General features: G+C 39.4%; 39 protein-coding genes, 12 pseudogenes and 1 other annotated feature (1 of these 52 running past the window's edge). Of the genes and pseudogenes, 35 read left to right on the forward strand and 16 right to left on the reverse strand.

What is annotated here, in order from left to right; genetic code table 11:
* Positions 1-1,173 (forward strand): replication initiation protein, encoded by a 1,173-nt coding sequence (locus AC3IT7_RS15005; protein ID WP_100358213.1) that lies wholly within the window; start codon positions 1-3, stop codon positions 1,171-1,173.
* A gap of 303 nt (positions 1,174-1,476) precedes the next feature.
* Here AC3IT7_RS15005 and AC3IT7_RS15010 read toward each other — a convergent pair.
* Positions 1,477-2,242 (reverse strand): annotated as a pseudogene (locus AC3IT7_RS15010) (IS5-like element ISAba31 family transposase).
* An 87-nt stretch (positions 2,243-2,329) separates the two neighbouring features.
* Between AC3IT7_RS15010 and AC3IT7_RS15015 the strand changes: the two are divergent.
* The 9 genes and pseudogenes from AC3IT7_RS15015 to AC3IT7_RS15055 all read left to right on the forward strand — a co-directional run bounded on the left by AC3IT7_RS15015 (position 2,330) and on the right by AC3IT7_RS15055 (position 13,466).
* A pseudogene (locus AC3IT7_RS15015) lies at positions 2,330-2,690 on the forward strand (transposase).
* Complete coding sequence (locus AC3IT7_RS15020) at positions 2,687-2,839, forward strand: transposase family protein (RefSeq protein ID WP_489250038.1); 153 nt, start codon at positions 2,687-2,689, stop codon at positions 2,837-2,839. The pseudogene AC3IT7_RS15015 and the gene AC3IT7_RS15020 overlap by 4 nt, the downstream one beginning before the upstream one ends.
* Positions 2,836-3,024, forward strand: coding sequence for an IS66 family insertion sequence element accessory protein TnpB (tnpB, locus tag AC3IT7_RS15025; protein WP_005100789.1), 189 nt, complete (start codon positions 2,836-2,838; stop codon positions 3,022-3,024). Before AC3IT7_RS15020 ends, tnpB begins: the two co-directional genes overlap by 4 nt.
* A gap of 74 nt (positions 3,025-3,098) precedes the next feature.
* Positions 3,099-3,431 (forward strand): annotated as a pseudogene (locus tag AC3IT7_RS15030) (IS66 family transposase); the annotation flags it as partial.
* 146 nt (positions 3,432-3,577) lie between these two features.
* Complete coding sequence (locus AC3IT7_RS15035) at positions 3,578-4,249, forward strand: hypothetical protein (protein WP_034439774.1); 672 nt, start codon at positions 3,578-3,580, stop codon at positions 4,247-4,249.
* Positions 4,246-9,297: a tyrosine-type recombinase/integrase gene (locus AC3IT7_RS15040; RefSeq protein ID WP_489250039.1), complete on the forward strand. Its 5,052-nt coding sequence runs from the start codon at positions 4,246-4,248 to the stop codon at positions 9,295-9,297. Before AC3IT7_RS15035 ends, AC3IT7_RS15040 begins: the two co-directional genes overlap by 4 nt.
* A 468-nt stretch (positions 9,298-9,765) precedes the next feature.
* Positions 9,766-10,895, forward strand: a protein-coding gene (locus AC3IT7_RS15045; RefSeq protein ID WP_489250040.1) for an IS3 family transposase whose coding sequence is annotated in 2 segments (ribosomal slippage) — positions 9,766-10,018 and positions 10,018-10,895 — 1,131 coding nt in all. Because the reading frame shifts where the segments join, the coding sequence is not laid out codon by codon here.
* Positions 10,896-10,965: 70 nt separating this feature from the next.
* Positions 10,966-11,697: pseudogene (locus tag AC3IT7_RS15050) on the forward strand (HNH endonuclease signature motif containing protein); the annotation flags it as partial.
* A 536-nt stretch (positions 11,698-12,233) separates the two neighbouring features.
* Positions 12,234-13,466 carry an ATP-binding protein gene (locus tag AC3IT7_RS15055; protein ID WP_001255534.1) on the forward strand — a complete coding sequence of 411 codons (1,233 nt, stop codon included), beginning with the start codon at positions 12,234-12,236 and terminating at the stop codon, positions 13,464-13,466.
* A gap of 271 nt (positions 13,467-13,737) precedes the next feature.
* On the opposite strand, the gene AC3IT7_RS15060 is transcribed toward AC3IT7_RS15055, so the two are convergent.
* Entirely contained in the window at positions 13,738-14,067 is a 330-nt protein-coding gene (locus AC3IT7_RS15060) for a DUF4236 domain-containing protein (protein WP_058952660.1), read from the reverse strand.
* A 208-nt stretch (positions 14,068-14,275) separates the two neighbouring features.
* On the opposite strand from AC3IT7_RS15060, the gene AC3IT7_RS15065 reads away from it, so the two are divergent.
* Genes AC3IT7_RS15065 through brxL form a run of 8 tightly spaced genes read left to right on the forward strand, consistent with a single transcriptional unit; the run spans position 14,276 to position 29,703 of the window.
* Positions 14,276-15,142 (forward strand): BrxR family helix-turn-helix transcriptional regulator, encoded by an 867-nt coding sequence (locus tag AC3IT7_RS15065; RefSeq protein WP_489250041.1) that lies wholly within the window; start codon positions 14,276-14,278, stop codon positions 15,140-15,142.
* 10 nt (positions 15,143-15,152) lie between these two features.
* Complete coding sequence (locus AC3IT7_RS15070) at positions 15,153-15,764, forward strand: DUF1819 family protein (protein WP_004704365.1); 612 nt, start codon at positions 15,153-15,155, stop codon at positions 15,762-15,764.
* A 16-nt stretch (positions 15,765-15,780) separates the two neighbouring features.
* The gene (locus tag AC3IT7_RS15075; protein ID WP_005403808.1) at positions 15,781-16,356 is read left to right on the forward strand and encodes a DUF1788 domain-containing protein; all 576 of its coding nucleotides are present in this window, start codon (positions 15,781-15,783) and stop codon (positions 16,354-16,356) included.
* 41 nt (positions 16,357-16,397) lie between these two features.
* Positions 16,398-20,075, forward strand: a complete 3,678-nt coding sequence (brxC, locus tag AC3IT7_RS15080; RefSeq protein WP_489250042.1) for a BREX system P-loop protein BrxC — start codon at positions 16,398-16,400, stop codon at positions 20,073-20,075.
* A gap of 46 nt (positions 20,076-20,121) precedes the next feature.
* A complete protein-coding gene (pglX, locus tag AC3IT7_RS15085; protein ID WP_489250043.1) occupies positions 20,122-23,646 on the forward strand; it encodes a BREX-1 system adenine-specific DNA-methyltransferase PglX in 3,525 nt (1,174 codons plus the stop codon).
* Positions 23,643-25,013: a hypothetical protein gene (locus AC3IT7_RS15090; RefSeq protein WP_489250044.1), complete on the forward strand. Its 1,371-nt coding sequence runs from the start codon at positions 23,643-23,645 to the stop codon at positions 25,011-25,013. The genes pglX and AC3IT7_RS15090 overlap by 4 nt, the downstream gene beginning before the upstream one ends.
* Complete coding sequence (gene pglZ, locus AC3IT7_RS15095; protein ID WP_489250045.1) at positions 25,010-27,634, forward strand: BREX-1 system phosphatase PglZ type A; 2,625 nt, start codon at positions 25,010-25,012, stop codon at positions 27,632-27,634. The genes AC3IT7_RS15090 and pglZ overlap by 4 nt, the downstream gene beginning before the upstream one ends.
* A 29-nt stretch (positions 27,635-27,663) precedes the next feature.
* Positions 27,664-29,703: a protease Lon-related BREX system protein BrxL gene (gene brxL / locus AC3IT7_RS15100; protein ID WP_100358219.1), complete on the forward strand. Its 2,040-nt coding sequence runs from the start codon at positions 27,664-27,666 to the stop codon at positions 29,701-29,703.
* 280 nt (positions 29,704-29,983) lie between these two features.
* On the opposite strand, the pseudogene AC3IT7_RS15105 reads toward brxL, so the two are convergent.
* Positions 29,984-30,121: pseudogene (locus AC3IT7_RS15105) on the reverse strand (helix-turn-helix domain-containing protein); the annotation flags it as partial.
* Positions 30,122-30,334: 213 nt separating this feature from the next.
* Complete coding sequence (locus AC3IT7_RS15110; RefSeq protein WP_035334907.1) at positions 30,335-31,225, reverse strand: LysR family transcriptional regulator; 891 nt, start codon at positions 31,223-31,225, stop codon at positions 30,335-30,337.
* Between the two features lie 149 nt (positions 31,226-31,374).
* Between AC3IT7_RS15110 and AC3IT7_RS15115 the strand changes: the two genes are divergently transcribed.
* The 3 genes from AC3IT7_RS15115 to AC3IT7_RS15125 all read left to right on the forward strand — a co-directional run bounded on the left by AC3IT7_RS15115 (position 31,375) and on the right by AC3IT7_RS15125 (position 33,787).
* Complete coding sequence (locus AC3IT7_RS15115) at positions 31,375-31,968, forward strand: NAD(P)H-dependent oxidoreductase (RefSeq protein WP_005100727.1); 594 nt, start codon at positions 31,375-31,377, stop codon at positions 31,966-31,968.
* A 9-nt stretch (positions 31,969-31,977) separates the two neighbouring features.
* On the forward strand, positions 31,978-32,292 hold the full coding sequence (locus AC3IT7_RS15120; protein ID WP_004281786.1) for a putative quinol monooxygenase: 315 nt from the start codon (positions 31,978-31,980) through the stop codon (positions 32,290-32,292).
* A 160-nt stretch (positions 32,293-32,452) separates the two neighbouring features.
* A complete protein-coding gene (locus AC3IT7_RS15125) occupies positions 32,453-33,787 on the forward strand; it encodes an ISNCY family transposase (RefSeq protein ID WP_489250046.1) in 1,335 nt (444 codons plus the stop codon).
* A 197-nt stretch (positions 33,788-33,984) separates the two neighbouring features.
* Here AC3IT7_RS15125 and AC3IT7_RS15130 read toward each other — a convergent pair whose 3' ends face one another.
* Positions 33,985-34,212, reverse strand: a complete 228-nt coding sequence (locus tag AC3IT7_RS15130) for a hypothetical protein (RefSeq protein ID WP_000555568.1) — start codon at positions 34,210-34,212, stop codon at positions 33,985-33,987.
* Positions 34,213-34,288: 76 nt separating this feature from the next.
* Between AC3IT7_RS15130 and AC3IT7_RS15135 the strand changes: the two genes are divergently transcribed.
* Both AC3IT7_RS15135 and AC3IT7_RS15140 read left to right on the forward strand, forming a co-directional pair.
* Complete coding sequence (locus AC3IT7_RS15135; protein WP_001067784.1) at positions 34,289-34,993, forward strand: IS6-like element IS1006 family transposase; 705 nt, start codon at positions 34,289-34,291, stop codon at positions 34,991-34,993.
* 51 nt (positions 34,994-35,044) lie between these two features.
* A pseudogene (locus AC3IT7_RS15140) lies at positions 35,045-35,557 on the forward strand (IS3-like element ISAba29 family transposase); the annotation flags it as partial.
* Between the two features lie 56 nt (positions 35,558-35,613).
* Here the strand turns inward: AC3IT7_RS15140 and AC3IT7_RS15145 are convergent.
* On the reverse strand, positions 35,614-36,510 hold the full coding sequence (locus AC3IT7_RS15145; RefSeq protein ID WP_489250047.1) for a LysR family transcriptional regulator: 897 nt from the start codon (positions 36,508-36,510) through the stop codon (positions 35,614-35,616).
* A gap of 151 nt (positions 36,511-36,661) precedes the next feature.
* On the opposite strand from AC3IT7_RS15145, the gene AC3IT7_RS15150 reads away from it, so the two are divergent.
* Positions 36,662-37,306: an NAD(P)H-binding protein gene (locus AC3IT7_RS15150; RefSeq protein WP_154773761.1), complete on the forward strand. Its 645-nt coding sequence runs from the start codon at positions 36,662-36,664 to the stop codon at positions 37,304-37,306.
* Positions 37,307-37,433: 127 nt separating this feature from the next.
* Complete coding sequence (locus tag AC3IT7_RS15155) at positions 37,434-38,480, forward strand: NAD(P)-dependent alcohol dehydrogenase (protein ID WP_489250048.1); 1,047 nt, start codon at positions 37,434-37,436, stop codon at positions 38,478-38,480.
* 57 nt (positions 38,481-38,537) lie between these two features.
* On the opposite strand, the gene AC3IT7_RS15160 is transcribed toward AC3IT7_RS15155, so the two are convergent.
* On the reverse strand, positions 38,538-39,011 hold the full coding sequence (locus AC3IT7_RS15160; protein WP_489250049.1) for a cyclophilin-like fold protein: 474 nt from the start codon (positions 39,009-39,011) through the stop codon (positions 38,538-38,540).
* A gap of 303 nt (positions 39,012-39,314) precedes the next feature.
* Between AC3IT7_RS15160 and AC3IT7_RS15165 the strand changes: the two genes are divergently transcribed.
* Positions 39,315-40,019, forward strand: a complete 705-nt coding sequence (locus tag AC3IT7_RS15165) for a DUF6973 domain-containing protein (protein ID WP_489250050.1) — start codon at positions 39,315-39,317, stop codon at positions 40,017-40,019.
* A 30-nt stretch (positions 40,020-40,049) separates the two neighbouring features.
* Positions 40,050-40,382 (forward strand): hypothetical protein, encoded by a 333-nt coding sequence (locus AC3IT7_RS15170; protein ID WP_131319475.1) that lies wholly within the window; start codon positions 40,050-40,052, stop codon positions 40,380-40,382.
* Between the two features lie 206 nt (positions 40,383-40,588).
* On the opposite strand, the gene AC3IT7_RS15175 is transcribed toward AC3IT7_RS15170, so the two are convergent.
* Positions 40,589-41,779, reverse strand: a complete 1,191-nt coding sequence (locus AC3IT7_RS15175; protein ID WP_154773764.1) for an MFS transporter — start codon at positions 41,777-41,779, stop codon at positions 40,589-40,591.
* Positions 41,780-42,297: 518 nt separating this feature from the next.
* Between AC3IT7_RS15175 and AC3IT7_RS15180 the strand changes: the two genes are divergently transcribed.
* Together AC3IT7_RS15180 and AC3IT7_RS15185 are read left to right on the forward strand one after the other, a co-directional pair.
* The gene (locus tag AC3IT7_RS15180; protein WP_154773765.1) at positions 42,298-43,344 is read left to right on the forward strand and encodes an alpha/beta hydrolase; all 1,047 of its coding nucleotides are present in this window, start codon (positions 42,298-42,300) and stop codon (positions 43,342-43,344) included.
* A 77-nt stretch (positions 43,345-43,421) separates the two neighbouring features.
* Positions 43,422-44,537, forward strand: coding sequence for an MBL fold metallo-hydrolase (locus AC3IT7_RS15185; RefSeq protein WP_154773766.1), 1,116 nt, complete (start codon positions 43,422-43,424; stop codon positions 44,535-44,537).
* Positions 44,538-44,719: 182 nt separating this feature from the next.
* On the opposite strand, the gene AC3IT7_RS15190 is transcribed toward AC3IT7_RS15185, so the two are convergent.
* Positions 44,720-45,220 (reverse strand): hypothetical protein, encoded by a 501-nt coding sequence (locus AC3IT7_RS15190; RefSeq protein WP_228273485.1) that lies wholly within the window; start codon positions 45,218-45,220, stop codon positions 44,720-44,722.
* A gap of 236 nt (positions 45,221-45,456) precedes the next feature.
* On the opposite strand from AC3IT7_RS15190, the gene AC3IT7_RS15195 reads away from it, so the two are divergent.
* Positions 45,457-46,026 (forward strand): recombinase family protein, encoded by a 570-nt coding sequence (locus AC3IT7_RS15195; RefSeq protein WP_205668336.1) that lies wholly within the window; start codon positions 45,457-45,459, stop codon positions 46,024-46,026.
* 234 nt (positions 46,027-46,260) lie between these two features.
* Here AC3IT7_RS15195 and AC3IT7_RS15200 read toward each other — a convergent pair whose 3' ends face one another.
* The 6 genes and pseudogenes from AC3IT7_RS15200 to mqo all read right to left on the reverse strand — a co-directional run bounded on the left by AC3IT7_RS15200 (position 46,261) and on the right by mqo (position 52,678).
* The gene (locus AC3IT7_RS15200) at positions 46,261-47,664 is read right to left on the reverse strand and encodes an aminotransferase-like domain-containing protein (protein WP_489250051.1); all 1,404 of its coding nucleotides are present in this window, start codon (positions 47,662-47,664) and stop codon (positions 46,261-46,263) included.
* Between the two features lie 207 nt (positions 47,665-47,871).
* Positions 47,872-48,051, reverse strand: a pseudogene (locus AC3IT7_RS15205) (cytochrome d ubiquinol oxidase subunit II); the annotation flags it as partial.
* Between the two features lie 54 nt (positions 48,052-48,105).
* Positions 48,106-49,046 (reverse strand): annotated as a pseudogene (locus tag AC3IT7_RS15210) (IS5 family transposase).
* Between the two features lie 108 nt (positions 49,047-49,154).
* Entirely contained in the window at positions 49,155-49,640 is a 486-nt protein-coding gene (locus AC3IT7_RS15215) for a hypothetical protein (protein ID WP_035337386.1), read from the reverse strand.
* A gap of 56 nt (positions 49,641-49,696) precedes the next feature.
* Positions 49,697-50,971 carry an MFS transporter gene (locus AC3IT7_RS15220; protein WP_489250052.1) on the reverse strand — a complete coding sequence of 425 codons (1,275 nt, stop codon included), beginning with the start codon at positions 50,969-50,971 and terminating at the stop codon, positions 49,697-49,699.
* 72 nt (positions 50,972-51,043) lie between these two features.
* The gene (mqo, locus tag AC3IT7_RS15225; RefSeq protein WP_005093636.1) at positions 51,044-52,678 is read right to left on the reverse strand and encodes a malate dehydrogenase (quinone); all 1,635 of its coding nucleotides are present in this window, start codon (positions 52,676-52,678) and stop codon (positions 51,044-51,046) included.
* Positions 52,679-53,183: 505 nt separating this feature from the next.
* On the opposite strand from mqo, the pseudogene AC3IT7_RS15230 reads away from it, so the two are divergent.
* The 5 genes and pseudogenes from AC3IT7_RS15230 to AC3IT7_RS15250 all read left to right on the forward strand — a co-directional run bounded on the left by AC3IT7_RS15230 (position 53,184) and on the right by AC3IT7_RS15250 (position 57,594).
* Positions 53,184-54,157 (forward strand): annotated as a pseudogene (locus AC3IT7_RS15230) (IS3 family transposase).
* Positions 53,459-53,575: a sequence feature (AL1L pseudoknot), on the forward strand. Its footprint overlaps the pseudogene before it by 117 nt.
* A gap of 359 nt (positions 54,158-54,516) precedes the next feature.
* A complete protein-coding gene (locus AC3IT7_RS15235; protein ID WP_479741525.1) occupies positions 54,517-55,722 on the forward strand; it encodes a tyrosine-type recombinase/integrase in 1,206 nt (401 codons plus the stop codon).
* 50 nt (positions 55,723-55,772) lie between these two features.
* Positions 55,773-55,889: pseudogene (locus tag AC3IT7_RS15240) on the forward strand (transposase); the annotation flags it as partial.
* Between the two features lie 9 nt (positions 55,890-55,898).
* A pseudogene (locus AC3IT7_RS15245) lies at positions 55,899-56,015 on the forward strand (putative oxygenase MesX); the annotation flags it as partial.
* A gap of 188 nt (positions 56,016-56,203) precedes the next feature.
* Positions 56,204-57,594, forward strand: a pseudogene (locus AC3IT7_RS15250) (methylenetetrahydrofolate reductase C-terminal domain-containing protein).
* Here the strand turns inward: AC3IT7_RS15250 and AC3IT7_RS15255 are convergent.
* A protein-coding gene (locus AC3IT7_RS15255) for an epoxyqueuosine reductase QueH (protein ID WP_004647714.1) crosses the window boundary here: on the reverse strand, positions 57,591-57,671 show its final stretch. 588 nt of this gene lie beyond the right edge of the window; only the last 81 of its 669 coding nucleotides appear in the window; the start codon falls outside the window, past its right edge — the gene reads right to left on this strand; the stop codon is at positions 57,591-57,593. The pseudogene AC3IT7_RS15250 and the gene AC3IT7_RS15255 sit on opposite strands and share 4 nt — an antisense overlap.

Consider the following 57,671-nt stretch of genomic DNA (forward strand, 5'->3'; position numbering starts at 1 on the left):
ATGACAGAATCTGATCCATTGCAAGAAGAATCGAATTATATTCCTTACTGTATCGGCAACATTCGCCATAATGGCGTTGTAAGTACCAGTAACCGTTTGATTCGTCCTATTGAGTTATCAGCCAATGAGTATAAGGCGCTTTTGTATGCAATGGCGGTTGCAAATTATAGTGAGAAAAATAGGGTAGATGGCGAAATAACCGAGCAAACCTATATTTATTTATATAAGGATGATCTGGCTGATTTGCTCGGATTGAATAAACGCAATTCAATTAATGTTGCAATAGATCGGATCTATAAAGAGCTTTCATCCCGGGTAGCTCATTTTATTATTGAGGAGCCTGCTGATAATGGTAAGAGAAAGACTAAAAAAGTACATTCTGTCGTTCCCATTATCCGTGAGTTAAGATGGGAAGATGACTCTAAAAATGCAATTCAGATTCGTTTTACCAGTGAGGTGTTGCCGTATTTCACTCAACTGGCTGGGGGTAATTTTACTACCTATCAGCTAAAACATCTTTTTGCCCTAGATTCTGTTGCCAGTATGAGTCTTTATACTTATTTCATTAAAAACGAATTTAAGTACGCCAATCAAAAGAGTTATGAAGTGCCATTACTTTTAGAAAACTTGAAAGCACTGATTGATATTAATGAAACCAAATATGATCGCTGGGTAGATTTTAGACGCTATGTATTAGACAAAATAGTGGCAGAAATTAACGAAAATACAGATCTACAATTAGAGTATGAAACCGTTAAGAAAGGCCGTCCAATTGTAGGTGTGAATTTTAAACTACATCATCGGATTGCTGATAAGGCACTGGATGAAATTGCAGTGATCGAAAAAATCTATCTTGATGTTCCATTTGAAGACAATGCATCCGTAAAAGAATTAGGGGCTAAATTCGATACGAATGTACGTTCTTGGTATATTTTTAATAATGATGAAAATTATCAGCAGTTCAAGAAGTGGTTTAAAAAAGTAGGATGCCTCACTGACTCTCAAGCAAATATTGTCATTAATGACACTTTATTCCAAATGGATTTTGCTGAAATTGGTATGGGGCTGAATGACTTTAAACGAAATATGAAGCATAAACTTAAAAACAATCCGGAATTCGTTCAAAGTATTCGTGAAAGACTGAATGATATTTTTGGTAAAGAGCTGATCTAGCGAAAAGTGTAGCAACTTGCTACACTTTTTTAAATATATGTTTGTAAAGAATACAAGTGGTAAGGACCCTAGGATAAAAACGACTCTGTTGGATAAAGGCTTTAGATATAGATCTTCCCTAAGTTATCCAAATTCAAGTGACAACTTGGGTATGAGGTCTGCCTAATTCCTTAAATCTATTCAAAACGTAAGTGTTCGCTGAACACACCTTATGAATTCATCCTATAAGCCTTAATTTAGTCCCCACTTAAAAACAAGTGGGGACTAAATTTATGACTACAAATAACTAGGGTCTGTTGACATTTACTGTTCATAATTAACCCTATAAAGGTAGCCATAAAAATATACAGGCTAAAGCAACAGAACTTTGATAATTTCTTTTGAGCTTGTCATATCGAGTAGCTATTCCTCTAAATTGCTTTAATCTACAAAACATATTTTCAACTAAATGCCTGATTTTATATAAATACCAGTCCATATGGTCATTGTTCGATTGGCTATTCGTTTTCTTTGGTATATTCGCTCTAATCCCTGTTTTCCTGATCTGTTCACGCAGTGGTTCTGAATCATAGCCTTTATCTGCACATACCACTTTTGTCTCTTTTAAATCTAATGTTGATATTAAATCAGGTGCAACTTTAACATCATGTGTGGTTCCATCGGTAATAATGAAATCAATAGGATTGCCATCTGCATCAACAATCAAATGTATTTTTGAGGAGTTTCCTCCTACACTTTTAGAAATAGATTGATTCGCTATGCCGGCAGAATGTTGATGAGCACGTACATGAGAGCCATCAATAAAAATCCACTCCATATCGGGGCATGAGGCTAGTAATTTGAATAATCTAAGTAGCTTACCGCTGCTTGACCAACGATTAAAACGTTTGAAAATAGAGTTGGAATGACCAAAACAAGAAGGAATATCTCGCCACGGACAGCCTGTTCTAATTCTATAGAGAATAGCTTCAATAAAATTGCGTAAATTTGAGTTGTGGTGAATGGATAAATTACGCAGAATAACTTTCAACTTTTGCCAGTGTTGATCTGTCAGCATGGTACGAGGCATAGCGAATAGTAAAATTGGGTTTGGCGATTTGATTTTACTACTTCGCTATTTTTTTAAGCTAAAAGTGTCAACACACCCTAGACATCCATCACATCTCTTGAGAAAAAACGAAGAACATGCAGTGCTGAATTTAAACAGCAGATCGTTCAGGCTTGTAAAGCACCGGACGTTTCAATTGCTTCAGTCGCTTTGCAACATGGATTGAATACAAATCCCCTATCCAACTGGATTCGCTTAATTGATGGTAAGCTAGAGAAATGATCGCTCACCACTACCGAATAAACCTGCATTTATTGCTTTATCTTGCTCTGCACCATTAGATCCTACTCCTACTGACATGTTAACGGTTCAAATTACTTTACCCCACTCAAAATCAGAAATTGGCTTGAAATGGCAAGTATCAGAAATATCTGCTTTAGGAGAATTACTCAAGGCACTTGCAACATGATCCGTATCGATGAAATCTGGCTGTCTACCCAACCTCTGGATATGCGAGCAGGTATGGATACTGTCATGGCTCAGGTGCTGAGAGCCTTTGGCTATATCAAACCGCATTGTGCTTACCTATTCTGTAATACAAACGTGACCATCACATGAAAGTGCTGGTGCATTATGGACTGGGCATCTGGCTGTGTGCCCGGCGGCTGGAACAGGGAAAATTCCACTGGGCTAAAGTTCACCAGGGTGAAACCGTGGCCCTCAGCCCGGAGCACTTACAAGCACTGATCCAAGGTTTAGCTTGGCAAAGAATCGGTCTGCAGCAAGTGGTAACAATGCTCTAAACCAAGCTCGGCCATTCTGCTATTCTCCAAACATTCTATTTCCTCTGCGTCATGACCTCAAGCATACTGCGGCCATGAATACGCTGCCTGATTTAAGCCAACTGCCCCATGAACAACTGCTGGAATTTACCCGGCAATTGGCGATGCAGCATCAGTCTTTAGCATAATCAAAACAACAACTGGAACAATCAAATCAGCAATTAGATGCCAGAGTTCAACATCTTGAAGTCACCAATCAGCAATTAGATTCTAAAGTTAAATCTCTCTCTATTCTCAATCAAAAATACGAGCATGAACTTGCGCAGTTTAAACGGCATAAGTTCGCCCAGAAGAATGAACACTTAACGGCCAAACAAATCCATCTTTGGGACGAAGCGGTCGAAGAAGATATCGCCGCTGATGAATTAGTATAAAAATAAAGTTAGTAAATAAATTATATAAATCAAATACTTTTTTATTAAATATAAAATTTATTTGATTTAATTTTGTTAATTTTGGGACTGTGTTATTCTACTATTGTGACGCTAAAAATAACTTCCCTGTGCAGAAAAAAATGATGACACCATTGCTCATTGATGCATTAACAATTTCTGAAGGCAGGTTTGAAAAACCATGCCCAGTTTTAGTTTTGAAAATGATGTTACTCAATGAGGAAATGAGCGGGGAGTTTTCAGAAAAAATTAAAAATCAAGCATTACTACTGCTCGCGATATATCGTAAGTTACTGCTTGCTGTCGATAGGGACTTATGTAAGGTAAAAACTCTAAAGGATAGTGTGAAAAGAAGACACTGGGCTAAAGTGGATAAAGCACAGGACAAGATGGTGGTTGCAGGCCAACTTCGACTAAAGAGTTTAGATCCAGAAGAAATGATTTTATTTTTAAATACACAGCATTTTTTGAAAAAGCTGCCGATTTCCTTTGTTCAAGAATTGGTTAATTGGGCATCACCGGTGGTGAGTGGTAATTTTTTAATCGAAAATGTTTTAGCTGGTTATATCGCCCAGAAGCTTTTGCCATTAGAAAGAATTAAAGTGAAAGAGCTGGGCAAGTCTGTGCAACCATATTTTCATTTAGCTAACTTTTCTGTATTTTTACCTCGACTGGAGGAACTTTATCAAAAATATCAGCAGCAAATTGTTCGTGTGGCACCAATGGCAGAAGTTGCTTTGGCTTTAACAGACTTGAAGAAGGCAAGAGTCTATCGTATTCGGAGTAGTTCATGAAAAGTTATTTCAAGAAGCTCCTAGAATGTATTAATCAGAATGAAAATATAGAAGAAAAAGAACTGATCCAAGCATTATTTTTGTTGCGTGCACACTATAGCTTAGCTGGCATTGTTGTCATTTGTCAGCGAATCTTCACATTGATTGGGGATGATGAATTACCAGAATTTCGTGATGAGCTTAATACGTTAAAGATCATTAGTAGATTGCAGGATTCTGAGGAATATGCACATTTTTTCTCAGAAACAATAGATAGAAACAGACATACACCCACGCCATTACGTCCATACACTGGAGACAGTGGAATTTGTGATTTGCTATTGATTCAAGCAGGACGAAGTCGAAATAATGAGAGTTTTGATACAGTAATTATTTGGTTTTTAGAGCAAATATTTCACTTTCAAAAAAAAGTACATACCCTAGGGCTTTATAGTAGTTATTTAAAGGGTGATGGAAGCATAAAGCTGAAAGCTCAAAAAGGATCTCGTGTGTATAACGCCTTTTTAGCAATCAGGCTGTTGGGCGATCAAGGTAATGAGTATATTTTAGAACAAGTCAAAGAATTACTTATTCAAAATTCACCGAAACAACTGATTCATTTGATGTCTGCTGGTTCTGAAAATAAACGATTAAATGATGTTTTTTATACATTAAAGCTGTTTTTATCCCAAATTTGGCAAAATGATCCACTAAAAAATAAGAAGAAACGTCGAGAATTTTTACACCGTATAGGGTTAAAGCATAGAAAACTGATCTTGCAACGATACGGCTCATTAAGTATTGCTATTCAACCTTTAGAGGATGTAGATGAAATTCATCGTGGTCTAGTATCTGAAGTATTTGAGGATAATGAGATTGAAGAAGATGAAACACCATTGGAGCCATTGTTTACATTTTTTTTGGCAGAACAATCCGATTTAATTCGAGGTTTTTATGCCTCTAAGTCTACTTCTCAACATATTGAAGCTGCAAATGTTGGTTTAGTTTGGACCAAATCGCGATTGTCCTTAATTTCAATTCAAGAAATATTTAGGCTCTGTCAACCATCTCATACTGATACCAGCTTAATTTTACGCGCAAAATTAGCTTTAATATTAAGTTTACTCACAGGACGTTCGGTGAGTGAATTAACAGCGCCTCGTTTTAGTCAAAATGCAGATCAGAATAATATTGCTATTCAGTATGATCATACTTTATCTGCATATGTATTAAGTGTGTTTGCAGGGACACCGACACTCAAAAAAAAACCAGAAGATTCTAAATTTCATGTGCCATGGACCAATGAATTACATTTGGTTTTACCGATTGAACTCAATGATTTAGTGAGTCAAGTCAAAAATCTTGGGATTACAAGACATCATATGGCAGTTGAACGTGACGTGAGTGAACTGATTAACCGTGTACCTAAAGAGCTAGAAATCAGCCTCAAAAGCATTCGAGATATTCTTCCACGGTTGTTATATGATCATAGCCAAGGTGATTTAGCTGTCGTTAAAGCAGTGACTAATGCATCAGGTCGAAATTATGATAACTTGATTCATTATGCCTCTTTTGAACAGAGGCAACTTGAGCAACTCTGGGCTGCTTGTTTAAGAACGATAAAAATTAATATTCCTGAATATATATACTCTTCCAATAAGCGTGTGGGTAGCCCAATTGGAATAAAGATTGTTGAAATACAAAATGAAATTACACGAATAAAAAAGAGAATAAATCAGGCTTCTGAACATAAAAATTGGCAGGTGCTCTTTGATAGCTTGACGTTGTATACAGCATTATGGATGAATCTTGCAACTGCAGGACGAGGAATTAAGCAGCCCTTTCCAAAGTGGATCAGTCAGCAAGGCTGGGCATTGATTCAAGATAAACATCATCAAGATGAATCAACCGATCGTTATGTGCCATTGACGCAAGCGTTGATCAAACAGATTCAAGGTTTACGTGGTTTGATGGGAATGCTAGGGGAGCAAATTGAACCACGTGTTGATTTATCATCTTATGCTGTGCAACTTTGTGCTCCTCATCAGATTGAAGGTTTAGTTAGAAATTGGGCACGGAAGTTGGTTCGCTCTGATTATAATCAGTTACCTGGACGGTTCAAGGACGCTGGACTTGGGCACTGGATACGGGGTCGTCATCCATGGGATATGTTATCTGTATTTCCTGTATCAGCTTTTCAACAACAGTGGCTTGATGTACAAGAAAACTTGCAAAAACAATTAGGTTTCGAATGTCTTGAAGGTTTTGATTTTTTTAAAATCAAGCATATTCCAACATTTGTTTTAACCCAAGAGACTAAAACAGCTCAAGTAGAGACGAAGCTGAGAATACAATATTCAGAGAATGATGTAAAAGAATGGCTGAAAAACTCAGAGTATGAGTCCTATTGTCCGTTGATTTTTGAGGAAAATCCTGAGCCACAAGTAGCTTTAGAGCTTGGACATGTATTAGCTTCCCATTTAGCTAAAAATATAAACATTGATTTGCCAGAAGCCATAAAGGCATATTGTGCTTATATTCGCGATAAAACTAAAATTCCTTTATTCGTTCAACTTCCTCAAAAAGCTAATCGTACGTGGCTGACATCTGAAAATAGTTTTAGTACATGGAGTTATACTGAACAAAACTTACTTGATCTTATTCAGAAGGATTTAGAACATTTACCTGAACATCAAAATTGTGATATTGAAATAGGACGTTTGCTGGTTGTACTCTCCATGTATTCACAACTGTGCAGAGTGAGCCATTTACAAGCGATGTTGGAGTTTATTGCTTCTGATCAATATATAGTCGCCATGGGGAATAGTCGACTTGTTGAGCTAACAGTGAATAATGATAGATCTGTGACGAAGATACGCCGTACAGTACTGTTAAGTCCTTATGTCTCGACTTTAATATTAGTAGACCGACAGTATCTACAGCCCCGATTAAAAGAGATTTTAGCACAGTCAAGAAATCAACAAAGAACGGCTTGGCAAAAGTGTTTTAATACATATTTAAAACAAATAGGGCTTAAGTCAACTCTATCGTTAGCTCAATGGTTGAAAGCTTTACAGCAAAAGGTGATGTTAAATAGCACTCCGTTGATTGCAGGTTATATATCAGGCCAAGTCCTGACTGAAGATCTTTCAATAAATGAATTATTACGATTATCCGAATATGAAAAATTAACCACAGGTTTAGATAGCACTGAGCCAGAAAGTGAAATAGAAATAGGCGATGAGCAACTACATTTGTCTGATATTTTAGCGATGATTCAGCAACTAAAAGGTGAGTCTAGATCAAGCATTTGGCTTAAACAGCTTGCTAGTAATAAAACGAATCACTACTCAGTCAATTTATTAACATGCTTTGTGCAATGGTTGATTTTACGCTGTGATGCAGAAGAGTTAAGTCTACAGAATCGAAATATGATTCATCTACATTTGGCCATCGTCAGTGCAGGTATATTGGGGTTTTCAGAAGATTTAACAAAAGATAGCCAGATTGATGAAGATGTATTTCAAAAATGGATGGAGTTGACGCAAGAGCATTTTCCACACCGCAAGCATCTCGCTGCGTGGAATCGCTTTAGAGATTTTTTAATTCAATTAAATGATGATCGTATAAAGTTACACAAGCGTACAGCGCATCAAGCAAGTGCTAAGGTTTTTTCAAAAAATGAAGTGCGGCAGATCGTTCAAATATTACAATCTGTAGAATCTGGGGTGAATGATACTGCTTTACGTCTAGAGATTCAGCGTCATTTTCGTTTATCTGCGGCGATGGGTGTACGCCGTTCAGAGACACTTCATTTACGGCCCTTAGATATTGATGAGGATATGCTCCGAATTCGTCCTTATGGTGAGCATCAGTTAAAAACACTTGGATCAGAACGTGTTGTTCCGATGAATTTATTAAGTCAGACGATTCAAAAGGGATTAGATGATATTTATCAGAATAAAAAAGATTCAATATTAATGTCCGATGAGAACAGTGAGCATAGGCCTTTTTTTGATCAAATATCTCAAATATTAAAGAAAGCCACTGGAGATATTGATCTCAGCTTACATCATTTAAGACATACGTTTGCAAGTGTATATACTTTAAAGTGTTTGCAAACAGTGGTTGATTTTAAAGCGCTGACAATAGAACTGCCATGGCTACAAACTTGGATGCCATCGAATGAGCAATTTAATACGCTAGTAGGCAATGAAGGACAGGTTGGGCAAGGGATTAAGGCGATTAGTCGAGTGCTTGGACATTTACATGAATCGACAACATTAAAGCATTATATTCATATCTTATTTCTAGCTACTTATGCCTATAGCATGCAACAACAGCAACCCAATTTACATACTGCATTTTTTAAGCGAGTCATGAGTCGGAGTAATTTATTCAGGCATTTCCAAGCGATTAACCAACAGAATGGTAATCTAAAATATGAGTTGAGAGATATCATCGAAAAATATGTACTCAAAAAAAGACAAAGTCAGAGATGGGTAATCTATGCTCAAAAAAGAGGGAATTCGACGGGTAAAGTAATTAAACACGAACTGTTTCAAAAGATTGAAGATATTGAGCGGTATCTTATTTCTGGACAGGGGCAGCCACAATTAGATATTGAGTCCTGGAAGAGAGCTTTAATTACGATGTCAAAAATTCCTTCAGGTAAACGTGGTTCAAATATAGGAAGACATTCATTATTGACACAAGGAAAATTAGCACGTTTGCCTGAATTACTAAGTGCTGTAGATTTTAATTCCGCACAAGAAATTTTAGGGCGATTTGATTATTTAGAACGAAACCAATCAGACACTTATAATTGGTTAATAAAAAAATGGTTGTATGAAAGTAATGTAACAAAAGTATTGATGCATTTTACGGCAGAAGATAAACCTATGCTTTCACTTCTTATAGAACATCAGTTTTTTCCGGTAGTGATGAAACATAATAAATATCATTATTTTAGAATAATGTCTCAACAAGCGTCATTAAGCGCCGTGCGATGGGTACTTGCGTGGTTGAGTGTACGATATTTAGCGATTGGAGATCATATCAGAATCTAAGTATATATGACTTACGCACGCTTTGTTACACAAAGGTTTGAAAGACAGCGCTACCTTAATTGAGCTAATTTCAAGTGACAACTTGGATATAAGTGCAGCCAAATTCTGTGAATTCGTTCGAGATAGCTACGTGTGCATGAATATCATTTACCTGACTAGGAAAATTTCTTGCTGCTCATTTATAGCTTAATAATAGAGACTTAAGTATTTTTTATGGATCAACAGAACCAAAAAACATCGCATTATCTATTGTGTTTTGTCTGCTGCTGGAAGCTATGTAACATGATTCCTTAGGGGAAATAGCCTAAGCTTAATAAGTGATTAAAAGACCTGAAAATCCGCGAATTTGATTTTTTTCTTCGCTTTCAATTTGATCCATATGATGTGGGTATAGGATTTTAGACCACGCCTATAAGTGATAATCTACTCCCCAATAAGCATGGGAAATGCTTGTTTTTGGAGTCAACCATGACACGAAGAAAACGTCGTAATCATTCAGCAGAGTTTAAAGTTAAAGTTGCTCTCGCAGCAATTAAAGGCGACCACACACTCGCTGAACTTTCTACTCAATTCGACTTACATCAAAACCAAATCATCGATTGGAAAAATCAACTGCTTGAGCAATCAGTCAATATTTTTTCACGACCAACAGCACAACAAGAACCAGAGATTGACCTCAAAGCTCTACATGCCAAGATAGGACATCAGGCATTGCAAATTGATTTTTTAGAAGGTGCGCTCAGAAAAATAGGGCAGCTGAGCGGCAAAAAATGATCGATAAGACCCATCAACTTTCGGTACGACAACAATCGCAATTGATTCAAATCAATCGCAGTACGTTGTATTACAAGCCCAAAGAGATTTCATCAACTGATTTGAGTTGGATGCGTCTAATCGATGAAATTCATCTCGACTACCCATTTATGGGCAGTCGAATGATACGAGATATGCTACAGCGTCAAGGACATCAAATAGGTCGGCGTAAAGTCCGACGTTTAATGCGCTTGATGGGAATACATGCCTTGTATCCAAAACCCAATACCAGTAAGCCTAATCTTGCACACCGTATTTTCCCATATCTGTTGAAAAACATGGTCATCGATCACTCTAATCAAGTCTGGTGTACAGATATCACGTACATTCCTATGGCTAAAGGCTTTGTCTATCTGTGTGCAATTATAGATTGGCATAGTCTTAAAGTACTGGCTCATCGAGTATCGATCAGTATGGAAACAGACTTTTGCATAGATGCGTTGCAAGAAGCAATTGTGAAATATGGTTGTCCAGAGGTGTTTAATACAGACCAAGGCAGTCAATTCACAAGCGAGGCATTTTTGAATGAGTTAAAATTGCGAAATATCCGTATCAGTATGGATGGGAAAGGACGATGGATGGATAATGTAATGATTGAGCGTTTATGGCGCAGCGTGAAGCATGAGGAAGTCTATTTGAAGGCTTACGATACGGTTAAACAAGCGAAACTATCAATTGCTGAATATTTGGATTTTTATAACATGATACGTCCTCATTCAAGTTTGAATAAGGCAACACCAAATGAATTTTATGATCAACCTTTACTAAAAGTAATGGCAGCATAATTTAAATATTTAGAGCGGATTTATCACTTATAAAACTGAATTGAGTGGTCTAATTAACGGAACCACATTAGTTCCGAGTTTGGGCTTACATCCATACTTATATTTTTATAAGGATCAGCGTTTTCAGATTACTTCTTTTCTTGCATGGTTTTCAATTGTGTATGAAATTCATGAAAGCCGCATGCAGATTCATCATCGAAAGATTAGTTTCAAGGACTTCACCCGGGTACGCCGTAGTATTGAGTTCTTGATCGCCAATTTCCCCGTGGCGACCACCGAAACGGTCGGCAAGTTCGGCAGTGGTATCAAGGGCTATGATCGGCTACAAATTGTCTATAAAGCCTTTATTTGCTTAAGCTTGGAAATGGAGGTTGATTTTGATGATGAGAAATGCCTGAATACCTTTATTCTGTCCATGTCTAAGGCCTTCAAGTACATAAACTTTAACGAGTTCTATGTCGAAAGGTTTTTGGGTGGTTATGATGATGCAGTAGTCAAGAATGTGGTGGGATATGTGGAGTCGATTAGTCCAATTTCTCGGTCAAAGCCAAAGGCCTTTTCGGCATTAACCAAGAGTCTGCTTAAGCACAATTTTGTGGTGGGTAATCATAACTTTTGCCTCATTTGTGATGGATTGATCTATCTTGATTCTACTGAATCGGATCATAGGATTGCCAAAGCCGTAGGTGGGCAAGGCGTTCTAGAGAATGGTCTGCTGGTTCATCCCATCTGTAATAGGATGAAATCAGATCTGAGCCTGGAAGAGATTAGAGCGGATTTGTTTGGTGAATTACTGTATTGAGCAGCAGAGGGGGTAAATTAATTTTCTAAAATTTATCAATGATTTAACTTTTGATATATTCAGCCAATGTGGTTGTTTTTAATTCACTTTAGAATCACAACCAGAAACTAGCTGTAGTTTCTGAATGACCGTCAAGGTCCTTAGTTTTGCCTATAGATTCCCCCTATGGGCATTTTTTTTTGATCAAAAACATGTATAGGTGACTTTAAAATAAACCTTTTAGCAATTCATACGCAATAAGGCTGATACCATTAGCACAATAAAAATGAGTTCCACTCTAGTTAACATCTTAGTTCCATTTACTTTTCACTTAATTTATATAGCAGTTAACTCGTAGCATCAATGAAATAACATAACATGGAAAATAATCAAAAAGACAGAATTTGGATTTTGATCAGATCTGCTGTTTACATGCTTCTACAGTAGCTTTGAATGTTTCACTTAACCTTTAAACTTTTTCTAAAATTAAATATATTTACATATACGTTCTAAAATTTGATAGAATTTATTAAAACTTTAGATTCTAAGTGTAAATAATGAGAAGCGCTAATATTCGACGTGATGGCTACTTAAAATTTCTGAATACATGGCAAGACCGTGATGTCATTAAAGTACTTTCAGGTGTGCGTCGCTCTGGAAAATCCACCTTATTGGCGATGTTTCAACAAGACCTAAAAGCACAGGGTGTACAAGCCGAAAACATCATTGCCATCAACTTCGAATTTATGGAATTTGAAGAACTCACCGATTACCGTAAACTACATGATTATGTATTGTCCAAAGTTGATAAAAGTAAAAAAAACTATGTTTTTTTAGATGAAATACAACATGTTACAAATTTTGAGAAAGTAGTCGACTCTTTATATGTTCGGGATTATATCGATTTATATATTACAGGCTCAAATGCATTCTTTCTAAGTGGAGAACTTGCGACTTTACTTACAGGACGCTATATCGAGCAACACGTTCTACCTCTGTCATTCCAAGAATTTAAACAGTGGCATATTGAAAATAATCCGATCATCCAACAATTATCCAATCGTGATTTGTATGCCATGTATACGCGCAGTAGTTTCCCTTATACGCTTGCCATGACTAGCCAGCAGGAAACTTATGATTACTTGCAAGCGGTCTATGCCAGTGTAATGTTTAAAGATGTTATTCCCCGTTTGAATACTGCCGATATTAACTCTCTCGAGCGTGTCGCAAGATATTTGGCAAGCGTGACAGGCTCACCTATTTCCATCAATAAAATTAAAAATACCTTTGTTTCAAGTGGGGTTAAGATTTCATTTGAAACAGTAAAACGCTATATTCAGGGCTTACAGGACAGTTTGTTATTTTATAGTGCCGCACAATTTAAAGTACGCGGGCGTGAGTTATTACAATCCTCTGAAAAATACTATTTAGTTGATGTCGGATTGCGCCGGATTATGTTGCCTGATGCTAATGCTGATCAAGGTCATATCTTAGAAAATGTGATTTATCTTGAGCTTGTCAGACGAGGTTATACGGTCTATGTAGGGCGGGTTGATGAATATGAAATTGATTTTGTTGCTGTCGATACTTTACAGAATTTAACTTATTATCAGGTGGCATTAGAAACGCTCAATGAGGAGACACTCAGCCGAGAGTTACGTCCATTACAGAAAATTTCTGATTCGTATCCCAAGTATTTGCTTACCTTAGACACGATAGGGACTGAAGCGAATTATAATGGTATTGTAAAAATGAGTGCTCTCGATTGGTTGCTATCTGAAAATAAGTAAAGTTGAGGGTAGACATGGATACTCTTATTTATTAATTAAAACTCAAAGACTTTTCAGCATCATTCAAGAATGTATTCAAGCATAATTTCTGCTCCAATTGTGATGGATCGATTTACCTCGATTTGATTGAGTCAGACTATCATGATTGAGCCAGAGTCGCTTACTGAAAGTAGCGAGAATTGCGCTGGAGTTTCTGAAGGATATTAATTCCTTAGTTTGCCCATTCATCCATCTGGGCATTTTTTTTGATCAAAATACAATGCTGTTCTTGCTAAAAAATGACGGCACCCACCATAAAACACAATATTCCAAAAATAATCCAAGGCCAGATCTTTGTGTTCGGTTGTTCTAAATTCTGAGGATTATATTCCGTGTGTTCTAGCGATGTCGGTTGTGGAACACGGGTCTTTTTAGAGTAAGGCTGGTGTTTAGAGTAAGATAGTCCCGTACCTGGAATACCGACACTGGTTCGCGTACCTTTTTTTCCAATATTTAGAGAAGCACCAGGTTTGCCAATGCTGGCACTGCTGATGCCTTTATGGGTCAGATTAATTTTAAAACCCGGGAATAATTTAATACTTTTACGAAATCTAAAACCCATATTGCTCTCATTCTAAAACTTAGCTCAATTCACGCGCTATACCAGGATCCATGATCTGCTAGAGATCGTACTTTGACGGCTATCATCAGGATACTAGTATATTTTTTATCTGGTGATTGCAATACTACCTTTAAATACCGTCAAAAATGTTTACTGTATATTTGCTGTAGGGTAATCTTAAAGCTGCTATTTATTGACTGATTGGTATATGACGACAGATAAGCATGAAGTCCTGCTACGAATGCGAGCGATCGAGCTGCTTGCTTACTGGGAAGGTCGTTTGGTTACCAATCGTTTAATGAGCTGGTTTGGGCTCAGTCGACAGCAGGCTTCTGCGGATATCAAGCGTTACAATACGCTGTATAACCCAGATGCCTTGGTCCATGATCCCTCCGTAAAAGGCTATGTGCCTAAAGCCACGTTTCAACCGGTGCTGACTACCGTACATATCAATGAATATCTCAATATGATCTCGGGCTTGGTCAGTGAATCGCATGCCCTGATTGCGATGCCAGAACCGAATCTTGCAGCAGTTCAATTACCTGATCGCAGTATACGTCCTGAAGTGATTCGGGAAGTTTTGCGTGCCTGCCGAAACCAAAACACTTTAAAAATGATTTATGCCTCGATGCAGAATCCGCAGTGGCATGAACGCATGATTTCCCCACATACCCTGGTGTATACCGGTTTTCGCTGGCATGTCCGTGCCTATTGCCATCAGAGCAAGCAGTTTAAGGACTTTTTACTCTCCAGAATTGATCGCACACCTGTTGTGGTGGCGATTGAGTCAGTAGACCCTACTCAGGATCAGCAATGGCATGAAGAAATTGTACTGACGCTGATCCCTAATCCAAAATTGAATGAAGCTCAAAAAGCGCTGGTCGAAAAAGACTTCGGCATGCCTGATGGCAGATTACAGATTCCGGTGAAAAAAGCCCTGGCTCACTATACCTTGCAGCGATATCAGGCCGCGATCACGCTGGCTGAGGCGGAAGATGCCTTGAAATATCCCTTGGTACTACAACGCTCAGATATCGAAAAGCTGTCGTCTTACCTGTTTGATCAGGCCTCATAGGAGATTGGCTATGTTAGAACAATTTCATTATGACAGTGACCTGATTGGCGGTTCCCTGATGGTGCGTGAAAGCCGGCTGATCGCGGATCTGTTATTACGAGAAGCGACTCCAGAACAATGGCATCAGGCAATTCAGATTGACAATATTCTGCAAAAAAGAACGCCTGCTTCAGCCCAACGTAACGCCACTGCCATTCGTAAGCGTCTTGAGCGCTTAGAGCCTGATTTCTGGAAAGCTTTGCGTGATGGGGATGATGAGCTGGCGACCCAGGTGGCTTTTTGTGGCGCACTGGAACGCAACCTGTTGCTGCTTGAGTTTATGGAAACGGTGATGAGGGATGCCTATATCTCCCAGGCGCAACACTTGGACAGTTATATCTGGTCAGATTTTTTGGATGAACGCTCACAACGCGATCCGGATATCTGTGATTGGAAAGAGTCCAGCAAGAAAAAAATGGGGCAGGTGGTGTTTCGCATGCTGGCAGAAGCCGGTTACTTAAAAAGTACCCGTAAGCTGGAGTTGCAGCGCGTGATCGTCAGAGCAGAGCTGCGTAGCCTGTTGGAAGAACATTATAAACAACGCATTAAAAGATCTATGGAAGTGTCGGTATGGACGCGTTAGTTGTAGAGGGGCAGCAATGAGTCAAACAATACATGAGCGTCTGAACCAGATTCCAGAGCGAATTCTTTCCACTGAGTTTCTCACTGGACAAGGATTGGGCAATGAAATTGGCTTCTGGATTTTTGATTATGCACCTGAAGATGAGTTGAAGGTGCGCGAATATCTGCATTTTCTCGAAGGGATGCTAGAGAAAAAACACAGTCAGCTGAAGGTGGTGAATATTAACCTGCTGCAAGCCGTGGTGGATTATCTGGCTGAGCGTAACTTCATCGATAAAGCCATTCAAATGCAAAAAGCCAAAGGCGATGAGGCGCTGCTCAAAGCGCTGAAAGGTCCACTGCATATGGATAAGTTCGCGCCGTATCTGGTGAGTAAATATGCCACCAATGCGCAAGATATTGTGTTGATGACTGGGGTAGGGTCGGTTTGGCCTCTGTTACGTGCCCATCACTTATTGAACAGTTTGCATTCGTTACTGGGGCATAAGCCGGTGGTACTGTTTTACCCAGGCTATTACGACGGTCAAGCGATGAGTTTATTTGGAAAAATTCCAAGCAACAATTACTACAGAGCATTCAGATTAGTGCCTTAAACACGGCAAATAGAAATAAGAATTCGGGGGAATGGATTGAGATGAACATTAAAGAACTTTTTTACAAGCCATTAGATCGTGCGATAAACGGGGTGGTCAAGGCAGACCAGAATGACAATACCACGGTATATCAGGAACTCGATGAATACGTGGTCACCAATGAGCTGGAAAAGCATTTTCGGGACTTTTTCCAGTCTTATGGTACAGACCTAAGCGATCCTTCGATTGCCAACCGAGTCGGTGTGTGGATTTCAGGCTTCTTTGGTTCAGGTAAATCACACTTCCTGAAAACCTTGTCATATATTCTGGCCAATAAAGTGGCACGTGACGCGGAAGGTAACGAATGCAGTGCTGCAGAATTCTTTGATGAAAGCAAAATCCGGGATGCGTTTATCCGTGCAGATATTGGTAAAGCGGTTAGCCATCATGCCGATGTCATCCTATTTAACATCGACAGTAAAGCCAGCTCCAATGATGATGGCAATCCGATTCTGAATGTGTTTTTACGCGTGTTTAACGAATATCAGGGGTTTAGTGCTGACCATCCACATATTGCCCATATGGAACGTCACCTGAGCCAGAAAGGTGTGTATGAGCGCTTTAAACAGGCGTTTGAGGAATCCAGCGGCATGTCCTGGCTAGAGGAGCGTGACGGCTATCAGTTCTATCAGGATGATGTCGAAACCGCAATTTCCCAAGCCCTCAACTTATCTGCTGAAGCTGCGCATAAATGGTTTGAGGATTCTGAGCAGACCTTTAGTGTTTCGGTCGAAAACTTCTGTCAGTGGGTTAAAGAATACCTGGACAGCAAAGGACCTCAGCAACGCATGTTGTTTCTGGTGGATGAAGTGGGGCAGTTTATTGGCAGTGATACCCGCTTGATGCTGACATTGCAAACCATTACTGAAAACCTAGGTACGATCTGTAAAGGACGAGCTTGGATTATCGTCACCTCACAGGCAGACATCGATGCTGTTTTAGGTGAGATGTCTTCTTCCAAAGCCAATGACTTCTCCAAGATTGCTGGACGTTTTAAAACCCGTTTATCACTGTCCAGTTCCAATACCGATGAAGTCATCCAGAAACGTTTATTACGCAAAACCCCAGAAGCAGAAGCATTGCTCAGATCGGTGTTTGAGCAAAAGGGCGATATCTTAAAAAATCAGATTACCTTTGACCGTTCAGGCCCAACCCTCAAGAACTATGAGGGGCCAGACAGTTTTATTCATAACTATCCTTTTGCGCCGTACCATTTCCAGCTGGTACAAAAAGTATTTGAAGAAATCCGTAAAGTCGGTGCGACCGGTGCACATCTGGCCTATGGTGAACGGTCCATGCTAGATGCGTTCCAGATGGCCGCGAATGCGATTGCCACAGATGAAGTCGGTGCCCTGGTTCCTTTCCACCGCTTCTATACTTCAGTCGAAGGCTTCCTGGATACTGCAGTGAAGCGTACCATCGACCAGGCAGGGCAGAATCAAACCCTGGATGGTTTTGATGTGCAGATGCTGCGTACCCTGTTCATGATCCGCTATGTCGATATCATCAAAGGTACGCTGGATAACCTGGTGACTTTGTCGATTGAGAAAATTGATGAAGATAAGCTGGGATTGCGCAAGCGGATTGAAGAGAGCCTGCAGCGTCTGGAAAAAGAGAGCCTGATTACGAGGAATGGCGATGAGTTCCTGTTCCTGACCAATGAAGAACGTGATATCACCCGAAAAATTAAAGCCACTGACTTAGCAGCTTCAGAAGAAAATAAAGAGTTAGCCAACCTGATCTTTAAAGATTTACTGCGCGATCAGAACAAATACCGCCATCAGGCCAACAAGATGGACTATCAGATTGGTCGTTTCCTAGATAGCCATAGCCTGGATGGCAAGTATGAGAGCGATTTGAAAGTTGAAATCATTTCTCCACTGGATACGGAATACAACCTCTACACTGAAGCTTACTGTATTGGTAAAAGTACTCAGGCCGAAGGACAAGTGCTGTTTAAACTGGCAGACGATAAACAGTTCTTTAATGAACTGCGCACCTGGCTGAAAACCAATAAATTCATCCGCTTAAATGATGATGGCACTCAGTCCGATATCAGCCGTATTCTGGCAGACCGTGGTCGTGAGAACCAGGAACGCAAAAAACGTCTGCGCGTCCGGGTCGAAGAAATGCTGCTGGACGCAGAAAGTTATGCCTTGGGTCAATATCTACAACTTTCATCTTCAAGTCCAACCACCAAGCTGGATGAGGCTTGTCGTTATTTGCTGGAAAACACCTATACCAAACTGAGCTATCTGCAGGTCTATCAGCAGGATGCTTGGCGTGAACTGAACGCCGTATTGACTGTAGATGATATGGCACAGCTCGGATTGTCTCTGGATGGCGGTCAGAGCAATCCCAAAGCCCTACAGGAAGTGGAGCAGTATATTGCACTACGCGCCACTGGTAGCGAACGTATTCTGGTCTCAGATGTGGTCGATCGTTTTGCCAAACGTCCTTATGGCTGGCCGGATGCCGAGATTTTACTGCTGGTAGGTCAACTGGCTGCGATGGGGCGGATTTCACTACAGCTAGGTACGACCTTACAGCTAAAGGATGCCTTTGAGCCTTTACAAAACAGCCGCCGTCGTCGTGATGTTACAATCATGAAAAAGCGCCAGACCGATGATCAGGTGTTGAAACAGGCACGTCAACTAACCCAAGAGCTGTTCTCGGCCATGGGACCAGCGACAGAAAAAGAGCTGTTTGAATTCTATACCCAACATTTTAAAAACTGGTTAGCCAACTTTAAGTCGTATAAGAGTAAAACTGATGTCGGGCAGTTCCCGGGCAAGAAAGTGATTGAAAAGTCGATTCTGACTTTGGAACGTCTGCTGGCGAATAGCGACAGCTTCGATTTCTTTAAGGCCGTGGTTGAGAACAAGGACGACTATCTTGATCTGGAAGAAGATTATCGTGACATTCATGAATTCTTTAGCAACCAGATGCCAAGCTGGCAGCAACTGCAACAGGCCTTACGTCATTTTGAGAAAAACAAACAGGCGCTGGGCAGTGATGAGCTGGCGAAAAAAGCCCTCTCCGAATTACATCGCATTTCGACCCTTGAATCGCCCTATGGCCTGTTAAATAAAATCGCTGATTTGGTTCGCACCGTGGAAAGTGTCAATCAACGTTTACTGACGGAAAAGTGCAGTCAGGCGATAGAACACATTGATGACAAGATCAAGCAACTGGAAGCCGAGATCAAGAACAGTGGCATTGCCACTGCTGAACTGAGTAACAAGCTACTACGCCCACTACAACTGCTCAAAGCGGATATTGAAGTGGAAACTAGCCTGTCCACCATCTATATGCTGCAAACCCAAACCGCCGTCGAGCGTTTTGATGAAGCCTTGTATGAGCTGGAGAGCGAAGTTCAGGCGGAAATTCAGCGTCAGGCCAAAGCGGCACAACTGGCTCAGAGCAAAGCCGAGAGTGTAACCAACACTGCAACCATCTCCAGCCCAGCAACATCAGCACCTGCTGTGAGTCCGGTACAGCCTGCGACAGCCGTAGTGCCACCGAAACCAGTGGTAGAAGTTGATGTTGCTAGCATTTACAGCAAAAGTTCAAGTAGTGTCTATCTGGAAACAGAAGAATCAGTGGATCAGTTTGTAGACGCACTCAAAGCTGAATTGAAAAAAATTGTGGGTGATAAAAAGCGTGTGCGTATCCGCTAACTCGGGTTAGGGATATCGGCATCAGTCATTGATTAAAGGTTTAAAGATGAATACCAGTAATATTAAAAAATACGCACCGCAAGCACGTAACGATTTTATCGCAGCGATGCGCAAGCAGGCGGCCAAATATGGCATCACCGCAGACAACATTTTACCGGCAGAACAGAAAGGCGACTTGCTGCTGATTGGCGATCAGGTTTTTCCGCTATCCGTCATGAAACCACGTGACAAGCTGATCAAACGCATTCAAACCAGCAGTTTTGAGCAGACGGTTGATTATATCGCTTACAGTTGGTTTAACCGTCTCTGTGCGATTCGCTACATGGAATGCAAAGGCTTACTGGATCATGGTCGCCGTGTACTGAGTAGTGCAGATGGTAGTGCAGGCTTGCCACAGCTTCTGGAAGAATGTCTGGATATCGACCTACCAGGTTTAGATGCCAGCCGTGTGGCTGAGCTTAAGCTGGATGGCAATAAAGACGAAGAGCTGTATCGGGAGCTGTTATTGGCGCAGTGTCATGCGTTGAATCAGGTCATGCCACTCCTGTTCGAACAGGTGTCGGATGAGTCAGAACTGTTATTACCTGATAATCTAACCAAAACCGATTCCTTGATCCGTGATCTGGTCAGCAGCATTCCAGAAGAAGACTGGTCGGATGTACAGATTATTGGCTGGCTGTATCAGTTCTATATTTCTGAAAAGAAAGATCAGGTGATTGGTAAAGTCGTCAAGAGTGAGGATATTCCTGCAGCGACGCAATTATTTACCCCGAACTGGATTGTGAAATATCTGGTGCAAAACAGTGTCGGTCGTTTATGGATGATGGCGCAGCCGGAAAGTACCCTGGCCAGCGCATGGGAATACTATATTCAGCCGGCGGAACAGACCGATGAAGTCAATGCACAGCTGAAACAGCTGATTGATGTGCGGATCAGTGAAGATGGCGATAGCTTAAACCCAGAAAGTATTACGGTGTTGGATCCGGCCTGTGGTTCGGGGCATATTTTGGTGGAAGCCTATGATTGCTTAAAAGCGATTTATTTAGAACGTGGCTACCGTAGCCGTGATATTCCACGTTTGATTCTGGAAAATAACCTGTACGGCATTGATATTGATACCCGTGCCGCACAGCTCGCCAGTTTTGCGTTATTGATGAAAGCGCGTGAGGATGACCGCCGTTTATTTAGCAATCCACCAAAGCTGAATATTATTGCACTGCAAGATAGTCAACCTGAGCGTTTAGATGCATTCACCCAGGACTTGGCAAGTACCGGTATCGAAGAGTCAGATTTAAAAGAATTATTAGACCTATTTGAACATTCGTCAACCTTTGGTTCTTTAATTCAAATCCCTCAAGCATTTGCTAAAAAGCTACCTGATTTAGAAGAAAAGCTCAATATAGCATTAGATTCAGGGGATATTTTTGCACAGCAGTCAGCACAAGAGTTATTGCCTTTACTACAACAAGCTAAATTACTGGCTAAACAATATGATGCCGTGATTGCGAATCCGCCGTATATGGGTAGTAAATTTTATGTGCCTACGCTAAAAAAATACATTGAAAAGAATTATAAAGTTTCAAAAGGTGATTTATATACCTGTTTTATGGTTAGAAATTCCTCTTTATCTAAAGTGGGTGCATTAATTGGCATGATTACAATTCCTAACTGGATGTTTTTGTCTAGTTATGAGGATTTAAGAGAATGGCTGTTTGAAAAAACAAATTTACAAACGATGAGCCATAATGGTCGTGGCGTGTTTGGATCTGACTTTGGAAGTTGTGCGTTTATCTTTCAAAAGGCACCGCTTTTAAATTACAAAGGAGCGTATAAAAGATTATTTGAAAAGCAGGGTAGTGTTTCTTCAAATGATGAGCTAGATAATATATTCAAATTATCTAAATCTTTTTACGCCTCTGCAAATGACTTTAAGAAAATTCCAGGTAGTCCTATTGCTTATTGGCTTACTGAAAAAGATAGAAAAGTTTTCACTGAATCCGTTGAATTGAAAGATATATCTTCAATTAAGCAGGGATTAGCTACTTGCAACAATAATCTTTTTTTAAGGGCATGGCAGGAAGTTAGTATTCTGAAGGTAGGTTTTGGTAATACGGATTTAGAACAAGCATATTGTTCTGCTAAAAAGTGGTTTCCTTACAATAAAGGTGGTGGTTTTAGAAAATGGTATGGGAACAATGAGTTTCTTGTGAATTGGGAAGATAACGGTCTTGCAATTCATGATTATTCGAATCTTCCCTTAGATTATAGTGGTGCGCCTGTACGAGCCAAAAACTTTTATTTTAGAGAGGGAATAACCTATGGGTTGATTTCTAGTTATGGTTTTAGCGCTAGGCGAGTATATGGTGGATTTATATTTGATGTCGGTGGATCTATGATTTTTCCACGATTAGATATAACCAAGTTACAGGCTTTTTTATGTTCAAAGCTTGTTGAAAGATTCTTACAGGTATTGAATCCTACCCTAAACTATCAAGTGGGAGATATCCAAAAACTACCAATTTTGGAAAAAGCATTTGAGTCGGTTAATAGTAATTTTCAAAAGCCTATAGACATTGCTAAAATAGACTGGGATTCTTATGAAACTTCCTGGGACTTTACTCAAAACCCAATTATTCGTACTAACCAATCAAATCTAGAGCAAGCGTTTAATACATGGCAACAGCAAAATGCTAACGCCGTCGCTGAAATGAAACGCTTGGAAGAAGAAAACAATAAGCTGTTTATTGAGGCTTACGGTTTACAGGATGAATTGACACCAGATGTACCGGATGAGCAAATCACTCTGACCCGTGCCAACCGTGAAAAAGACAGCCAGCGTTTAGTGTCTTATGCGCTTGGTTGCATGATGGGACGTTATAGCCTGGATGAACCAGGTCTGATCTATGCCCATGCAGGCAATCAAGACTTTGATGCCAGCCGTTATCAAACATTCCCAGCCGACGCTGACGGTATTATTCCACTAACTGAAATGCACTGGTTTGAAGATGATGCAACGCATCGTATTCGAGAGTTCTTAACTGCGGTTTGGGGTAAAGACACACTGGATGCAAATATGCAGTGGTTGGCTGAAAGCTTGGATAAAAAAGCCAGTGAAACCGCTGAAGATACCATTCGCCGTTACTTAGCCAGCAAATTCTATAAAGACCACATGCAAACCTATAAAAAGCGTCCGATCTACTGGTTATTCAGCAGTGGTAAACAAGGGGCTTTCCAGGCGTTGGTGTACTTGCACCGCTATAACGAGAGTACTTTGGCACGTATGCGTACCGAATACGTGATGCCACTGATTTCAAAAATGGCAGCGATGGTGAATTCTTTGGAAAGTGAAATCGAAAACAGTGATTCCGCTGCTGAAATTAAACGTAAAGAGAAAGAACTACAAAATCTGCATAAGCAACAGGCTGAACTGAGTAGCTTTGAAGAAAAACTGCGTCATTACGCCGATCAGCGTATTTCGCTGGATCTAGATGATGGGGTGAAAGTGAACTACGGCAAGTTTGGGGACTTGTTGGCTGAAGTGAAAGTGATTACGGGTGATAAAACAGAATGAATAAAGCTCAAATTGATCAGGTAAAGATACATATTGAAGCTTATTACGCACTCGGGCTTTCAAATATTCTTGCTCAACAGCATTCTCATATATCAGACCTAAGCAATGTTCAGATTGGTGAATATACAGCACAAGAATTTCTCAGTGCATCTAATAAAGTTTTCAACCAATTTAAAGAAGAGATCGATACCGTATTTGCTAAAGCTTTACCATATAGTTATCAATTTCAAAATGAATATGGTGGTGCAGATTTAAATCAAGATCTAGCTGGTTATTTACAAAATATTAATAATCGAAATTTCCCTGCTGCGGTTTTACATCTTAATCGTTTAATTCATTACCAAGCAATAAATGGGTTTTGGGAGAAAAGTAAACGGAAATATTTTCGAAGTTCGGAAGTCTCTGTTCAGCAAGATAAAGAACGTATCGAGTTAGTCTCTACTCATCTAGAAGCCACATCACAACGATTAGAGACTTTGTTGAAAGTACTAGAAACTAGCAAAGATGATTTGGATTCTTTTACTTCCGTAAAAAGAAGTGAATTAAGTGAAATAGAGGCGTTAGTAACTGCGAGTCGAAATCACTCATCAGAAATTACTAATCTGCAGAGTCAGGCTGCGGTCTTAATTGAAAAAATAAATTCTTTATTACAGGCATCTGAAGAGAAAAAAGCGGATTCAGATCAACTGTTGATCGAGACACGTGCACAATTACAAACGTTAAAAACGACTTTTGAGAACTTAGAGCAAAATATTTTAGAACAAAAAAATGATTTTGAAACTCTTAAACAGGATTTCAAATCTAAGCTTACCTTTGTAGAGAGCAAACACGCATACTTTGAACAACGGAATCAATATCTAGACGATCTAATAGGTAGAGAAGTTGGTGCATCTCTGTTTGAAACGTTTAAGCAAAGGAAAACTGAATTAACAGATTCAATTAAATTTTGGAAATGTAGTATTCCTACTATAGCACTAGTATCCGCTTTTTGGATCGTCTATCTATTTTGGGGAGTTGATCCTGCATCGATTAGCTGGCAGTTGCTTTTAATAAATTCAATAAAAACCTTGCCTGTATTGGGATTGTTTTTCTTTACGATTTCTCAATACACCAAAGAGCGTAACTTTCAGGAAGAGTATGCATTTAAGTCCGCAGTTGCACTTACAGTTAATTCTTATGCAGAACAATTAAAAGAGACTGCTAATCAAGACAAGTTAATTATGGATTCTGTGCAAACCATATATATGCCACCCAGCAAACAAAAAGTAGAGCAGCAAAAAGAGGGGGTGTCTTCAATTCAAAACTTAAAAGAAATCATTGGCCAAGTTAAAGAAATTAAAGACATTGTGGGTGATGGTAAGCCATGAATTTAGATCAACTAAAACAAGGTCTGGAACAAGCCTTTTATACTGAACAGCATCGGATTGTCTTCTGGTACGATGCGGAACAGTCCTTTAGCGACGAAGTACAGGCATTGAAACTGAATGATGTTCAGATTCTGAATATGGCAGAAGAGTCGAGCCTGGCGATCAAACTCAAACTGGAACTTGAGGATCAGCAGGGTAAATACTTGCTGTATTTCCCTAGCCCTGAGCCTGAAACCGAAAAAGACTGGTTACTGGACATCAAGCTGTATTCACGCAGCTTCTATGCCGATCGTTTCTCGATTATTTTCAATGAGCTGGGTTTACAGCAGCAGAGTCTAAGAGAACATCTGGCCAAACGTGAAGAGTTCCTCAAAGCCAAAGCGCGTCTGAGCACCTTAAAACGCTATATCCAGCCTGATGCAGATGCACAGGAGCTGGATATGGCCATGATTGCAGCTGTGGTCAAGGCCGACAGTGCCGAGCTGATGCATATTGTCCTGGCGTTGGCAGATGAAATGGTACAGCAGAACCTGGCTCTGGAAGTCAATCCAGAATCCTTTGCTGAACTGGAAAAATTCCAACTGGTGCCGGCTTTGGTGACCGCATTACAGGCGGAAATTGGTTATCCAGCATCGGTTGAAGAATTGAATGGGGAAGTACCATTCAAGCTCGGTACGTTCTTTATCCGTTTGATGACTACAGGTTTCTGTGAAAGCCTGGGCGATATACCGCTATGGGCTCAGGAACTGGTGATGTCATCCGTCAGCTCCCGTGCAACAGCCAGAGCCTTTTTGTCGCGCTGGAGAGACAGCTCCAAATACTACCCAACCTTCGATACACTCTCCCAGACCGTGGCTAATGCACTGCGGATCCAAGAAAAGGTCGGGGCTTTTGATCTTGAGCAGCTGCTCGATGTCATGACTTTTGAAGTGATTGAACAAAAGATCATTGTTGATTTGGCCAGTCATATCCCTGCAGCAGCCAAAGCTGAACTGGAACATTTCAGAACGATTATTTCTACCCGTCTGGATGGCTATTGGGCTTCCAAACATAAGGACGATGCAACCCGCCGTAAATACCGCACCGTCTATACAGCGTTGCAGGCAGCGATTGAGCTGTTCAGCCTGCGACAGCAGTTTGATGCCGGTTTCTATTTCGACTCTAGCGAAGCCTTGTATAAAGCCTACGAGCAGGAGTTGTATCGCTTTGATATGGCCTATCGCCACTACAGTGCTGCTTCTCAACGCGCTCATGTCGATATCCTGAAAAAACTCGATGAAGAAGTCGAAAATTGCTATTCCTACTGGTTTATTGACCACTTGGCACGAAACTGGGGCGAGCGTGTAGAAGCTGAGCAACGCTTGAATGTCTGGAAAGTGGCAGATATCCCAAATCAGCAGAACTTCTACGATACCCACGTCAGACCCTTACTCAATTCTGCAACGAAACGCCGTATTGTGGTAATTATCAGTGATGCTTTCCGTTATGAAGCTGCGGTAGAGTTGCGTGATCGTATCAATGAAAAGCGTTATTCTGAAGCGACCTTGTCTTCACAGCTGGGTGTTGTCCCAAGTTACACCACACTTGGCATGGCCTCGTTGTTGCCGCATCAGACTTTGGAATACAAAGAGGCCGCAGGGGATGATGTTTTAGTAGATGGACAGTCCAGTAAAGGGACTGCAGCACGATCCAAAATTCTGGCTGCCTATAATGGATTGGCAGTAACCGCTGAAATGGTAAAAGGCTGGTCGCGTGATGAAGGCCGTGAAGCGCTGAAAGACTATGAGCTGATTTACGTTTATCACAACGTGATTGATGCACGCGGTGACAGCGCCTCGACAGAATCAGAAACCTTTATGGCGGTAGAACATGCCATTGAAGAGCTGACGGAACTCAGCCGCAAAATCTTAATGCACTTCAATATTTCCACCCTGTTGATTACAGCCGACCATGGCTTCCTGTTCCAGCAAAGTAAACTGGAATCTGCGGATCGTTCAAGCTTGACTGAAAAACCAGCCAATACATTGAAGAGCAAAAAACGCTATGTGATTGGGCATGGTTTACCAGAGAGCAAGGAAGCATGGAAAGGCTCAACCCAAGCTACGGCAGGCACACTATCTGCGACTGATTTCTGGATTCCAAAAGGGGCGAACCGTTTCCATTTTGTAGGAGGCTCACGTTTTGTGCATGGCGGCATCATGCCTCAGGAAATTGTGGTGCCGGTACTGACTGTAAAACAGCTACGTGGTGAAAAGGCTGGACAGCGGACCAAGCGTAAAGTTGAGGTCATTTCTACCAAATCCACGCTGAAAATGGTCAATAACATTCAGAAGTTTGATTTGATGCAAACTGAAGCTGTCAGTGAGCTGGTCATGCCAGTGACTTTATCCATTGCCATTTATGATGGGGATCTCAAAGTTTCCAGTGAAGAAACTTTGACTTTTGATAGCAGTACCGACTCTGTTGCCGATCGGGTCAAACAGGTCAGATTGTCATTGTCTGGCACTGATTTTGACCGTAAGAAAGATTACTTCCTGGTACTGAAGGACAAAGACCTGAATATCGAGATGCAGCGCTATAAGGTCACCATTGATCTGGCATTTACCGATGACTTCTTCTGATAACGAATTAACGATAGAGCGTAGCCTACATGGAATCTGCTAACGATAAAGAACTGGATCAGCTGCTGAATGAACACTTTGCTGGGCGGGTGGTACGTAAGGATCTGACTAAACTGATCAAAGAAGGGGCCAATGTCCCGGTCTATGTACTCGAATACCTGCTAGGGATGTACTGTGCCTCGGATGATCCAGAGATCATAGAGCAGGGACTACGTAACGTAAAGACCGTGCTGGCAGAGAACTATGTACGACCTGATGAAGCTGAGAAGGTGAAATCCCTGGTTCGTGAGCGTGGCAGTTATAAGGTCATTGATCGGGTGACCGTAAAGCTGAATGAGCGTAAGGACAAATACGAAGCATCATTTAGTAATCTGGGCATCAAAGATGCCGAAATCTCGGCAGGCATCGTCAAAGAGTATGAAAAATTACTTGTTGGTGGTATCTGGGTCATTGCTACGCTCAGTTATTATTTTGAAGAAGGACAGACTAGTTCTCCATTTGGGGTGAGTTTACTCAAGCCGATTCAAATGCCGAATATGAATATGGATGAGCTGTTCAACGGACGAGCAGCATTAAGCACGGATCAGTGGCGCGAGAGTTTAATCCGTTCCATCGGCATGGAACCGGCTTCGTTAAAAGAGGACGTGCAATGGCACCTATTAGCGCGTATGGTTCCGTTCGTTGAAAATAACTATAACGTTTGTGAACTGGGACCACGCGGTACCGGGAAAAGCCATATTTACAAAGAGTGTTCACCGAATAGTATTTTAGTCTCTGGTGGGCAAACGACTGTCGCCAACCTGTTCTATAACATGAGTAGCCGCCGTATTGGTCTGGTGGGCTTATGGGATGTGGTAGCTTTTGATGAAGTCGCCGGTATTTCCTTTAAGGACAAAGATGGCGTACAGATCATGAAAGACTACATGGCCTCAGGATCTTTTGCCCGTGGTCGTGAACAGATGGAAGCCTCAGCTTCGATGGTTTTTGTGGGTAATATTAACCAAAGTGTTGAATCCTTGGTGAAGACTAGCCACTTATTGGCTCCGTTTCCTGAAGCTATGATCGATTCAGCATTCTTTGATCGCTTTCATGCCTATATCCCGGGTTGGGAAATTCCGAAAATGCGCCCGGAATTCTTTACCAACCGTTATGGCCTGATTGTTGATTATCTGGCTGAATTCTTCCGGGAAATGCGTAAGCGTAGTTTTGCGGATGCCATTGAGAAGTACTTTAAGCTAGGGAATAACCTGAATCAGCGTGATGTGATCGCCGTTCGCAAGACGGTTTCTGGATTGATGAAGCTGCTCTACCCACATGGTCAATTTAACAATGAAGATGTACGGCAATGCCTGGAATATGCACTGCAGGTGCGCCGTCGGGTCAAAGAACAGCTGAAGAAAATTGGAGGGATGGAATTCTATGATGTGCATTTTAGCTATATCGACAATGACACACTAGAAGAGCACTTTGTTTCCGTCAAAGAGCAGGGGGGTGGCGGACTGATTCCTGAAGGTCCTGCCAAACCAGGCTTCCTGTATACCATCGGGCTCAGTAATAAGGGCATGCCAGGCTTATACCGCTTAGAACTTCAAGTCACCAAAGGTTCAGGAAAATTGGCGACATCAGGCTTATGGAATTCAAGCAGTGCCAAAGAACAGGTCAAAATTGCTTTTGATTACTTCAAAGCCAATGCATCTCGAATCTCGGGGGGCAGTAAGGTGCTGGAACATGATTTCCACTTACATGTGGTTGAATTACAGAACACCGGCCCGCTCAGCCATCTTGCCTTGCCAAGTTTAGTGGCTTTTGCCTCTGGCCTATTAGGACGTCCAATACAAAGTCAGATGGTGGTACTGGGTGATATGAGTCTAGGTGGCTCTGTGACTCCGGTGGAAAGTATTGCTGAATGCCTTCAAGTAGCTTTTGATGCAGGTGCCAAGAAGGTTGCCTTACCAATGAGTAGTGCGGCAGATATCCCAACGATTCCTGTGGAACTGTTTACCAAGTTCCAGACCAGCTTTTATGCAGATCCGGTGGATGCGGTGTTTAAGGGGTTAGGGGTGGATTAACTTTATCTCGAGCATGAGGAGTAGAGTTATGAGTTTTGTGCCTGTTTAAAATAAACAACCAATGAACCCCCATACCTATTTTTTAATTCTGGAATATATAGTTGTCCACTCATAATGCTCTCCTATGCAAAAAGAAGAGACGAAATTTGTCTAGGAGAGTGGTGGCTATTCACCCTGCTGAATATTGGTGTGCTCAGCAAAGGAATTGCTGCCTTTAATTCATGGCTTGCTCATTTCAACTGCTGACGAATTTGCTTTTAATTTGCGTCAGATTCGATTTTTTCTGCAATAACCGAGTAATTTGACGAGTGGAAAGATTCAGGATTTCAGCAGCACGGACCTGGGTAATACGATGATCTCGAACGTCTTGTAGAACTGCAAGACGTTGAATTTCTTTGTCAGACATAGTGATCAGCATCTATATTTTATATCCAGTCCATGGTGATAAAAACCATCATAAACTAGACATTTTTATTGGTGAGAATATAGACATTTTGAATGGGTTCTAACATTTCAATTTCGTATAACCACCATTATGTTAAATGGAGACTTATTTCAAACATTATTCAACTAAAATATGCCTAAAAAATTAGAGATTTTTCAAACTTTGGTTTGAAAAATCCATTTAAAATTAATTAAGCTGTTGTAATTTTTCATATAAATAATCAATAAATAATCTAACTCTCTTAGGTATATAATTTTTTTTGTAATAGACAGCATGGATTTTTTGCTCATGAATTTTTATTTCATCTTCAAATAAAGCAATTAATTTACCTTCTTTTATATCCTTTAAAATTAAAAATTCAGAGAGACAAGCGATTCCTACGCCTTGTAAAGCAAGTTGACGAACACTTTCGCCATTAGAAGCTGTAATAGATGGTGAAGTTTTATATAGTTGATCATTTATATAAATTGGCCAATTATTTAAATGCAAAGGATGGCTAAATCCTAATAATCTATGTTGATTTAACTCAATAATAGATTTTGGTAAGTTATTTTTTTTGAGATATTCAGCGCTAGCAACGATATACAAACGACTTTTATATAATAATTTTGCATAGAGACTTGAATCTTCTAGATCACCAAATCGTATAGCAACATCTATTTTATGCTCTAATAAATCAATTACATGATCATGACTAGTTAGTTCAATACTGATCTTTGGATATCGTTCTATAAACTCTGGTATTAATGGAATAATTACATGCAATACAAACGGTGTTGCTGAATCTATTTTAATTAAGCCTGTAGGTTCAGTACCTGGATTAATTAACAACTCTTCAGCTTCATTCAAATCAGAAAGTAATTTTCTTGCTCTTTCTAAAAAAATTTTTCCATCATAGGTAAGGTTAAGGCTACGGGTTGTACGTTCGATTAATTTAACATTTAATTTTTTTTCGAGGCGTTGTAATGTGCGACTGATAGCAGATGTTGTTTGATTTAATTGTTCTGCTGTTTTCACTATAGAGCCACAATCAGCGATCGTAACAAATACTAAAAGTTCATCAAATGTAGATTTCATATCTAAGTAAATCATTAATAAAAAATAATTTTTAATTATATATCAATTTTAATTATTAACAATTAATCAATAATGTTTTGTTAATAATTGCATTTATGTTGATGGATCTTAAATTTATATTGTACTTCTCTATTTAATTTGGGATGAAGATGAATAATATTTTAATTATCAATGGTGCTAAAACTTTTGCCCATTCTAATGGTGAATTGAATGATACCTTGACAATTTTAGCAGAAGAAGTATTAACCGAATTAGGTCATAAAGTTAAAGTTACGCGTGCTGATAGTGCTTTTGATCCAAAAGAGGAGGTAAAAAAATATCTCTGGGCTGATGCTATTATTTATCAAATGCCAGGCTGGTGGATGGGTGCACCATGGACAGTAAAAAAATATATTGATGATGTATTTACTGAAGGTCATGGTCATATATACGCAAATGATGGTCGTTCACGTTCGGATACTTCTAAAAAATATGGTTCGGGAGGTTTAATGCATGGCAAAAAATTTATGCTGTCATTAACTTGGAATGCACCTGCTGAAGCATTCACTGATCCAAAACAATTTTTTGAGGGGAGAGGTGTAGATGGGGTTTATTTGCCTTTTCGAAAAGCCAATGAGTTTCTTGGTATGCAAAGCATGTCAACATTTATTGCTCATGACGTCATCAAAGCACCAAACGTACCACAAATAAAAGATGACTATCGCCAACATTTGATCCGTAATTTTCCTGCATCAGTGATATAGAGGTAAATGATGTTAACAATTATTGCTGAAATTAAAATAGAACCCGGTTCAGAGCATCTGCAACATGTAATCAATTCATTCAAGGAGATCACACCAACAGTGCTTGAAGAAGATGGTTGTTTTGGTTACGAATTACTTATTAATCATGAGAGTCATGCGTCTTATCAGGCGCCATTGAAAAATACAGTCGTTATGTTGGAAAAATGGAAAAGTATCAAGCATTTAGATTCCCACCTTGCAACCGTACATATGCAAGAACATCACTTTAAGATAAAAGATGATGTTCTTGGTGTTGATATCCGAATTTTAGAGAATGGATTTTAATCAAATTATTATATTCATTTATGAGTTTCTCTAAAATTAACATAATACACGTTATACGAATCTAAAATGTTAGAACCCATTTAAAGTGTCTATATTCTCACCAATAAAAATGTCTAGTTTATGATGGTTTTTATCACCATGGACTGGATATAAAATATAGATGCTGATCACTATGTCTGACAAAGAAATTCAACGTCTTGCAGTTCTGCAAGACGTTCGAGATCAAAGTATTACACAAGTCCGTGCTGCTGAAATCCTGAATCTTTCCACCCGTCAAATTACCCGGTTATTGCAGAAGCTCAATCAAGATGGTGTCTCAGGTATGGCACATGCCAGTCGTGGTCAACCGGGTCATCGTCGCCATGACGTTCTGTTAAAATCAGAATGTCTTTCCATTATTTCTGAACATTTACTTGGCTTTGGTCCTACATTGGCTCATGAGAAGCTCAGCAGCATGTTTGGCCTGAATATCCCGGTAGAAACGGTTCGGCGCTGGATGACTGCAAATGACCTTTGGATTCCGCGATCCAAACGTCTAAAACGCCCATACCAGCCACGCTATAACCGTGATTGCTTCGGTGAGCTGATCCAGATTGATGGCTCATATCATGACTGGTTTGAAGGAAGAGCCACCAAATGCTGTTTGCTGGTTTATATCGATGATGCTACCGGCAAGCTGTTGCATCTACGCTTTTGTGAGGCTGAAACGACCTTTGACTATATGCTTTCAACCCAAGCCTACATTGAGCAATACGGCAAGCCCTTGGCCTTTTATAGCGATAAACACTCGGTATTTAGAGTCAACCAGAAATCCAGGCAAGATAGCCAGATCACGCAATTTGGGCGGATTCTGAATGAGTTAAATATTGATATTATCTTCGCCAACTCACCCCAGGCCAAAGGCCGTGTGGAACGTGCCAATAGAACACTCCAGGATCGCCTGATCAAGGAAATGCGCCTAGAAGGTATCTGTTCAATTGCCGAGGCAAATGCCTGGCTGCCCTGCTTTATTGAGCATTTCAATCAGAAGTTTGCCAAGTGTGCGCGAAACTCAAAGAATTTACATCGGCCATTAACCGAATCTCATCTTGAACTGGATGATATTTTTACCTGGCAGGAACCGCGTAAGGTCACCAAGAATCTGACCCTGACCTATGACAAATGTATTTATCTGCTTGAACCGATAGAGCTGAATCATAAGCTTGTTGGGCAATATATTTCATTTCTGGAGTACCCGGATGGGACTGTGGCCCTCATGCACGAGGGACGAAAGCTCAACTACAGCATTTTCAATAAATTAGCTGGGCTACAGCAGAATGAGATCGTTGAGAATAAACGGTTAGGTACAGTTCTGGCACATATTCAGCAACAACATGAAGAGTTGGAGAAACAGAATAAACGTTCCCGGGCCCAGAAAAGTATGCCAAGTCGTAAAGCTCAGAAAGCTGTTATTGAACAAAGAAAGTTAAATCCTGTGCTTGACTCTTTTAGTTAAAAACAGGACATTTTAAATGGTTTATCGCATAGACATTTTAATTGGTGAATAACACAAAAAAATATATCTATATGATAATTAATGAAATTGTAAAACCTATTCATAATGACCATTATGTAAAATGGAGATGATAGAAGTGTACTCACTAGTACACTTCTATCATAAAAAAGAGAGCTGCTAGCTCTCTTTTTTATGTTTTATTCAAAATGAAGTTGATATTTATCCGTCGTAATCTTGATCTTGAGGTTCTTATATTTTCGTTTTGTGGCACTCAGGGCTGAATCTGTCACTTCTGCATGAAATTTAGGGTCATTCATTAGATCATGAAATAGTTTATATCCAATCAATAACTTACTGGATTTTTTCTTTTCCTTTAGATCATTTTCAATCAACTGATCCAATTCTTTTACAGAAAAACTATGCATATTACCCTCTATAGGGCACTGTTGCAAATAACCACGAATGGTAAGCTGAAGACTGTTTTAGCTAAAGGTGCAGCATATGAATCCTTTCCATGGTCGGCATTTTCAGGGCGAAATCATTCTTTGGGCTGTGCGCTGGTATTGTAAATATGGCATTAGCTATCGTGAACTGCAGGAAATGCTGGCCGAACGGGGTGTGAATGTTGATCACACGACTATTTACCGTTGGGTTCAACGTTATGCTCCTGAAATAGAAAAACGTTTACGCTGGTATTGGCGTAATCCTACAGATCTGAGCTCGTGGCATATTGATGAAACCTATGTAAAAGTGAATGGACGATGGTCTTATCTGTATCGTGCAGTCGATCAACGTGGCGATACCATTGATTTTTATCTTTCTTCTAGACGTAATACCAAATCAGCATATTGTTTTCTTGGAAAAATTTTAAATAATGTGAAGAAGTGGCAAATTCCACAAGTGATCAACACGGATAAAGCACCCACATATGGACGTGCTTTATCACGGTTAAAACGGGAAGGTAAATGTCCACCAGACCTTGAGCACAGGCAGATTAAGTATAAAAATAACGTGATTGAATGTGATCATGGCAAGCTAAAGCGGATCATCAGGGCCACATTAGGATTCAAATCTATGAAGACGGCTTATGCCACAATTAAAGGTATTGAAGTCATGCGTGCACTACGTAAAGGACAAGCATCGTCATTTTATTATGGTCAGCCTCAGGGTGAAGTGTGTCTAATCAACAGGGTTTTCGGTCTCTAAGTACTTTTTAAAGGGAACATCATCGACTCAAATCTCTATTTGCAACAGTGCCACCAACTGTGGGTCAGTGACTTTACGTATATTCAAACTCATTCAGGCTGGGTCTATACCGCCTTTATTATTGATGTGTTCTCACGAGCAATTGTTGGCTGGAAAGTATCTACACGAATGAATACAGATATGGTGCTCGATGCATTAGAGCAAGCATTGCACGATCGAGGAATGCCAAAGAATGTGATTCATCATTCCGACAGAGGTGTGCAATATCTTTCCATTCGCTATACCAATCGTTTAGAAGCAGCAAATTTACGAGCATCAGTCGGTACGACTGGTGATTCATACGATAATGCTTTGGCTGAAACGGTGAATGGCTTATACAAAACAGAGGTGATTGAATATCTAAAAGCAGATTGGCAAGGTTTAGCAGATGTACAACTTGCGACACTAAACTGGGTAGATTGGTTCAATAAAAAGCGTGTACACAGTGCACTGGGTTATGTATCGACTTTTGAGTTTGAAGCAATGTACTATGATAAGATTAACCCGTTAGGTCAGGTGGCCTAACTTAAATAAAAAAGTCTCCGACGAACCCGGTACGGTTCAATAATTAATTTTTTCGTCTATCCAGTAAATCTTAAAGAATCTATGACTAACTTCAATGCTGGAGATTGTTGACGTCGATGTGGATAATACAAATGATATCCTTGAAATTGAATACTGTATGGTTCAAGTACCTTGATCAAACGACCACTTAGCAGATCATCCTCAATCATGTCCTCAGGAATATAAGCAACCCCCAAACCTAAACGAACTGCATCCACACTATGATAAGACTCATTAAAGACCCATTGCCCATTTATTTTAATTTTGACTTCCAACCCCTCGTGTTCAAATTCCCAGGCATATATTCCTCCATGAGTCATTAATCTAAAGCCAATGCATGAATGATTGTATAAGTCTTGGGGAGTTTGCGGTCTACCATTTTTTTCAAAATATTCTGGTGTTGCAACGACAGCCATTCTAACATCTGGGCCAATTCGAACAGCGATCATTCCCTCAGCAACTCGACTACCAAAACGGACACCTGCATCAAAGCGTTCTGCCACGATATCCACCATACCGCTATTCGCTGTTAACTCAACATTGATGTCGGGATAAAGCTGGGTCAGCTTTTGTAATTTAGGTAATAAAATTTGACGGATTGCATGGCTACTGGCGTTAATTCTTACAGTTCCCGCAGGGCTGTCCCTCAATTTGGTAAGTAGTGAAAGCTCATTATCAATATGGTCAAAGCTGGAACTAATAGTTTGTCTTAACCGTTCTCCAGCTTCAGTGGGTGAAACGCTACGGGTAGTTCGTGTGAGCAAAAGCATCCCCAACCGTTCTTCAAGACCTCGGATCGTATGACTTAAAGCAGATTGAGAAACTCCCAATTTTCCTGCTGCCTTGGTAAAACCACCCTCCCGTGTCACCATCAGGAAAGCATAAAGATCGTTGTAATTTTCTTTTGTAATCACAATGCATGTATCCCTGTTTTAAATTGCGCTTGAATTCAGTATAGAACTTATTAATTAGTTTTGTTCATGACTCTATTCCATTTTAAGTCCTTAATCTTCTCTTTTTCCATTCTTATACTAGTAACGATATAAATTTAATGGATAAGTTGAAATGAAAAAAGTGATCGTGATCGGTGCAAATGGTGTTACAGCACAACAAGTCATTTCACGATTGATCAAACAACCGAATGTACAACTGAGTTTATTTGTTCGTCAGGCAAGTAAGCTCCATATCGTCCATGATGATAAACAGATCAACATATTTGAGGGAGATGCCATAAATATGGATGATCTTAGAGCTGCCATCCAGGGACAGGAAATTGTGATCAGCACGTTAGGAGGTATGGATTTGGATATCAAAACCGAAAATATCGTCAAGGTTATGCGGGAACTTAGAGTCAAACGTTTAATTGCGATCAGTGCGGGGGGTATTTATGATGAATTGTCTGAACCTTTTAACTCCTGGGATAAGCAGGTGGTTGGATATACTCGGCCAACTAATTTAAGAACCGCTGAAGTGATTGAACATTCTCCTCTGGAATATACCATTTTACGTCCTGTATGGCTTACGGACAAATCAAGTGAAGAATTCCAACTAACGAAAAAAGGGGAAGTTTTTAAGGGAACAGAAACCTCACGGGCGAGTCTCGGACGTTTTATCGCAAATATTGTAGAGAATCCACAACTGCATATCAGGGAAAATCTGGGAATTAGTCAACCTAATACAGAGGGAGATCGACCAGCAGCCTATCGTTAAATCAAATATCTGAATGGTAATAGTTCATTGATGAATTCTACTCATAACACTATGTTGATTTTGGGGCTTTATCTGTCTGCCGTAAAGTTTCCATAATGGTTTAAACATATTCATGAGAGAATTCAAGATGAGCCACGCCTATGGTGCGATTACAGCCACCTCACCTTTAGAAAAATTGACGATCCAACGTCGTGCTGTGGGCCAGCATGATATTAAAATTGATATTGCATATTGTGGTGTCTGTCATTCTGATATTCATCAGGTACGTTCCGAATGGGAGGGTACACAATATCCCTGTGTACCCGGTCATGAGATTGTGGGGCGAGTAAGCGAAATCGGAGAACATGTTTCCAAATTTAAAATAGGCGATTTGGTTGGTGTAGGCTGTATTGTTGATAGCTGCCGTCATTGTGCTGACTGTGAAGAGGGCTTGGAAAATTACTGTGACAACATGATCGGAACCTATAACTTTCCTACCCCAGATGCACCTGGATATACGCTGGGCGGCTATTCTCAGGACATCGTGGTTGATGAAAACTATGTGTTGAAGATCAAGCATAACGAACAGCAACTCGCTGAGGTTGCACCTTTACTATGTGCAGGAATTACGACCTATTCACCATTACGACACTGGAATGCTGGCCCAGGTAAAAAAGTGGGTATCGTAGGAATTGGTGGCTTGGGACATATGGGAATTAAGCTGGCTCATGCTATGGGGGCTTATGTTGTCGCTTTTACCACATCAGAATCGAAGAAGCAGGAAGCCTTATCTCTAGGAGCTGATGAAGTTGTCATCTCCAAAAACGCAAACGAGATGGCAACCCATCAAAGAAGTTTTGATTTAATCGTAAATACAGTTGCAGCTTCCCATAATCTAGATATTTATACTCAATTATTAAAGCGAGACGGTACGTTGACGCTGGTTGGTGCACCTGCATCTCCACATCAGTCACCTAATGTCATGAATCTCATCATGAAACGTCGATCTATTGCTGGATCAATGATTGGTAGTATTGTAGAAACTCAGGAAATGCTGGATTTCTGTGCCGAACATAATATTGTAGCGGATATTGAATTAATTACTGCCAAGGAGATTAATACTGCTTATGAACGGATGTTGAAAGGTGATATCAAATATCGGTTTGTAATTGATAATCAAACCTTAACCGAGTGATTCAAAAACAATAGCAGGAATCAGCTTGTCTATAGTCGATAAGCTGATTTTTATTATTTAATCTTTATTAAAAGTGATCTCTACATTACCACTGCCCAATACTTTCTGTAATTCTTCAGGCTGCTCCAATTTACCAATCCGTGTATAGGAATATATTGAAGAGAAAGTTTTATAAAATACCACTAAAGTTTGATTACCATAAAGCATAAGGTCGCCATTATGAATAATGCCTGGACGCTTTTCATCTGTCGGTAAAGTACCTGATAACTGACCATGCTTTTCATTGCCATTCAGTTCTTCTAGATACAAAGTCAGTGGGAGTTGTGCAATCAAGGCTTGTGTCGTGACATTATCCTCAAGAATCACTTCAAAACGATGTCCGTTAACTGTCATCCACATACTTAGCTGTTCCTTTTTCGAGATGGGTTGTGCCAGGTTCTGCTGGATTGCAGTTCCAATTAGATCCTGATTCGTTGTAGCTAAATTTGTTGCTGCACCTTGCTCTTCACTACAGGCGTTTAATCCTGTCATGTGTGCGAGAGTAAAAAAGTATCATACTGGGTTACTCTCAACCCTTTGATTTTACATAGTAAGACCTAAGCTAAAAAAATAAAGACTCATACTCAAGCAATCCAACATGACCTACTAAATTTTTTTAGAGTAATAAAGTTTCATACTTATATGAAGCTTTAGGCTCAATGAGTTAATTTCATCTTATAAGTCTTATAAAAATTAAATAAACAAAAGATTACTTTGTAAGGCAGAAAACATTCTAAATTGGAATATCAATCGAATTAAAAGGATACTATTGAAAAATGAAAAAAACTTATATTCTTGCTTTTAATAACAGGCCAGTTATACGCTGCTGATAGTAATACTGCTTCTCCTGAACCTGTAATCACCTATAATGCTTCTGTTGCGAATTCAATTGATAATATTGCTGAAAAATTACGTGAATTTCAGGATAAAAATCCTAATGCTAGTGAAGCTGAATTAAATGAATATGCCGATTCTTTATTGAAAACAGAGGTAGTGCAAACTCCGGGGCGCTCATCCAGAGCTACAATTTCTTCTGTATATACCGATATGGACGGATATATAAATGGTTATCTAAATGCTCAAGAACAAGCACTTTATAATGCAAACCGAGCTAAGGGTTTACTATGTATTGCTAATGCCAAAACTGCTATAGATCTTACTAAAGCGAGATATGTAAATACTAGTTCAGTTATGCATAATGGAAATGGTGATGCATTTAGACATGCTGTTTGGAACTTTGGCATGACAATAGATGTTGGAGCCGATTTTGCAAAAAAATGGAGTGATGCACATGAGTTCGGTTCTACTGGACAGCCTGCAACAGAACGTTCTATGGATATTTATAATAACTCGATAGGTATCAGTTTAGGGAAAAACAATCCTACGACGCTTTTACAATCATCATTTGCGAGTTTAACTCAAGCTCAAGTAAGGGCAGGAAGATTGAAAATCATATCAAATGGCAACTTGGTATGGTCAAATTCAGTCGGTGAAAAATAAAAAATTTAGGATTTATAAGGTGAAATGTCTATGACTTTTAATAAAGGTATTTTATTAGGTGTGGTGAGTATATTTATAGTGGCTTGCTCACCTATGGAAAAAGATAATGGAACTATCACCGTGAATAACAAAACTGATAGTCCCGTTTATAATGTTAATTTTAAGTATAAAACATCAAAAAGAGTAGATGTTATTGGTGATTTAGCACCGAATGCTTCATATAAATATCAAATACAGTATTCAGATACTGAGGATTCAATAAGTATTAATTATACGGACAAAGATAAAAAACTTCATTCTGAGTCTGTAGTAGCATATTCTGCTAAATATGATAAAGAAAATCTTATATTTGATATCAAGTAGATATATCAAATTAATTTAAAAAACCACTGCAAAGTGGTTTTTTTGTAGAATTAAGAAAGTTATGGATAATAGAGTATTAAACACTATTACTCAGTATGATAGTTTAATACTTAGTATGAAACTTTATTACTCTCATACATCATGGCCGCTATGGCCATGACAGACATTACCCTCATTCGATTTTTTAGATTCATATTTAAGTTTCCTTAATTTTTTTGCTTCATGGTAAGACGTGAAGTTAAAATCGCAGAAATCACTAAAATAATGGCACTAACCCCAAAAGTCGCCTGATAACCACTATGGTCAAATAACATACCACCTAGCGTTGAGCCCAATGCGATTGCGAGCTGAACAACTGCCACCATTAAACCACCACCAGCTTCAGCATCATTAGGCAAGGTACGGGCTAACCAGCTCCACCATCCTACAGGAGCTGCCGTTCCCAAAAATCCCCATATACCCAGCAACACAGCGACCACTATTGGCCATGCCCCCAAAAAGATTAGGCTGATTGCAATGACCGCCATCATGATTGGGATCGTGATTAAGGTTGTATAAAACCCACGTTTCAGGAAAGCATTAATGACGCTGGTGCCAATAAAGCCCATCACTCCAATTCCAAGCAGAATCAGGGACAAGATCGAAATATTAACCTGAGTGATGGTTTCCAGAAATGGCCGGACATAGGTATAAAGTGAGAATTGTCCCATAAAGAACAAGCTAACTGCCAGCATGCCAATCATCACCACAGGATTACGTAATAATCCCACAATTGATGGGCGTTTTTCTGCTGGCTCAGATGTAACTTGCATAGATGGCAGGCTGATCCACTGCCAGATAAGTGCCAGTATTGCAACAGGAACCAAACTAAAAAATGCACCACGCCAGCCAATGATTGATCCCAGATAACTGCCTAAAGGCGCAGCAATAACCATAGCCAAGGCATTACCACTATTAAAGATCGCCAATGCACGAGGAACTTGTGCACTTGGCACTAAACGCATCGCCATCGCTGCCGACATTGACCAAAAGCCACCGATTACCATACCGATCAGTGCCCGACCAATCATGTAGATTGTATAGCTTTGTGCAAGTGCGACAATTGCACCTGACACCGCCATGATGGCAGTTAAAATTAATAATAGGGTTTTGCGGTTAATTTTTCCTGCCAAGCGAGAGATTGTCAAACTCGTCATGACTGCGAACGCTCCTGAAATGGCAATTCCTTGCCCCGCCATTCCCTCAGTAATTTTAAGATCTGCTGCAATTGGAGTAAGTAAACTGACGGGCATAAATTCAGAGGCAATCAATGCAAAAACGCATAAGGTCATTGCAAAAATACCACTCCAATACGCGGGTTGTTCAATATGATCTTGTTTTTCTAGAGGACTTGACATCATTATTCCCGATATAAAATTGAGACGTCAATTGTAAAAATAACCATACATGAGAATAAGGGTGTTATACAGAATAGAGTTATGTATATAATTCATGAATCAGTATTTAAAGCTATAGGATTAATAACTTCTAACACCTATTTATTTAAATAAAAAATTTACTCTTAAGCTATTAATACTTAAAAATTAAAAGACTTAGCTCACCCACTCATGAATATTACTCATAAGTCTATGCAGTTTTTTTAGACTAATCCTCTTTTATCAAATTAGATAAACTTTAAACCTGAAAGGTCCCTAGTATCCATAGTACCTTGGCGAATACCTCAGTTCTTGTAGTCTTTTATACGATTTCTAAATTACAAGTACTGTCCAATTCTTTTTCAGAAACACTAGAAGCTAAATTACGGCAAGACTATTGATGATGTGGCAATACAGAAAGCACTATTGATATTCATGTAAAAGTCACGGGCACTCCAATCCCTAAAGTAAGTTGATATGAAAATTTCTAGGAGAATCCTATGCAAAACCGATTGAAAAAAACCTTGAGTATGCTTGTACTTAGCATTGGAGCATTCAGTATGAATCAGAGTATATTCGCCGCCCCTGAGTTAAAATTAACAGATAAATGGGACAAAACATTTGCTCAAAGCAACAAAGTCGAGCATAAAAAAGTCACTTTTAAAAACCGTTATGGAATTACCTTAGCTGCCGATCTTTATCAGCCCAAAAATGCAAAAGGCAAACTTGCAGCTATTGTAGTAGGCGGACCTTTTGGTGCTGTCAAAGAACAGTCCTCTGGACTCTATGCTCAAACAATGGCAGAACGTGGTTTTGTTACTTTAGCCTTTGATCCATCTTATACGGGTGAAAGTGGAGGTGAACCACGAAATGTTGCTTCGCCAGATATCAATACTGAAGACTTTAGTGCTGCGGTTGATTTTATTGGTCTGCAACCTAATGTTGATCAAAATCGTATTGGGATGATTGGAATTTGTGGTTGGGGTGGTATGGCTTTAAATGCAACCGCAATCGATAAACGAGTAAAAGCAGTTGTTGCAAGTACGATGTATGATATGACACGTGTGATGTCTAAGGGATATAACGACAGTGTTACTCCAGAACAACGTGCTAAAAACCTTGAACAACTCAGTGCTCAACGTTGGATCGATGCGAAAAATGGACAGCCTGCCTATCAACCATCTTATAATGTATTAAAAGGTGGTGAAGCCCAATTCCAAGTGGATTATCATGATTACTATATGACTCCGCGTGGCTATCATCCTCGTGCAGTCAATTCAGGCAATGCGTGGACTGTCACCACTCCAATTTCTTTTATGAATATGCCAATTTTGACTTATATTAAAGAAATTTCACCACGTCCTATTCTTTTCGTTCATGGTGAAAAAGCACATTCACGCTATTTTAGTGAAACAGCTTATGCAGCAGCATCTCAGCCAAAAGAGCTCTTTATTGTTCCGAATGCCAACCACGTTGATCTATATGACCGTGTTGATTTGATCCCTTTCGATAAGTTAACTGACTTCTTTACTAAAAACTTGAAGTAAGGCCATCGTTTAGCCAAGTTGAATAGACTCAAGTCAGCTTGGCTTTTTTTATAGAAAGCCCAGGTTATTATCCAACCATGATGAGAAAAAAATATAAAGTTATCCTTATTTTGATTGTAGTAGGTATAGGCATACTATTTACCGCCTATATCACGTTACATCGTCCACAATTCGGAAAATTACCAGAACAGGTGCGCTTGGAACGAATCAAGCAATCTCCTCATTATATTCAGGATGAATTTGCTTATCCTGTTACAACTCCCATGCTAAGTGATGGAGAAAGTACCCTCAAAATCTTTTGGGATAATTTCTGGGCAAAGAAACAACAGACTGTACCCACACAAACTATTCCAACTGTTAAGACAAATTTATTGGCTTTGAATCCACAACAAGATGTAGTGATTTGGCTAGGGCATTCTGCTTATTATATTCAGTTGGCTGGAAAGCGTATTCTGATTGATCCGGTACTTAGTGACCATGCTGCACCTTTCTCATTTTTAGTGAAAGCATTTAAGGGAAGTACGCTATATAAAGCTAAAGATATTCCTGAGATTGACTATCTACTCATTTCCCACGATCACTATGACCATCTGGACTATGCGACCGTAACCCAGCTCAAGGATAAGGTTAAAAATGTCATCGTACCGCTTGGTATCGGTTCACATTTTGAATACTGGGGTTATCCTTTATCAAAAATCCATGAAAATGACTGGTTTGATACCCTGAGAACTGATACTGGGCTAAACATTCATATTTTACCTGCTCGCCATTATTCAGGACGGACTTTTACCCGTAATAAAACCTTATGGGCCAGCTATGCTCTAGAAACGCCAAACCACAAAATTTATTTCGGTGGTGACAGTGGCTACGGCCCACACTTTCAGCAGATTGCATCCAAGTTAGGTAGTTTTGACCTAGTGATGCTGGATAGCGGGCAATACGATCCTCGTTGGCCACTCATCCACATGAACCCAGAAGAGGCCGTGCAGGCAGCGGTCGATTTAAAGGCTAAAGCCATTATGCCAATGCATATTGGGCGGTTTTCTCTTTCACCACATGCCTGGGATGAACCTTTTCAACGTGCAGTTAAAGCCAGTGAGAAAGCGAAGTTGCCAATATATACACCTAAGATTGGGCAACCAATTTGGCTAGATGGTCAAAAAAATGAGTTTTCAGCGTGGTGGGAGAAATAAAGGATTATTCCACTACATTATTCCCAGTTTTCTAGCTGAGTGTTCTATTTTTGATATATCAGCGCAAAAAAGTGAATGCCTCAGCTAGAAATTTAAAAAAACCTAATATCTTTAGGTGACTAGCTATCTATCCATTAATTATGAAAAAGGTTCTTTAGCTATTTGAACAATACGTCATTTTTTTATTTCACGATTTTTTGCTTAGAAAGTTTTGCTGCAAGTTTTCTTAATGTTATTAAATTCTTTTCATAATGTTTATTTCGCCCCTTAAGTAAATTAGTCAATCGTTGCTGAAATAAGCACTCCTCAAGCAGATTCTTCTGCTTATTGGCAATTTTACGTGCTTCTAAATACAACCATAATGCATTATCCAAAGGATCTTTGCGTCTAACTCTTTCATCCTGAACAATCCACTTTTTCACATACAGCATTGCAGCCGACATATCCTGATCCATCAGATTTTTAAGCACATCTAGATCATAATTTTCTGATTTGTCTGTTTCGTACATCTTGTGATCTAAACGTATGACTTGCTCATTTCGCTCTTTAGCGTATTGCCATCCTAGTGGCAGGGGTTCGGGCGGTACAAAATCTTGTTGCTCTGTTAATCGTACTGTTCCACGCTCAATGACTTTGGCAATTAAAGTAACCTTAGTCTGAATAGCCACCAAAATTCTAGACATAAGGCAAACCCATTTTTAAGATGACTGATTCGAATATAAGATATCTTGCAAAAGTCACTTATCGTATTTTATAAGCTTTAATGTATCTTTAGAGTGTACCCTAAAGTAACAATTTGAAAGTTGGTAAAATCATGTATCATTTAAATGATTTTTAACCATATACAACATGTTACTTTGATATTTAAGATTTATAATTTACAAAAGTGTTCATTTTTATCCAATTGGGGTGTGAAAGCGTGAAAGGTCAAAAATTAGGCTATGTCCGAGTCAGTTCAGCCGAGCAAAATACTGGACGTCAACTTGAGGGAATTGAAGTCGACCGGATTTTTATTGATAAGGCTTCTGGAAAAAACACTGCCCGACCGAAATTTCAGGAAATGCTCAGCTATGTACGTGAAGGGGACATGATTGTTGTTCATTCCATGGATCGTTTCGCTCGTAGTCTAAAAGATTTAGTTACTGAAGTTGATCAGCTCGTCAAGAGGGGGGTTGCCATCCAGTTTGTCAAAGAAAATATTACCTTCACTGCCCAGGCTACTCCGATGGATAACCTGATGTTGCAGCTCATGGGAGCTTTTGCCCAATTTGAGCGGGAAATTATTTTAGAACGTCAGAAAGAAGGGATTAAGATCGCAGCTGCTCAGGGAAAATATAAAGGTCGTATCCATAAATTAAATCCTGATCAAGCTCAAGCCCTGCGACAAGCTTGGGATGAAAAGAAGTATTCATCCAAAGTTGATCTAGCAAAAGCATTTGGTATCAGCCGGCAGGCTGTATATCGATATTTGTCTAGAAGAGAAGATTAGTGCCTAAGGGACTTGATAAGAGTCATGTGATAAAAACCTAGCGTTTAACCTCGTATTTAATTTCAAATTTTTTTAGCTTGGAGATGAGGGTAGTAGGGTTAATTCCTCCAACCTCGTACTGCAAAGTTTGGAGTTAGTTATAGTTTCTAATCTTAAACAAGGCCTGCATTCATGCTGGCTTTCTGGCTATATTTAAAAATTTCAAATTCTCTTATTTGTTCCTATTTCTGCAGCTCATGACTGCATCTCGGAAATTTGTTCAATTAAGAGATCAAGTGCTTGGATGATGGCTTCATTCATTTCGAAGGAACAGTTGATACGGATGTGATTTTGCTTTTTATTCTTACGATAAAAAAGAATGCTGGGCGCAATTCCAATCTTGTTCTGGATCATTTTTTCATAAATGTGGCTACTATCCACCTCTTCAGGGAGCGTCACCCACAGAAAATAACCAGAGGGATAATAATGCACCGTACAATTTTCAGGTAAGTTCTTGTTGAGATACTGAAAATACTGATTTTTAAGGCGTTTTAAGGTTGTGCGTAGACCTTTTAAATGTTTTTCATAATGACGGTGGGAAAGGTAATCCACCAATGCATTTTGAATGAAGGAGTTCACTGAAATGGTACTCATCAATTGTAGATGTTGTATATGTTCAGAAAACTTCCCTGCATATACCCAGCCAACACGGAAACCTGCTCCCAAAGTTTTGGAAAAAGAAGAGCAGTGCAAGACAAAGTTTTGCTGATCATAATACTTCATGGATAGAGGTCGTTTTTGATCATAATAAAGCTCTTCATAGACATCATCTTCAATCAAAAAAATTTCATGCTGATGTAACAGTTTAGCCAATTCAAATTTAATCTCGTCACTGACTGTAAATCCAATTGGATTATGGCTGTTCAGCATCAGTAGACAGACTTTAATTGGATAGCTTGTAATGGCTTTTTTAAAGGCCTCTAAATCCATCCCATGTAATGGGTGTTCTGGAATGGTGATAACTTTTAACCCTAAATTTTCGGCTGCTTGCCATGCTCCATAGAAAATCGTTTCTTGTAGGAGGATATAATCACCTGCTTGGGTCATAGCTCTTAAGGATAGATTTAAAGCATCCAGTCCACCTGAAGTAATTACAATATCCGAAGAATCGGTGGGAATACCTTGCATACAATAGCGTTGAGCGATCAGTTTCCGGAGCTCGTAGTTTCCAGGCGGTAAGCTCGGCATTTGCTCATAGCTGACTCGGTATTTTGCTTGTTGTGCTAAGGTCTTCATCAGCTTTGGGGAGTAAAGCAGTTGGCTATCGGGAAAGGCACTTCCTAAGGGAATAATTTTTTCAGATTGAATGGATTTTAAATAACGGAATACCAGTGAGTTAATCTCAATTTTTTCATTCACAATGACTTTTTTTGCGAGTGCAGCTTGTAAGGGATTTTCTGCAACAAAGTAACCTAATTTTTCTTTTGAATAGATCAGACCTCGTGCTTCCAGTTCCTGATAGGCATTCAAAACTGTCATTAAGCTAAATCCAGAAATTTCGACTTGTTGTCTTAAAGAGGGAAGTTTCTCATCTGCCTTCCAAGCCCCTGTTTCAATAAGATGTTTGAGGCTTAAAGCGAGTTGTTCTGATTTATACATAAGGACATGCTCTTATGAGAAAGGGATAGCCGTGATTACATGGCTATCCGAGGTTTTATCAAATATGCTTTTAATAGGCCAAGCTGAGTAGCAGTCTAAAAAAGCCAGCAATTAAGCCTAAGGATAGGAAACCAAAACACCATAATAATATGAACCATGCTGTAGGATTCAAACGATTTTGCATTTTTTTCATTAGGGTCACCTTGCTTAATGATAGCCTTCATCACCAATACGCACTTTGTCACGGAACACCCAGTAGGACAAAAAGGTATAAACCAGAATAATCGGAATCAGAATGACAGCACCGACCAGTGCAAATTTCATACTCGACTCAGGAGCAGCAGCTTGCCAGATGGAAACAGTTGGCGGGATGATGTTAGGCCATAAACGGCTTTGTTGCATAAACATTCAAAAGCTGAGTTTTCCTCAATCCATTCAAATTTAAGTGACAACTTGGGTGTGAGGTCTACCTAATTCCGTAAATCTATTCAGAACTGCCACACGCGCATGAACTTCATTGACCTGACTTTGAAAATGTCTTGCCGTCAGCTTATCTCCTAATAATTTGATGCAATGCATCTTGGTTTCCACCAAACTGCGACGGTGATAGCCCGACCATTTTTTCCATAGGGTTCTGCCTAAATGCTTAACCGTTTGAAGTAACTCATTTCGTTCTATTGAACTGATTTTAGAATCTTTCCAGGGCTTGGCATTCTTCCTGGGTGGAATTACTGCATGTGCTTGACGATCTGAAATCACTTGTCTGCAGCACTTCGTGTCGTACGCCCCATCGGTATAGACAGAATTTATTCGCTCATTTGGTGGGATTTGATCCAGTAAATCACCTAGTACTTGTGAATCACTGACATTATTTGTCGTAAGCTGAACGGCACGTATTTGCAGTGTTTCAGCATCTATACCAATATGCAGTTTACGCCATTGCCGACGGTATTCAGGCTGATGTTTCTTACGCTTCCATTCACCTTCACCTAAAAATTTTAAACCCGTAGAGTCGACGAGTAGGTGTAACCCATCACGACTTTTCTGATAGCTTATCGCAATATCAATATGCTTTTGTCGTCTACAGAGGGTGGAGTACGAATATCACTGATATTCGGGGCTGCTCAGCCACAGAGTTTAATCAGGCTTTGAGCAAAGCCAGTGACCATACGTAAAGAAAGACGGAATAGAGATTTGATCATTAAACAGCATTGAATCGCTGTATCGGAATAAGTTTGATTTCGTCCGTGCTTGCCTTGTGGTTGTGCATACCATTGGGTCTTAGGATCAAACCAGATTGAAATATTTCCTCGCTTGATTTAAGCTTGGTTATACGAGGACCAATTGGTTGTACGGTAAGTTTTAGGTGCAGGCTTCTTCATCTGGAAATTATATTGCTAAAGAAGCCCTCAAGAATAGCTTTGTGCAACAAAGCCAATCAGAATTAGGATTGTAAATTTTTCACCCACCGAATTTTTTTGTGCTAGCTGTTATAATGCGCCAAATTGCTGCCAAGTCTCATCATTATGTAAAGAGTCATAATAATTTTGCAGTTCTACTAAATCATAATATTGAATATAAGCTAATAGCAATAGGCCGAGGATCAGTCCAACTTTAAGACAACTAAGTCTATTTGGCTTTCTATATAAATTATCTATTCCAAAAGCAGTTAGAATTAAAGAAGGAACCAATACAATTGTTTTTAAATGGTTTAGAAAGTGAATTCCATGTGTATACAATAACCCAATAATAAGCAAAACTATCCCTAAACTGGTGTAAATACGGTCATGCAGAGAAGTGCGTAACGCGAAATTACATTGAAAAGCTAAAATAAAAGTTGCAAATAAATAAAAACCAGTTCCACCAATAATGAACGTATAAATTGCATTGAATAGGCAATAAGCCAACAACACTGATAGTGCGAAAGAATAGAGTTTGGTATAGAGAATGTGTGAAAAGGTGAAAATCTGTTTCATAATTTGCTCTATTGAAAACTCACATCCTATTAAAAGAGGATTTGAAGCTTAACATACTATTCACTTTTTGCCACTGGGGCATGTTTTTTTAGTGTTGGAGATGGCTTGAATAAATGTCGCGTACGAGTAGAGCTTAGACCACAGATTATTAAACACAGCGTCCCTCCAATAAGTACTGCTGGCACCACAGAAAAATAGCGCGTCATCAGGCTCATGTGTAGGGCACCGAGCTGATTGCCTGAAGTGACTAATATGCCATTTAAAGCCGCTACACGCCCTAATAGTGCTTTTGGGGGGAGTTGATGTAATAAAGTTTGTCGAATGACCATGCTAATGCTATCAAAGGCACCGATTAAAACAAGGAAGAAGACTGAGAGCCAAACATGGGAGGATAGTGCAAAGGCTAAAATACATAAAGCAATTGCAAAACTACTATAGAGCATATTTCTCCATGCATTTTGCATCGGAGAATAACAGGTCAACATCAACATCATGATACAGGCGCCAATAGCTGGTGCAGCTCTGAGTATACCTAAGCCTTCAACACCAAGATGCAGGATATCGTGTGCAAAAATAGGCAGTAAGATAATGACACTACAAAAAAGCATGACGCTGAGATCCAGCAACATACTCCAAAACATTAGTGGATGTTTAAAAATAAACAAATAGGCTTCTTTCAAACTTTTGCTCAAATGCTGTTTATGTGGGCTAGGGAATTGACGAGGACTTAATCTGAATAAGCAGATGCTACCCACGCAACACAAGAAAAAAACAATAAAGAGGGTCTTTTCAAGCCCAAGTTGGCCGAGTAAAAGTCCTGCGCATAAAGGCGCTAAAATGCCGCCTATTTGCCAAATGAGCGCGGTCCATGTGGCTGCATTGCTATAGGCTGACTCGGGGGTTAGAAAAGGGCGTAATGAATTAAATGATGGGCTGTAAATGCCTCTAAGTATGCCTAAGCAAAAGATGAGGCTATAAATGCCGCATAAAAGTGTATTTTGTTGAATGTGCTGTTGTTGGTACTGAGAAAAAAGAACAATAAATAATAATGGAATTAAAGTGCTACAGCTAAAACTCCACTGCACAATTTTTTGTCGGTTATAGCGATCAGCCCAGTCGCCACTGATCAGGGAGAGGCAAATAAAGGGGAGTAACTCAATTAAGGCAATCATGCCAAGGCTGAGTGGATTTTGAGTGAGTTGATAGATACTATAGGCAATGACGACTTCTTGAATCATGATGGTTAGAATTAAGCACAACTGATTGACACTCAGAAGTGAAAAATCACGTGAACGAAAAGCCAAAAAAGCATCGGAATGGAAAAGCGACATAAACAGAATAGTTTCAAATATGAATTAAAAAAGGATGGCGCAAAGTCCATCCTTTTTAGGGTTTAAAGCAGATTACTGTGCTTTTGCTACCGCAATAGTTTCGTCATTTGCAGCTTTAGCCATAGGTGTATATTTCAAACCAAGGGTTGTGCTGGTGTATTGGCGAACTTGGTCAAGAAGCACAGGATTAGTGCTGAGTTCTTGTTGGTACGATTTTACAATTTCATGTAATTTCGGATTCCATTTACCTGCTACTTGCTGAGGGAATGCTTTTTCAAGCAAGCTCAACATAATATAAGGGGAAGTTGAAGCACCAGGAGACGCACCTAATAGGGCAGTCACAGCACCATCTTGTGATGCAAAAATCTCGGTACCAAATTGCAAGCTTGCAGGTTTGCCTGGTTCTTTCTTAATGATTTGAACACGTTGACCACCTTGATTCATGCGCCAGTCTTCTGGTTTTGCATCAGGATAGTATTTTTTCAACTCATTAAAACGGTCTTCATCGGTCATCATGACTTGGCTAACTAAGTATTTCACCAAATCAAGATTTTCCATACCCACAGCGGTCATTGGTAAAACGTTGTTCTTAGTGGTTGATTTCAATAAATCAAGCTGAGAACCTTGTTTTAAGAACTTGTTTGAATAAGTTGCAAATGGACCAAACAACACATATTTTTTACCGTCGATATAACGTGTATCAATATGTGGAACAGACATTGGCGGTGCGCCTAATTCAGCACGACCATAAACTTTTGCAGTATGACCTTCAGTGACTTTTGGGTTGTCGGTCATTAAGAACACGCCACCTACAGGGAAGCCAGCATATTGCTTCGCTTCTGGTAAGCCTGTCATTTGTAAAAGTTTAACCGCTGCACCGCCTGCACCAATAAAGACAAAGCGCGTTTTCACGTGATCTGTTTTCCCTGTAGTGAGGTTTTTAAATGCAACAGTCCACGTTTTATCATCGTTTTGGCTAATGCCAGTCACTTCAGTCGATGTTTGTAACTGGAAATTAGATTGTTTTTTAAGGTGATCGACCAATTGAGTGGTGATCGAACCATAGTTCACATCCGAACCTACATCCATGCGTGTTGCAGCTACTTTTTGTGCAGCATCACGGCCATTCATCACCAATGGGGCCCATTGTTTAATTTCAGCAGGATCCTCAGAGAATTTCATGCCATAAAACATTGGGTTTTTAACCATTGCAGCGTAACGTTTTTCGAGGAAATTCACGTTATCGCCCCAAACGAAAGCAATGTGCGGTACAGGGTTGATGAAACTATTTGGTCGTCCCAAAACACCTTCTTTGACTTGATAAGACCAGAACTGTTTTGCAACTTCAAATTGTTCAGCCACTTTTGCAGCTTTGGTAATGTCCATTTTCCCATCTTTTTCAGAGGTGTAGTTCATTTCCATAAAGCCAGAGTGACCTGTGCCAGCATTATTGAAGCCGTTAGAGCTTTCTTGTGCAACTTTGTCTAGGCGTTCATACATGCGAATTTGCCAGTTTGGCTCAAGTTCACTAAGATATGTGCCTAGGGTTGCACTCATGATGCCCCCACCAACTAAGACTGCGTCAACGACAGGCTCATTGCTGGTGTTTTGAATTTTCTTAGACGCGATAGGTCTAAATAAAAAGATTAGTGCTGCAATAATAAGCAGAACGATGAATACCAATAGGTATTTTAAAAATTTGTTCATGCGATTATGACCATGGAGGGCAGGTTTGGATCGCTTTATAGCGAAGACAAGAATAACAATTATGGTGATAGGAACACTTGTAAAGAATTAGCTTAGAGAATTGAAGTAATACTCAAAATTACAAGTATGCAAAGATTAACGTTCGAAGCTATCACACATTTTTGATTGATGGATATTTTAGACTAAATACATATTGACTTAGTAATTTTTATTGTAAATGAACATGATTAAAATATAAATACCAATGATGTTTGTTTTTATTGGTTTTTATTGGTTTTTATTGGTTTTTATTTTAATTCAATATCTGGGTTAAAAAATCAGATGTTGAATATTTATACAAATACTCAGTAATTTATGAAAAAGAAGCTTATAACTTGTTTCAAGATTACTTTCCAACGGCTTTATTGCACAAAGATTTGAAAGGCAAAGCGCCCCTAATTGAGCCAAATTTAAGGTGAACCGTACCGGGTTTGTCGGAGAGTCAATATTCTGAGAGACTATCCCAATGACAAAATTAAAATATACCCCTGAAATCAGAGAAAGAGCGGTTCAATTATTGATTGAATCTGAAAAAGATTATCCTTCTACTTGGGCTGCAATCACAGCAATTGCGCCTAAGATTGGTTGTACTCCTGAAACACTTCGTGCCTGGCATCAAAAGCATTTAGATCAGCAAAATCCTATTAAAGTACAACAGATATCTGATCAAGAAAAAATGAAGCAAATGGAACGTGAAATTAAAGAATTAAAGCGTGCCAATGAAATTCTACGTAAAGCAGCCGCTTTTTTCGCCCAGGCGGAGCTCGACCGCCCACACAAATAATGGTGGATTTCATCCATAACAATAAAGACTTATATGGTGTTGATGCGATTTGTAGGATTTTACCGATCGCAGCTTCAACCTATTACCGGACCCTAGATCTCTGCGAAAATCCAGAACATCGAGCAAAGCAAGATTTACATGACTTGCATCATGCTGAGGAGATTAAACGAATTTGGAAGGAAAGTTCAGGTCAATATGGTGTACGTAAAGTCTGGCAAAAACTGAAACGTGAAGGCTATATTATTGCACGCTGTACTGTTGCTCGATTAATGAAAAAGCTAGGTATACAAGGTGTTTGGCGAGGTAAGAACAAACAAACCACCCGTAGCCGAGATGACCAAAAACGAGCACCTGACTTGGTGAAACGGAATTTTAGAGCTGATCAGCCTAATCACTTGTGGGTTGCTGACTTTACCTATATTCAAACAAATTCAGGCTGGGTCTATACCGCCTTTATTATTGATGTGTTCTCACGAGCAATTGTTGGCTGGAAAGTATCTACACGAATGAATACAGATATGGTGCTCGATGCATTACTAAATTGGGTAGATTGGTTCAATAAAGAGCGTGTACACAGTGCACTGGGTTATGTATCGCCTTTTGAGTTTGAAGCAATGTACTATGATAAGATTAACCCGTTAGGTCAGGTGGCCTAACTTAAATAAAAAAGTCTCCGACAAACCCGGTACGGTTCATTTCGTATTCGCTATTTCCATAAGGTTACCCTAATTCTTGTATCGCTCCTGACATAATAACATAACTAATAAGTAACCATGAATCATAGAGCAGAAATGTGAATAGTCATAACATGGGGTTACACTTCAAATGCCAATTTAAGACTTGCAAAATTAATGGTTAATTAATTGGTTACTAAGGACTAGCCAATCTAAATATAAATTTTATTTAACAATTACTTATAGAAATATGTGATGCGTATGATACGCATCATATGAATATCGCTTAAATTTGCTATAATTGAATTGAGCAGTGCCATTTGTGGTTAGGTTAAAAATTCATGAGTCTTACTGAAATTAAGGTACGTCAAGCTAAACCAAAGGAAAAAATCTATTTTCTGGCAGATGATGATGGCTTAAGTTTGAAGGTAGAACCAAACGGGCGTAAATCTTGGAGTTACCGCTATTCACTTGCAGGGACAAATAAACGTCCTCGCATGAAGTTGGGTGAATATCCTGTAATGTCCTTGAAAGAGGCCAGATCAGTCCGGGATGAATATAAATTTAATAATTATGAAAATAAACCACTGCATAAAAAATACATCAAAACTTTTCAGGATATTTGTGAAGAGTGGTTAGAATTTAAAATTAAAAATTCCTTTGAAGATGAACCACGATGCGGTGTAATTCAGCTCGCAAAAAAATGTTTAGATCAGGATGTTTATCCAAATATTGGACTAATGCCATTTATTGAAATTAAAAGATATGATCTAGTTAAGATTATTAAAAATATAGAATCTAGAAATGTAAAAGAACCTGTAAAGAAAGCCTATAGTTATTTAAATCAGATTTATGATTATGCGGTAGCGATGGGGTATTGTGAATATAATATTGCACATGGACTTCATAAAATATTAGTCAACAATAAGATTAAGAAAAACTATCCTCATTTAAATTCAGATGAACTATCTAATTTCTTAGCTAAATTAAATCAGATTAATACAGATCCTATTATTAAAAAAGCCCTGTTATTTAAATTATATACAGGCGTCCGTGGTGGAGAATTATTGCTTTGTGAACCACATCACTTCGATCTAGATAAAAAAATATGGAAAATACCAGCCTTACATATTAAACAATATAGAAGAAAGGTTATTTTAGGTCATGATATCCCTGATTTTTTTGTTCCACTATCTGATCAAGCACTTGAAGTTGTGAAATCAGCACTCGTTTGGTCTCATGGCGAAAAATATGTGTTTTCTAGCCCCCGAAACAATAATAAACCTATTCATTTTAATACCCTGAACTTGATTATCAGAAAAATGGGATATACTAAAAATGAATTAACTTCTCATGGGTTACGATCGACATTTAGTACCATATTAAATGAATCCGGTTTATTTCAATCAAATTGGATTGAAGCACAGCTATCTCATACTGATAAAAATAAAACCCGTGCAAGTTATAATCATGCAGAATATTTTAATCAGCGTATGGAAATGATGCAATGGTGGGGCGATTTTATTGATAGTTGTACTGTAAATTAATGGTTATGAAATCCAAGTTTTAATTAGAATAAGCTTTGTTGCACAAACCTATTCACCGCCATAAATCATTATCTAAAATTGCATCTCGTGATAAAAGCTCAATGGGCCGGTTCTATGGCTATAAATTACATGTTGTGATGAATCAACTTAGAGAAATAGTCTGTTCACAATGATGATTTCTCTTAACTCGTAAAGTTTATGACGGTGTTGAACGTGTTCAATTGAATCTTAAGCAAGGTAAATGGACAGAAGAGAACTTCATTAAGCCGTATCAAAATATTCTTGAAGAATAGGCATTTCATTTCACATTAGAGCGAGAATCTCATGAGAAAGTTGCCTGATTGAATGTAGTGAATAGATTCATTGCATAATTGTTGACTAAAATTTTCTATATCAGCCTGATTAAGATTAATCGGGCTGATTCTGTTAGGTCGAATATAATAGCGACCTGCTTCAATCATTTTTATTTGAACTTTATTTTATGTCACAGCTTGCTTCTCATTTTAAGCACAATCAGTTTTGTATTTTGTTGGAATATTTAAGTTCTGCTAAAGGCATTGCTGTACCAATGTCTTTAGCAGAATTTCCATGTGCGATCACTTTGGCAGATCGAGTGCATGCCGATAGTGATTTGGCACCACTTGAATGTGCGAAGACATTTCCTTCATCAGTGGAAAAAATCATCCATTATTCAGGGAAAGGTCGGGATATTACTGATTTTGAGACCTTCTTAAAATCAACTCAAGCTTCGGGACAGAAAAATTTACTGCTTCTCACAGGTGATAAGTTAAAAGGGCATACAAATGGTCAAGATGGAACGAATCGCACCCGATATTTAGAGTCTGTAAATGCGGTCATGGCCGCAAAGTGTTATGGTGGATTTCACATTGGTGTAGCTTTTAATCCCTTTAAATATGCTGAAGCTGAACGTGATGCACAATATTTAAAACTTCACAAAAAGATTAAAGCAGGAGCAGACTTTATCGTTACCCAGTTGGGTTACGATATGGAGGCTTTAAAACAAGCCAAGGCTTTTTTAAATCGTCATCGATACCCACAAAATATACTTGCTTGTGTTATGCCACTTAGTTTGGCACGTGCCAATTTTATGGTGAAACATAATGTCGCAGGAATTGTGATTACACCACACATGTTACGAGTGTTGGCTCAGGAAGAACAGGATGGACGAACTGAGAATGCTTATAAACGTTGTGCTATACAAATATTGATGTGTAAATATTTGGGTTTTGCAGGTGTGCATCTTTCAGCATGCCATAAGCCTGAAGAGCAAAAGCTTTTAGAAAAATATATTGAACAATATCGACATTATGGTTTACAGGAACTCGAAGCACTCTGGAATGCACTGTGGCAAGTGAAGACTAAAAATGAACTCGTGCCAGAATTAGCTTATTATTCCCGCCAACCATCCTCTAGCCAGCTTATTAAATATCAGCAATTGCATTTCATGCACAAGGCTCTATTTGAGTCCAAAATTGCCAAAGGTGTGGGGCATTTTATTTTTAAAGCCTCATTCTGGGAAAATACGCCTGCAGCAAAAGCATTGTTAAAAACTGAATTTATCTCTAAGCAAGGGGTCGTGGGTTGTGAAAGTTGTGGTCAATGTAGGTTAGGAGATACTTTATATATTTGCCCTGAAACTTGTCCCAAAGGATTGGCGAATGATCCTTGTGGTGGTACGACATTGGATCGCTGTGAGTTTGGAGATCGTGAATGCATCATTCTGTGAAAGCCCGACTTGCCAAAGCCGTGGGACAGACTGACGTTCTAAAAGAAAAACTGATTCCAACTGTACCCATTGAAGTCCGTGGAACCAGTTCCTGGAAAAATTGGTATCTGGCGACTGAAGCTTAGCTTTCATCATCCATGGCATTCGAATAAAATTTCACGCCCAATTTGATGCGATCACGACCTTGGCTCATACGCCAACG

The sequence above is a fragment of the Acinetobacter sp. KH_038 genome, assembly GCF_057839405.1.

Excerpts from the sequence above, each read along its gene's own strand:
- AC3IT7_RS15005 (WP_100358213.1), top strand. The coding sequence starts at position 1 with ATGACAGAATCTGATCCATTGCAAGAAGAATCGAATTATATTCCTTAC.
- AC3IT7_RS15020 (WP_489250038.1), top strand. The coding sequence starts at position 2,687 with ATGATCCGTATCGATGAAATCTGGCTGTCTACCCAACCTCTGGATATG.
- tnpB (WP_005100789.1), top strand. The coding sequence starts at position 2,836 with ATGAAAGTGCTGGTGCATTATGGACTGGGCATCTGGCTGTGTGCCCGG.
- AC3IT7_RS15035 (WP_034439774.1), top strand. The coding sequence starts at position 3,578 with ATGATGACACCATTGCTCATTGATGCATTAACAATTTCTGAAGGCAGG.
- AC3IT7_RS15040 (WP_489250039.1), top strand. The coding sequence starts at position 4,246 with ATGAAAAGTTATTTCAAGAAGCTCCTAGAATGTATTAATCAGAATGAA.
- AC3IT7_RS15055 (WP_001255534.1), top strand. The coding sequence starts at position 12,234 with ATGAGAAGCGCTAATATTCGACGTGATGGCTACTTAAAATTTCTGAAT.
- AC3IT7_RS15060 (WP_058952660.1), bottom strand. The coding sequence starts at position 14,067 with ATGGGTTTTAGATTTCGTAAAAGTATTAAATTATTCCCGGGTTTTAAA.
- AC3IT7_RS15065 (WP_489250041.1), top strand. The coding sequence starts at position 14,276 with ATGACGACAGATAAGCATGAAGTCCTGCTACGAATGCGAGCGATCGAG.
- AC3IT7_RS15070 (WP_004704365.1), top strand. The coding sequence starts at position 15,153 with ATGTTAGAACAATTTCATTATGACAGTGACCTGATTGGCGGTTCCCTG.
- AC3IT7_RS15075 (WP_005403808.1), top strand. The coding sequence starts at position 15,781 with ATGAGTCAAACAATACATGAGCGTCTGAACCAGATTCCAGAGCGAATT.
- brxC (WP_489250042.1), top strand. The coding sequence starts at position 16,398 with ATGAACATTAAAGAACTTTTTTACAAGCCATTAGATCGTGCGATAAAC.
- pglX (WP_489250043.1), top strand. The coding sequence starts at position 20,122 with ATGAATACCAGTAATATTAAAAAATACGCACCGCAAGCACGTAACGAT.
- AC3IT7_RS15090 (WP_489250044.1), top strand. The coding sequence starts at position 23,643 with ATGAATAAAGCTCAAATTGATCAGGTAAAGATACATATTGAAGCTTAT.
- pglZ (WP_489250045.1), top strand. The coding sequence starts at position 25,010 with ATGAATTTAGATCAACTAAAACAAGGTCTGGAACAAGCCTTTTATACT.
- brxL (WP_100358219.1), top strand. The coding sequence starts at position 27,664 with ATGGAATCTGCTAACGATAAAGAACTGGATCAGCTGCTGAATGAACAC.
- AC3IT7_RS15110 (WP_035334907.1), bottom strand. The coding sequence starts at position 31,225 with ATGAAATCTACATTTGATGAACTTTTAGTATTTGTTACGATCGCTGAT.
- AC3IT7_RS15115 (WP_005100727.1), top strand. The coding sequence starts at position 31,375 with ATGAATAATATTTTAATTATCAATGGTGCTAAAACTTTTGCCCATTCT.
- AC3IT7_RS15120 (WP_004281786.1), top strand. The coding sequence starts at position 31,978 with ATGTTAACAATTATTGCTGAAATTAAAATAGAACCCGGTTCAGAGCAT.
- AC3IT7_RS15125 (WP_489250046.1), top strand. The coding sequence starts at position 32,453 with ATGCTGATCACTATGTCTGACAAAGAAATTCAACGTCTTGCAGTTCTG.
- AC3IT7_RS15130 (WP_000555568.1), bottom strand. The coding sequence starts at position 34,212 with ATGCATAGTTTTTCTGTAAAAGAATTGGATCAGTTGATTGAAAATGAT.
- AC3IT7_RS15135 (WP_001067784.1), top strand. The coding sequence starts at position 34,289 with ATGAATCCTTTCCATGGTCGGCATTTTCAGGGCGAAATCATTCTTTGG.
- AC3IT7_RS15150 (WP_154773761.1), top strand. The coding sequence starts at position 36,662 with ATGAAAAAAGTGATCGTGATCGGTGCAAATGGTGTTACAGCACAACAA.
- AC3IT7_RS15155 (WP_489250048.1), top strand. The coding sequence starts at position 37,434 with ATGAGCCACGCCTATGGTGCGATTACAGCCACCTCACCTTTAGAAAAA.
- AC3IT7_RS15160 (WP_489250049.1), bottom strand. The coding sequence starts at position 39,011 with ATGACAGGATTAAACGCCTGTAGTGAAGAGCAAGGTGCAGCAACAAAT.
- AC3IT7_RS15170 (WP_131319475.1), top strand. The coding sequence starts at position 40,050 with ATGACTTTTAATAAAGGTATTTTATTAGGTGTGGTGAGTATATTTATA.
- AC3IT7_RS15175 (WP_154773764.1), bottom strand. The coding sequence starts at position 41,779 with ATGTCAAGTCCTCTAGAAAAACAAGATCATATTGAACAACCCGCGTAT.
- AC3IT7_RS15180 (WP_154773765.1), top strand. The coding sequence starts at position 42,298 with ATGCAAAACCGATTGAAAAAAACCTTGAGTATGCTTGTACTTAGCATT.
- AC3IT7_RS15185 (WP_154773766.1), top strand. The coding sequence starts at position 43,422 with ATGATGAGAAAAAAATATAAAGTTATCCTTATTTTGATTGTAGTAGGT.
- AC3IT7_RS15190 (WP_228273485.1), bottom strand. The coding sequence starts at position 45,220 with ATGTCTAGAATTTTGGTGGCTATTCAGACTAAGGTTACTTTAATTGCC.
- AC3IT7_RS15200 (WP_489250051.1), bottom strand. The coding sequence starts at position 47,664 with ATGTATAAATCAGAACAACTCGCTTTAAGCCTCAAACATCTTATTGAA.
- AC3IT7_RS15215 (WP_035337386.1), bottom strand. The coding sequence starts at position 49,640 with ATGAAACAGATTTTCACCTTTTCACACATTCTCTATACCAAACTCTAT.
- AC3IT7_RS15220 (WP_489250052.1), bottom strand. The coding sequence starts at position 50,971 with ATGTCGCTTTTCCATTCCGATGCTTTTTTGGCTTTTCGTTCACGTGAT.
- mqo (WP_005093636.1), bottom strand. The coding sequence starts at position 52,678 with ATGAACAAATTTTTAAAATACCTATTGGTATTCATCGTTCTGCTTATT.
- AC3IT7_RS15235 (WP_479741525.1), top strand. The coding sequence starts at position 54,517 with ATGAGTCTTACTGAAATTAAGGTACGTCAAGCTAAACCAAAGGAAAAA.